The 55,236-nt window shown below is 74.7% G+C and carries 58 protein-coding genes and 1 tRNA gene (2 of these 59 only partly in view); 32 read left to right on the forward strand and 27 right to left on the reverse strand.

Annotation, left to right across the window (positions count from 1 at the left end):
* The 4 genes in view from H6H00_RS03915 to H6H00_RS03930 are tightly spaced (at most 16 nt apart) and all read left to right on the forward strand, a layout consistent with a single transcriptional unit that may run on beyond the window.
* Window positions 1-93 carry the 3' end of an ABC transporter substrate-binding protein gene (locus tag H6H00_RS03915; RefSeq protein ID WP_255425565.1) on the forward strand. 1,047 nt of this gene lie to the left of the window's left edge, so 93 of the gene's 1,140 nt are visible here — the last part of the coding sequence; its start codon lies beyond the left edge, outside the window; its stop codon occupies window positions 91-93.
* Window positions 94-109: 16 nt separating this feature from the next.
* Window positions 110-1,009 carry an ABC transporter permease gene (locus H6H00_RS03920; protein WP_255425566.1) on the forward strand — a complete coding sequence of 300 codons (900 nt, stop codon included), beginning with the start codon at window positions 110-112 and terminating at the stop codon, window positions 1,007-1,009.
* A complete protein-coding gene (locus H6H00_RS03925; protein WP_221775782.1) occupies window positions 1,006-1,785 on the forward strand; it encodes an ABC transporter permease in 780 nt (259 codons plus the stop codon). Before H6H00_RS03920 ends, H6H00_RS03925 begins: the two co-directional genes overlap by 4 nt.
* Window positions 1,782-2,741, forward strand: coding sequence for an ABC transporter ATP-binding protein (locus H6H00_RS03930; protein ID WP_185720001.1), 960 nt, complete (start codon window positions 1,782-1,784; stop codon window positions 2,739-2,741). Before H6H00_RS03925 ends, H6H00_RS03930 begins: the two co-directional genes overlap by 4 nt.
* Here the strand turns inward: H6H00_RS03930 and H6H00_RS03935 are convergent, their stop codons facing one another.
* Window positions 2,742-3,707, reverse strand: coding sequence for a helix-turn-helix transcriptional regulator (locus H6H00_RS03935; protein ID WP_185720002.1), 966 nt, complete (start codon window positions 3,705-3,707; stop codon window positions 2,742-2,744).
* Window positions 3,708-3,767: 60 nt separating this feature from the next.
* Here H6H00_RS03935 and H6H00_RS03940 point away from each other — a divergent pair, with 60 nt between their 5' ends.
* From H6H00_RS03940 to H6H00_RS03965, 6 genes are all read left to right on the forward strand, one after another.
* Complete coding sequence (locus H6H00_RS03940; RefSeq protein WP_185720003.1) at window positions 3,768-4,268, forward strand: DinB family protein; 501 nt, start codon at window positions 3,768-3,770, stop codon at window positions 4,266-4,268.
* 63 nt (window positions 4,269-4,331) lie between these two features.
* Window positions 4,332-5,846: an ATP-dependent DNA ligase gene (locus H6H00_RS03945; protein ID WP_185722147.1), complete on the forward strand. Its 1,515-nt coding sequence runs from the start codon at window positions 4,332-4,334 to the stop codon at window positions 5,844-5,846.
* Between the two features lie 69 nt (window positions 5,847-5,915).
* Window positions 5,916-7,586 (forward strand): serine/threonine-protein kinase, encoded by a 1,671-nt coding sequence (locus tag H6H00_RS31760; RefSeq protein WP_221775783.1) that lies wholly within the window; start codon window positions 5,916-5,918, stop codon window positions 7,584-7,586.
* 21 nt (window positions 7,587-7,607) lie between these two features.
* A complete protein-coding gene (locus tag H6H00_RS03955; RefSeq protein ID WP_185720004.1) occupies window positions 7,608-9,050 on the forward strand; it encodes a GuaB1 family IMP dehydrogenase-related protein in 1,443 nt (480 codons plus the stop codon).
* A 225-nt stretch (window positions 9,051-9,275) separates the two neighbouring features.
* Window positions 9,276-9,830 carry a COG1361 family protein gene (locus H6H00_RS03960; RefSeq protein WP_185720005.1) on the forward strand — a complete coding sequence of 185 codons (555 nt, stop codon included), beginning with the start codon at window positions 9,276-9,278 and terminating at the stop codon, window positions 9,828-9,830.
* Entirely contained in the window at window positions 9,827-10,489 is a 663-nt protein-coding gene (locus tag H6H00_RS03965) for an NADPH-dependent F420 reductase (protein WP_185720006.1), read from the forward strand. Before H6H00_RS03960 ends, H6H00_RS03965 begins: the two co-directional genes overlap by 4 nt.
* A gap of 49 nt (window positions 10,490-10,538) precedes the next feature.
* Here the strand turns inward: H6H00_RS03965 and phoH2 are convergent, their stop codons facing one another.
* Both phoH2 and H6H00_RS03975 read right to left on the reverse strand, forming a co-directional pair.
* Window positions 10,539-11,927: an RNA 5'-3' helicase PhoH2 gene (gene phoH2, locus H6H00_RS03970; protein WP_185722148.1), complete on the reverse strand. Its 1,389-nt coding sequence runs from the start codon at window positions 11,925-11,927 to the stop codon at window positions 10,539-10,541.
* Window positions 11,928-12,195: 268 nt separating this feature from the next.
* Window positions 12,196-13,392 (reverse strand): DUF885 domain-containing protein, encoded by a 1,197-nt coding sequence (locus H6H00_RS03975; RefSeq protein ID WP_185720007.1) that lies wholly within the window; start codon window positions 13,390-13,392, stop codon window positions 12,196-12,198.
* A 342-nt stretch (window positions 13,393-13,734) separates the two neighbouring features.
* On the opposite strand from H6H00_RS03975, the gene H6H00_RS03980 reads away from it, so the two are divergent.
* Window positions 13,735-14,118 (forward strand): hypothetical protein, encoded by a 384-nt coding sequence (locus H6H00_RS03980; RefSeq protein WP_185720008.1) that lies wholly within the window; start codon window positions 13,735-13,737, stop codon window positions 14,116-14,118.
* A gap of 313 nt (window positions 14,119-14,431) precedes the next feature.
* Window positions 14,432-14,812, forward strand: a complete 381-nt coding sequence (locus tag H6H00_RS03985) for a hypothetical protein (protein WP_185720009.1) — start codon at window positions 14,432-14,434, stop codon at window positions 14,810-14,812.
* Between the two features lie 71 nt (window positions 14,813-14,883).
* Here H6H00_RS03985 and H6H00_RS03990 read toward each other — a convergent pair whose 3' ends face one another.
* Window positions 14,884-15,648, reverse strand: coding sequence for an isoprenyl transferase (locus H6H00_RS03990; RefSeq protein WP_185722149.1), 765 nt, complete (start codon window positions 15,646-15,648; stop codon window positions 14,884-14,886).
* A 168-nt stretch (window positions 15,649-15,816) separates the two neighbouring features.
* On the opposite strand from H6H00_RS03990, the gene trhA reads away from it, so the two are divergent.
* Window positions 15,817-16,440 carry a PAQR family membrane homeostasis protein TrhA gene (gene trhA / locus H6H00_RS03995; RefSeq protein WP_185722150.1) on the forward strand — a complete coding sequence of 208 codons (624 nt, stop codon included), beginning with the start codon at window positions 15,817-15,819 and terminating at the stop codon, window positions 16,438-16,440.
* On the opposite strand, the gene abmR is transcribed toward trhA, so the two are convergent.
* The 4 genes from abmR to mca all read right to left on the reverse strand — a co-directional run bounded on the left by abmR (window position 16,441) and on the right by mca (window position 20,359).
* On the reverse strand, window positions 16,441-17,043 hold the full coding sequence (abmR, locus tag H6H00_RS04000; RefSeq protein WP_185722151.1) for an ATP-binding transcription factor AbmR: 603 nt from the start codon (window positions 17,041-17,043) through the stop codon (window positions 16,441-16,443).
* 107 nt (window positions 17,044-17,150) lie between these two features.
* The gene (locus H6H00_RS04005) at window positions 17,151-19,166 is read right to left on the reverse strand and encodes a thioredoxin domain-containing protein (protein WP_185720010.1); all 2,016 of its coding nucleotides are present in this window, start codon (window positions 19,164-19,166) and stop codon (window positions 17,151-17,153) included.
* Between the two features lie 12 nt (window positions 19,167-19,178).
* On the reverse strand, window positions 19,179-19,454 hold the full coding sequence (locus tag H6H00_RS04010) for a hypothetical protein (RefSeq protein WP_185720011.1): 276 nt from the start codon (window positions 19,452-19,454) through the stop codon (window positions 19,179-19,181).
* 20 nt (window positions 19,455-19,474) lie between these two features.
* Window positions 19,475-20,359 (reverse strand): mycothiol conjugate amidase Mca, encoded by an 885-nt coding sequence (gene mca, locus H6H00_RS04015; protein WP_185720012.1) that lies wholly within the window; start codon window positions 20,357-20,359, stop codon window positions 19,475-19,477.
* A 476-nt stretch (window positions 20,360-20,835) separates the two neighbouring features.
* On the opposite strand from mca, the gene greA reads away from it, so the two are divergent.
* Window positions 20,836-21,330 carry a transcription elongation factor GreA gene (gene greA / locus H6H00_RS04020; protein WP_221775784.1) on the forward strand — a complete coding sequence of 165 codons (495 nt, stop codon included), beginning with the start codon at window positions 20,836-20,838 and terminating at the stop codon, window positions 21,328-21,330.
* Window positions 21,331-21,377: 47 nt separating this feature from the next.
* Here the strand turns inward: greA and ilvA are convergent, their stop codons facing one another.
* A complete protein-coding gene (gene ilvA, locus H6H00_RS04025) occupies window positions 21,378-22,631 on the reverse strand; it encodes a threonine ammonia-lyase (RefSeq protein WP_185720014.1) in 1,254 nt (417 codons plus the stop codon).
* A gap of 71 nt (window positions 22,632-22,702) precedes the next feature.
* On the opposite strand from ilvA, the gene H6H00_RS04030 reads away from it, so the two are divergent.
* Both H6H00_RS04030 and H6H00_RS04035 read left to right on the forward strand, forming a co-directional pair.
* Entirely contained in the window at window positions 22,703-23,713 is a 1,011-nt protein-coding gene (locus H6H00_RS04030; RefSeq protein ID WP_255425567.1) for a sigma-70 family RNA polymerase sigma factor, read from the forward strand.
* 35 nt (window positions 23,714-23,748) lie between these two features.
* Entirely contained in the window at window positions 23,749-23,970 is a 222-nt protein-coding gene (locus tag H6H00_RS04035) for a hypothetical protein (protein ID WP_185720015.1), read from the forward strand.
* Between the two features lie 76 nt (window positions 23,971-24,046).
* Here H6H00_RS04035 and H6H00_RS04040 read toward each other — a convergent pair whose 3' ends face one another.
* The 5 genes from H6H00_RS04040 to H6H00_RS04060 all read right to left on the reverse strand — a co-directional run bounded on the left by H6H00_RS04040 (window position 24,047) and on the right by H6H00_RS04060 (window position 30,229).
* A complete protein-coding gene (locus H6H00_RS04040) occupies window positions 24,047-25,195 on the reverse strand; it encodes a cystathionine gamma-synthase (protein ID WP_185720016.1) in 1,149 nt (382 codons plus the stop codon).
* Window positions 25,196-25,218: 23 nt separating this feature from the next.
* Window positions 25,219-26,922, reverse strand: a complete 1,704-nt coding sequence (locus tag H6H00_RS04045; RefSeq protein ID WP_185720017.1) for an SDR family oxidoreductase — start codon at window positions 26,920-26,922, stop codon at window positions 25,219-25,221.
* Window positions 26,923-26,930: 8 nt separating this feature from the next.
* Window positions 26,931-27,755 carry a PDR/VanB family oxidoreductase gene (locus H6H00_RS32655; protein ID WP_439653258.1) on the reverse strand — a complete coding sequence of 275 codons (825 nt, stop codon included), beginning with the start codon at window positions 27,753-27,755 and terminating at the stop codon, window positions 26,931-26,933.
* 167 nt (window positions 27,756-27,922) lie between these two features.
* Entirely contained in the window at window positions 27,923-28,762 is an 840-nt protein-coding gene (locus tag H6H00_RS04055) for a metal-dependent hydrolase (protein ID WP_185720018.1), read from the reverse strand.
* Between the two features lie 96 nt (window positions 28,763-28,858).
* A complete protein-coding gene (locus H6H00_RS04060; RefSeq protein WP_185720019.1) occupies window positions 28,859-30,229 on the reverse strand; it encodes a cystathionine beta-synthase in 1,371 nt (456 codons plus the stop codon).
* A 348-nt stretch (window positions 30,230-30,577) separates the two neighbouring features.
* Between H6H00_RS04060 and H6H00_RS04065 the strand changes: the two genes are divergently transcribed.
* Window positions 30,578-31,192, forward strand: a complete 615-nt coding sequence (locus H6H00_RS04065; RefSeq protein WP_185720020.1) for a sigma-70 family RNA polymerase sigma factor — start codon at window positions 30,578-30,580, stop codon at window positions 31,190-31,192.
* Here H6H00_RS04065 and H6H00_RS04070 read toward each other — a convergent pair.
* The 3 genes from H6H00_RS04070 to H6H00_RS04080 form a co-directional block, all read right to left on the reverse strand.
* Window positions 31,164-32,429 (reverse strand): RNA polymerase sigma factor, encoded by a 1,266-nt coding sequence (locus tag H6H00_RS04070; RefSeq protein ID WP_255425568.1) that lies wholly within the window; start codon window positions 32,427-32,429, stop codon window positions 31,164-31,166. The genes H6H00_RS04065 and H6H00_RS04070 overlap by 29 nt on opposite strands.
* Window positions 32,426-32,782: a YciI family protein gene (locus tag H6H00_RS32125; RefSeq protein WP_185720021.1), complete on the reverse strand. Its 357-nt coding sequence runs from the start codon at window positions 32,780-32,782 to the stop codon at window positions 32,426-32,428. The genes H6H00_RS04070 and H6H00_RS32125 overlap by 4 nt, the downstream gene beginning before the upstream one ends.
* Window positions 32,783-32,861: 79 nt before the next feature.
* Complete coding sequence (locus H6H00_RS04080; protein ID WP_185720022.1) at window positions 32,862-33,314, reverse strand: pyridoxamine 5'-phosphate oxidase family protein; 453 nt, start codon at window positions 33,312-33,314, stop codon at window positions 32,862-32,864.
* A 127-nt stretch (window positions 33,315-33,441) separates the two neighbouring features.
* Between H6H00_RS04080 and H6H00_RS04085 the strand changes: the two genes are divergently transcribed.
* Entirely contained in the window at window positions 33,442-34,662 is a 1,221-nt protein-coding gene (locus H6H00_RS04085) for an acetyl-CoA C-acetyltransferase (protein WP_185720023.1), read from the forward strand.
* A 94-nt stretch (window positions 34,663-34,756) separates the two neighbouring features.
* Here H6H00_RS04085 and H6H00_RS04090 read toward each other — a convergent pair whose 3' ends face one another.
* Complete coding sequence (locus H6H00_RS04090; RefSeq protein WP_185720024.1) at window positions 34,757-35,566, reverse strand: Bax inhibitor-1/YccA family protein; 810 nt, start codon at window positions 35,564-35,566, stop codon at window positions 34,757-34,759.
* 97 nt (window positions 35,567-35,663) lie between these two features.
* Window positions 35,664-36,059 carry a hypothetical protein gene (locus H6H00_RS04095; protein ID WP_185720025.1) on the reverse strand — a complete coding sequence of 132 codons (396 nt, stop codon included), beginning with the start codon at window positions 36,057-36,059 and terminating at the stop codon, window positions 35,664-35,666.
* Window positions 36,060-36,203: 144 nt separating this feature from the next.
* Between H6H00_RS04095 and H6H00_RS04100 the strand changes: the two genes are divergently transcribed.
* Window positions 36,204-36,464, forward strand: coding sequence for a hypothetical protein (locus H6H00_RS04100; RefSeq protein ID WP_185720026.1), 261 nt, complete (start codon window positions 36,204-36,206; stop codon window positions 36,462-36,464).
* Window positions 36,464-37,153, forward strand: coding sequence for an alpha/beta fold hydrolase (locus H6H00_RS04105; RefSeq protein WP_185720027.1), 690 nt, complete (start codon window positions 36,464-36,466; stop codon window positions 37,151-37,153). The genes H6H00_RS04100 and H6H00_RS04105 overlap by 1 nt, the downstream gene beginning before the upstream one ends.
* 20 nt (window positions 37,154-37,173) lie before the next feature.
* Here the strand turns inward: H6H00_RS04105 and H6H00_RS04110 are convergent, their stop codons facing one another.
* A complete protein-coding gene (locus tag H6H00_RS04110) occupies window positions 37,174-37,755 on the reverse strand; it encodes a TetR/AcrR family transcriptional regulator (protein WP_185720028.1) in 582 nt (193 codons plus the stop codon).
* 56 nt (window positions 37,756-37,811) lie between these two features.
* Here H6H00_RS04110 and H6H00_RS04115 point away from each other — a divergent pair, with 56 nt between their 5' ends.
* From H6H00_RS04115 to H6H00_RS04150, 8 genes are all read left to right on the forward strand, one after another.
* Entirely contained in the window at window positions 37,812-38,951 is a 1,140-nt protein-coding gene (locus H6H00_RS04115) for an acyl-CoA dehydrogenase family protein (RefSeq protein WP_185720029.1), read from the forward strand.
* Between the two features lie 79 nt (window positions 38,952-39,030).
* Entirely contained in the window at window positions 39,031-40,017 is a 987-nt protein-coding gene (locus H6H00_RS04120) for a hypothetical protein (protein ID WP_185722932.1), read from the forward strand.
* A gap of 311 nt (window positions 40,018-40,328) precedes the next feature.
* On the forward strand, window positions 40,329-41,204 hold the full coding sequence (locus tag H6H00_RS04125) for a hypothetical protein (protein WP_185720030.1): 876 nt from the start codon (window positions 40,329-40,331) through the stop codon (window positions 41,202-41,204).
* A gap of 36 nt (window positions 41,205-41,240) precedes the next feature.
* Window positions 41,241-42,341, forward strand: a complete 1,101-nt coding sequence (locus tag H6H00_RS04130) for a serine hydrolase domain-containing protein (protein ID WP_185720031.1) — start codon at window positions 41,241-41,243, stop codon at window positions 42,339-42,341.
* Window positions 42,342-42,426: 85 nt separating this feature from the next.
* The gene (locus H6H00_RS04135) at window positions 42,427-43,392 is read left to right on the forward strand and encodes an AraC family transcriptional regulator (RefSeq protein WP_185720032.1); all 966 of its coding nucleotides are present in this window, start codon (window positions 42,427-42,429) and stop codon (window positions 43,390-43,392) included.
* 63 nt (window positions 43,393-43,455) lie between these two features.
* Window positions 43,456-44,682: a cytochrome P450 gene (locus tag H6H00_RS04140; protein WP_255425569.1), complete on the forward strand. Its 1,227-nt coding sequence runs from the start codon at window positions 43,456-43,458 to the stop codon at window positions 44,680-44,682.
* Between the two features lie 54 nt (window positions 44,683-44,736).
* Entirely contained in the window at window positions 44,737-45,252 is a 516-nt protein-coding gene (locus H6H00_RS04145; protein ID WP_221775786.1) for a maleylpyruvate isomerase family mycothiol-dependent enzyme, read from the forward strand.
* A gap of 150 nt (window positions 45,253-45,402) precedes the next feature.
* Entirely contained in the window at window positions 45,403-45,837 is a 435-nt protein-coding gene (locus H6H00_RS04150; RefSeq protein WP_185720034.1) for a VOC family protein, read from the forward strand.
* A gap of 22 nt (window positions 45,838-45,859) precedes the next feature.
* Here H6H00_RS04150 and H6H00_RS04155 read toward each other — a convergent pair.
* The 4 genes from H6H00_RS04155 to H6H00_RS04170 form a co-directional block, all read right to left on the reverse strand.
* Window positions 45,860-45,933 (reverse strand) — tRNA-Leu (locus H6H00_RS04155).
* Between the two features lie 29 nt (window positions 45,934-45,962).
* A complete protein-coding gene (locus H6H00_RS04160; protein ID WP_185720035.1) occupies window positions 45,963-47,348 on the reverse strand; it encodes an NAD(P)/FAD-dependent oxidoreductase in 1,386 nt (461 codons plus the stop codon).
* Between the two features lie 29 nt (window positions 47,349-47,377).
* Entirely contained in the window at window positions 47,378-48,133 is a 756-nt protein-coding gene (locus H6H00_RS04165) for a uracil-DNA glycosylase (RefSeq protein WP_255425570.1), read from the reverse strand.
* Between the two features lie 128 nt (window positions 48,134-48,261).
* Window positions 48,262-49,203, reverse strand: a complete 942-nt coding sequence (locus tag H6H00_RS04170; RefSeq protein ID WP_185720037.1) for a Ppx/GppA phosphatase family protein — start codon at window positions 49,201-49,203, stop codon at window positions 48,262-48,264.
* A gap of 76 nt (window positions 49,204-49,279) precedes the next feature.
* Between H6H00_RS04170 and H6H00_RS04175 the strand changes: the two genes are divergently transcribed.
* Window positions 49,280-50,971, forward strand: coding sequence for an acyl-CoA dehydrogenase family protein (locus H6H00_RS04175; RefSeq protein WP_185720038.1), 1,692 nt, complete (start codon window positions 49,280-49,282; stop codon window positions 50,969-50,971).
* Window positions 50,972-51,063: 92 nt separating this feature from the next.
* Here H6H00_RS04175 and H6H00_RS04180 read toward each other — a convergent pair whose 3' ends face one another.
* The 3 genes from H6H00_RS04180 to eno form a co-directional block, all read right to left on the reverse strand.
* A complete protein-coding gene (locus tag H6H00_RS04180; protein ID WP_185720039.1) occupies window positions 51,064-51,549 on the reverse strand; it encodes a DUF501 domain-containing protein in 486 nt (161 codons plus the stop codon).
* A complete protein-coding gene (locus H6H00_RS04185; RefSeq protein ID WP_255425571.1) occupies window positions 51,546-52,052 on the reverse strand; it encodes an FtsB family cell division protein in 507 nt (168 codons plus the stop codon). Before H6H00_RS04185 ends, H6H00_RS04180 begins: the two co-directional genes overlap by 4 nt.
* Before the next feature lie 112 nt (window positions 52,053-52,164).
* Window positions 52,165-53,457 carry a phosphopyruvate hydratase gene (gene eno, locus H6H00_RS04190; protein ID WP_185720040.1) on the reverse strand — a complete coding sequence of 431 codons (1,293 nt, stop codon included), beginning with the start codon at window positions 53,455-53,457 and terminating at the stop codon, window positions 52,165-52,167.
* Window positions 53,458-53,572: 115 nt separating this feature from the next.
* Here eno and H6H00_RS04195 point away from each other — a divergent pair, with 115 nt between their 5' ends.
* From H6H00_RS04195 to efeO, 3 genes are all read left to right on the forward strand, one after another.
* Complete coding sequence (locus tag H6H00_RS04195; RefSeq protein WP_185720041.1) at window positions 53,573-53,950, forward strand: tetratricopeptide repeat protein; 378 nt, start codon at window positions 53,573-53,575, stop codon at window positions 53,948-53,950.
* A gap of 128 nt (window positions 53,951-54,078) precedes the next feature.
* On the forward strand, window positions 54,079-54,897 hold the full coding sequence (gene efeU, locus H6H00_RS04200; protein WP_185720042.1) for an iron uptake transporter permease EfeU: 819 nt from the start codon (window positions 54,079-54,081) through the stop codon (window positions 54,895-54,897).
* 17 nt (window positions 54,898-54,914) lie between these two features.
* Window positions 54,915-55,236, forward strand: the 5' portion of a protein-coding gene (efeO, locus tag H6H00_RS04205) for an iron uptake system protein EfeO (protein WP_185720043.1). It continues 806 nt past the right edge of the window; only the first 322 of its 1,128 coding nucleotides appear in the window; the start codon lies at window positions 54,915-54,917; its stop codon lies off the right edge, out of view.

Raw genomic sequence — 55,236 nt, forward strand, 5'->3', positions numbered from 1 at the left:
CCGGTGACCGGCGAGCCGACGTACCCCACGCAGGAGCAGACCGACGCCGCGAACGCGGTGGTGGCCCAGGGCTGGGCCGCCGCGACCTCCTGAACAGCGACCTCCTGAGATGACCCTTCTGGATGCCCCGGCCGCACCCCCCGAGACGGTGCGGCCGGAGCGGTCCTGGCGGGCCGCGCTGGGCCTGGTGCCCTTCGTCGCCTACCTGCTGGTCTTCCTCGGCGGCCCGCTGTACTTCGTCGTCAGCGGCGCCCTGTCCGACCCCGACGGGCTCCCGACGCTCGACAACGTCATCGCCTCGGTGACGCAGCCGCAGTACCGGGCGGCGTTCGCCTCCAGCATCGTGCTGTCGGCCGGCACGGCGCTCGTCGGAGCGGTCGCGGGCGCGTTCCTGGCGCAGGCGGTGCTGACGAGCCGGCCGACCAGCCCGCTGCGCCGGATCGTCTCGACGGCCTCGGGCGTGCTCGCCTACTTCGGCGGCGTGCCGCTGGCGTTCGCGTTCATCGCCGCGCTCGGCCAGACCGGGCTGGCGACGCAGTTCCTGCAGGCGGCCGGCGTCGACCTCTACGCCTCCGGTTTCCGCATCGACTCCCTCACCGGCCTCGCGCTCACCTACGTCTACTTCCAGATCCCGCTCATGGTCATCCTCATCACCCCGGCGCTGGAGGGTCTGCTGCCGCAGTGGCGGGAGGCGGCGGAGAACCTCGGGGCGTCGGCGTGGACGTACTGGCGGCGGATCGCGCTGCCCGTGCTCGCGCCCGCGCTCGGCGGGGCCGCGCTCGTGCTGTTCGGCAACGCGTTCGCCGCGTATGCCACCGCGCTCGCCCTGACCAGCGGCTCGATCCCGCTGCTGCCCACCGCGATCGCGTCGGCGCTGTCGGGCAACGTGCTCGCCGGGGCGCAGAACGTGGGGCTGGCGCTCGGGCTCGACATGGTGCTCGTCATCGCCGTCGTCATGGTCGGGTACGTCCTCCTGCAGCGCCGCGCCTCCCGGTGGCAGGCCCGGTGAGGGGCCGGCGCTGGCGGGTCGTGGTCCTGGGCCTCGCGCTCGTGTACTTCCTGGTGCCGCTGCTCTCGGCCGCGGAGTTCAGCCTGCGCGTCCCCGGCGGCGGGTACGGCGTCGCCAACTACCTGACGATCGCCTCCGACGAGGTGCTGCTCTCGGCGCTGCTGGTGTCGCTGCAGATCGCCGTCGTCACCGCGGTGCTGGTGCTGCTGCTCGTCGTCCCGACGGCGGTGTGGGTGCGGCTGCGCTTCCCGGCCGCCGCGGCGCTGCTGGAGAGCGCGACGATCCTGCCGATCGTCGTGCCGCCCGTCGTCATGGCGGCGGGGATCGCGTTCGTGCAGGCCAACCTGGGCGGGCCGGTGTTCCGCACCCTGTTCGCCTCCTCGTTCACCGCGCTCACCCCGTTCTACGTGGTGCTCGCGCTGCCGTTCGCGTACCGCTCGGTCGACAACGGGCTGGCCGCGATCCCGCTGCGCACGCTGGTGGAGGCCGCGCGCAACCTCGGGGCGTCGCTGCCCGTCACGCTGCTGCGGGTGGTGCTGCCCGCCATCCGCAGCGCGGTGCTCGGGGCCGCGTTCCTCACGCTCGCGCTCGTGCTGGGCGAGATCGTCATCGCCCGGCTCCTGCTGTACGGGGACACGTTCCCCGTGGCGATCGTCGAGGTCGGGCGCAGCCGGGCCGGCGTCGCCGTGGCCCTGACGCTGGCCAGCCTCGTCCTCACCTGGGTGCTGCTGCTCGCGGTGTCCTTCGCCGGAAACGCCAGGAGGAGTGCTCGATGACCGGTACGACCGTCGAGTTCCGCGGCGTGCGCCGCAGCTACGGGGCGACGCACGCCCTCGACGGGCTCGACCTGACGCTCGCGCCCGGCGAGCTGCTGGCGCTGCTCGGCCCGTCCGGCTGCGGGAAGACCACCGCGCTGCGGCTGCTCGCCGGGTTCGACGAGCCGACGGCCGGGTCGATCCTGGTCGGCGGCAACGACGTCACCGGTGTGCCGGCGGCGAAGCGCGACACCGGCATGGTGTTCCAGGCGTACTCGCTGTTCCCGACGATGACCGCGGCGGACAACGTCGCGTTCGGGCTGCGGGTGCGGCGGATCGCACCGGCGAAGCGGCGGGCGCGGGCGGCGGAGCTGCTCGAGCTCGTCGGGCTCGGGTCCCGCGGCGACTCCTACCCGCACCAGCTCTCCGGCGGGCAGCAGCAGCGGGTGGCGCTCGCGCGGGCCCTGGCCGTCTCCCCCGCCGTCCTGCTGCTCGACGAACCGCTCTCCGCCCTCGACGCGCGCGTCCGCGTGCAGCTGCGCGACGAGATCCGCAGGCTGCAGCTCGCGGAGGGCATCACCACGCTGTTCGTCACGCACGACCAGGCCGAGGCGCTCGCCGTCGCCGACCGGGTGGCGGTCCTCAACGCCGGGCGCCTCGAGCAGGTCGGCACGCCGCAGGAGGTCTACTCCACCCCGTCGACGCCGTTCGTCGCCGAGTTCGTGGGGATCATGAACGCGGTACCGCTGACCGACGGCGTGATCACCCCGGGCGCCCCGGAGCGGGCGATGCGACCGGAGGAGCTGACGGTCGGCCGCGACGGCCTGCCCGGCACCGTCCTGACGACCACGTTCCTCGGCCCGGTGACCCGCATCGTCGTGACGACGGGGGTGGGCGAGCTGACCGTCGACGTCGTCAGCCGGGCCGGGCTGCCCGGGATCGGCGAGCCGACGGCGGTGGCCCCCGTCCGGCCGTGATCACCCCGCCGCCCGCCGGAACCGCTCCCCCCACTCGCGCAGCAGGTCGGCGAGCTCGGGCGGGGACCGCACCTCGAACTCCGCCCCCACCGACCCCAGCCCCATCGCGGGCCAGTCGAGGCTGTCGGTGGTCATCCGCAGCACGCAGCTCGTGGCGTCGACCTCCTCGATCTCGGCCCACCTCGCGAGCCGCTCGCGCACCCGCTCGGCCGGGGCGTGCACGAGCACCTCGACGGTGAAGCGGGCGGGCTGCTGCGCGGTCTCCAGCCCGGCCCGGACGAACGCGGCCGCGTCGGCCCCGGGCAGGTCGCGGGTGCGGAACCGCGCACCCGTCGTCCGCGGGGCGGTGAGGCGGTCGAGGCGGAAGCTGCGCCAGTCGTGGCGGTGCAGGTCGTAGGCCACGAGGTACCAGCGCCGGCCCAGCGGCACCAGCCGGTGCGGCTCGACGTGCCGGGCCATCGGCTCCCGGCCGGGCGCGGCGTAGGAGAACTCCAGCCGCTCGGTGTCGCGGCAGGCCTGGGCGACGGCGATCAGCACCTCCGGGTCGACCACGGGCGCCGCGCGCGCACCCCACTCCAGCGGCACGGTGACCGCCCGCAGCGCGTCGACCCGCCGGCGCAGCCGGGGCGGCATGACCTGCACGACCTTGGTCAGCGCGCGCACCGCCGACTCCTCGATCCCGGCCACCGAGCCCTGCGTCGCCGCCTGCATGCCGACGGCGAGCGCCACGGCCTCCTCGTCGTCGACGACGAGCGGCGGCAGGGCGGCCCCCGCCGCGAGCTGGTACCCGCCGTCGACCCCGCGGCTCGCCTCGACCGGGTAGCCCAGCTCGCGCAGCCGGTCGACGTCGCGGCGCAGGGTGCGCGGTGAGACCCCGAGCCGGGCCGCGAGGTCGGGCCCGGGCCAGTGCCGGTGGGTCTGCAGGAGCGAGAGCAGCCGCAGCGTCCGGGAACTCGTGTTGGCCATGTCCCGAGTATCCCGGCATTGCGGTCAGGAAATGGCCGCTGGACCTCCTACTCTTCACCCATGACGAACACCGAGCGCGCCGACATCCTCGAGTCCCTGGCCACCCACCGCGGGTTCCTGCTGTTCACCGTGCAGGGCCTCACCGACGAGCAGGCGCGGCAGCGCACCACGGTCAGCGAGCTCACGCTCGGCGGGCTGATCAAGCACGTCGCGCACACCGAGAAGGGCTGGACCGACTTCATCGAGCACGGCACGTCGGCGATGGAGGCCACCGAGGACAGCTGGGCCGCGCAGGCCGACAGCTTCACCCTGCGCGAGGACGAGACGCTCGCCGGCGTGCTCGCCGGGTACGCGGAGATCGCGAAGCACACCGACGCGCTGGTCGAGAGCCTGCCCAGCCTCGACGTGGCGCACCCGCTGCCGGAGGCGCCCTGGTTCCCGGCCGGGGCCACCCGCTCGGCCCGGCGCGTGTTCGTCCACATCGTCGGCGAGACCGCCCAGCACGCGGGCCACGCCGACATCCTGCGCGAGGCCATCGACGGCCAGAAGACGATGGGCTGACGCCCCGTGCGCGGAGGCGGTCGCCCGAGCCGGGGTCTGCGCGCACGAGGCAGAATGCCGCAGATGCTGCTGGCCGAGGTCGTCGCCGTCTCCGCCGCCGTGGGCGCCACCCGGTCGCGCACGGCGAAGGCCGCCGCGCTCGCCGGGCTGCTGCGCGCCGCCGGACCCGACGAGGTGCGGGCGGCCACCGCGTGGCTCACCGGCGAGCCGCTGCAGGGGCGCCTCGGCGCGGGCTGGCGCACCCTGTCCGCGCTCGACCATCCGCCGTCGGCGGCCGCCACGCTGACGGTCCCGGCCGTCGACGCCCTGCTCGACGCGCTCGCCGCCACCTCCGGCGCCGGGTCCACCGCCCGCCGCGCGGCGCTGCTCGGCGAGCTGTTCGGCGCCGCCACCGCCGACGAGCAGGCCTTCCTGCGCCGGCTGCTCACCGGCGAGCTGCGGCAGGGTGCGCTGGAGGGTGTGATGCTGGAGGCGGTCGCGGCCGCATCGGAGGTCCCGGCACCGGTGGTGCGGCGCGCGTTCATGCTCTCGGGGCAGCTGCCGGCCACGGCGGGGCTCGCGCTCTCCGGAGGGGCCGACGCGCTCGCCGCGGTGTCGCTGCAGGTCGGCCGCCCGGTGCGACCGATGCTGGCGAGCCCCGGCGCGTCGCTGGACGCCGCGCTCGACTCCGTGCCGGACCCGGTCGTGGAGTTCAAGCTCGACGGCGCCCGCATCCAGGTCCACCGCGACGGCGACGACGTGCGGGTCTGGACGCGGACGCTGCGGGAGATCACCGCGGCCGTCCCGGAGCTGGTGGAGCTGGTCCGCGGGCTGCCGTGCCGCTCGGTCGTCCTCGACGGCGAGACCCTCGCCCTGCGCGACGACGGCCGCCCCCGCCCGTTCCAGGAGACGATGAGCCGCTTCGGCAGCGACGCCAGGGAGGAGCAGTCGCTGCTCAGCCCGTTCTTCTTCGACCTGCTGCACCTCGACGGCACCGACCTGCTCGACGAGCCCCTGCACGTCCGTCTCGACGCGCTGGCCGCGCTGGTCGACGAGCCGCTGCGGATGCCCGGCGTCCGCACCCCCACCCCGGAGCAGGCCGCCGAGGTGCTCGACGCCGCGCTGTCGGCCGGGCACGAGGGCGTCGTGGTCAAGTCGCTGGCCGCGCCGTACCTGGCGGGGCGGCGGGGGAAGGCGTGGCAGAAGGTCAAGCCGGTGCACACGCTCGACCTGGTGGTGCTCGGCGCGGAGTGGGGGTACGGCCGGCGCACGGGGTCGCTGTCGAACATCCACCTCGGCGCCCGCGACCCCGACGGCGGCGAGCCGATCATGGTCGGCAAGACGTTCAAGGGCATGACCGACGAGCTGCTGGCCTGGCAGACGGCCACGTTCCCGGCCTACGCGCGCTCGGAGTCCGACCACGCCGTCCTGCTGCGGCCGGAGCTCGTCGTCGAGATCGCGCTCGACGGCGCGCAGCGCAGCACCCGCTACCCCGGCGGCGTCGCGCTGCGCTTCGCACGGGTGCTGCGCTACCGGCCGGACAAGGCGCCCGGCGAGGCCGACACCATCGACGCGGTGCGGGCGCTGCTGCACGGGTGATCGGGGCTTGCCCGATCCGCCGCGTGTCGACAGACTTCGCACACGCGTGATCGCCTAGGCGGAGTGTGGATGACGAACGAGACGTTCGGGCCGTACCGGCTGGAGTCGCTCATCGGCCGGGGCGGCATGGGCGAGGTGTTCCGCGCCCACGACACCGTGCGCAACCGCACCGTCGCCCTCAAGCGGCTGCCCGCCTCGCTGGCGGGCGACACCGGCTTCCAGGAGCGGTTCCGGCGCGAGGCCCAGCTCGTCGCCCGCCTCCGCGACGGCCACGTGATCCCGATCCACGACTTCGGCGAGATCGACGGCCAGCTGTTCATCGACATGCGCCTCGTCGACGGCGCCGACCTGCGCACCGTTCTCGACTGGATCGGGCCGATGCCCCCCGAGCGGGCGGTGCGGATCGCCGGGCAGGTGGCCCGCGCGCTCGACGCCGCGCACGCCGACGGGCTGGTGCACCGCGACGTCAAGCCGTCCAACATCCTGCTCAGCGGGGCCACCCGCGACCCCGGCGCGGACGTCGACGACTACGCCTACCTCGTCGACTTCGGCATCGTCGCCAGCGCGGGCGACGTCGCGGGCGGGCGGCTCACGGCGACCGGCGCGGCGATCGGCACCGTCGAGTACATGTCGCCGGAGCGGTTCCTGAACGGGACCGGCGACCGGCGGATCGACGTCTACGCGCTGGGATGCGTGCTGCACGAGATGCTCACCGGCGCCCGCCCCTTCTCCGGCACCGGCCCGCAGCAGATGTGGGCGCACGTGAACACGCCGCCGCCACGCCCGTCCCTGCTCCGGCCCGGCCTGCCCGCCGCGCTCGACGACGTGATCGCCGCCGCGCTCGCGAAGGACCCCGACGACCGCATCCCCACCGCAGGCGAGCTCGCGAGCCGGGCCAGGGCGGCGCTGGCCACGGCCCCGGGCTCCGGGCCGACGGTGCGCCACACACCCATCCCGGCCGCCGACCCGCCGTCCCCCTCCGCCGTAGCGCCACCCACCGCCGCACCCCGCGCGGCGGCGGCGCCCCCGGCCCCCGAGCCGCCGACGGCGACCTTCCCGACATCCGGACCCGAGGCCCCCACGCGGTTCGGCGCGGCCCCCGCCGCGGGCTCGACGGCTCGGATGCCGCAGCCGCCCCCCGGCTCGTCCGCCGGCCCGCCGGCGTCGACCGACGGCACGTCCCGGCGGTGGTGGCCGATCGCCGCCGCCGCGCTGGTCGTCGTCCTCGTCGCCGCGGGCACCGTATGGGCGCTGAACCGGCGGACAGCCGAGGAGGCCCCGCCTGCAGATGCCGCCGGGACCACCATCACGGCCGTCGAAGAGCCCCAGGTCGACGATCCCGTCGCCGAGCTCGCCTCCTATGCCGACGAGGCCCTGCTCGCCACCTGCGACGAGGCCGTCGCGGGCGACGGCGCTCCCGTCCGGGCCTCGGCGAACTGCGGCGAGTGGGCGTTCGACCTGTACTCGTCCGCCGCCGAGGCCGCGACGGTGGTGCGTGACAACAACGGTGGCACGATCGAGCCGGGCTCGCCGTGCGCAACCCGTCCGGAGATCGACGCCTACCACGTCGAGCGGTTCGACCGCGGTGTGCTGGGCTGCCGTGCGTACGACGGCGAGTACGTCGTCGAGTGGGCTGTGGACGGCATCCCGGTGGTCGGGGTCCGCGACGAGGGCGACGAGACCGTGAGCTACGAAGCTGTCTACGAGGAGGCCCTGAGGCTGTCCGCCGAGGTGAGTTGAGGGGCGTAGACTCTCGTCACCGTGCGCTTCCTCGACGGTCAGACCCCCCACCAGGACCTCACCTACGACGACGTCTTCCTCGTCCCGGGCCGGTCCTCGGTCACCTCCCGCTTCGACGTCGACCTCACCACGGCCGACGGCACCGGGGCGACCGTGCCGATCGTCGCCGCGAACATGACGGCGGTCGCGGGCAGGCGGATGGCCGAGACGCTGGCCCGCCGGGGCGCGCTCACCGTGCTCCCGCAGGACGTCGCCTCCGACGCCGTCGCGGGGATCGTCGACTGGATCAAGTCGCGGCACCCCGTCTGGGACACCCCGCTCGTGCTCACCCCCGGTGACGCCGTGGCCGACGCGCTGAACCTGCTGCCCAAGCGCGCGCACGGCACCGTCGTGGTCGTCGACGAGGGCGGACGCCCCGTCGGCACCGTCGACGAGGCCGCGTGCACCGGCGTCGACCGCTTCACCCGCCTGGCCGACGTCCTCGATCCCGGCCCGCTCGTCGTGCCGCTGAGCACCGCACCGCGCGAGGTCTTCGACTCCGGCCGCAGCGTGGTGCTCGGCGTCGACGGCGACGGCCGCCTCGCCGGGCTGCTCACCCCGCTCGGCGCGCTGCGCGCGGAGGTCTACGTCCCCACCCTGGACGCGTCCGGCCGGCTGCGCACCGCCGCGGCGGTCGGGATCAACGGCGACGTGGCCGTCAAGGCGAAGGCGCTGCTCGACGCGGGGGTCGACGTGCTCGTCGTCGACACCGCGCACGGGCACCAGGACAAGATGCTCGACGCCCTGCGGGCCGTCCGCGCGGCCGTCGAGGCTCAGCAGGACGAACGTGGCCCGGTGCCGGTGGTGGCCGGGAACGTGGTCACCGCGGAAGGGGTGCGCGACCTGGCCGAAGCCGGTGCCGACGTCGTCAAGGTCGGCGTCGGGCCGGGCGCGATGTGCACCACGCGGATGATGACCGGCGTCGGGCGGCCGCAGTTCTCCGCGGTGCTGGAGTGCGCAGCGGCCGGGCGCGACCACGGCGTGCACGTCTGGGCCGACGGCGGCGTCCGCCACCCCCGCGACGTCGCTCTGGCACTGGCGGCGGGCGCGTCGGCGGTGATGATCGGGTCCTGGCTGGCCGGCACCTACGAGTCGCCCGGCGACCTGCTGCGCGACGAGAACGGCCGGGCGTACAAGGAGTCGTTCGGGATGGCGAGCAAGCGGGCCGTCAGCGCCCGGACGCGTGGCGACGGCGGGTTCGAGCGCGCGCTCAAGGGCCTGTTCGAGGAGGGCATCTCCAGCTCCCGCCAGCTCCTGGACCCGCAGCGCCCCGGCGTGGAGGACGTCCTGGACGGCATCTGCTCCGGCGTGCGCAGCGCGGCGACGTACGCCGGCGCCCGCACCCTCGGCGAGCTGCACGAGCGGGCGGTCGTCGGCGTGCAGACCACCGCCGGTTTCACCGAGGGCACGCCGCACGGCCTGTAGCGCGGCGGGCCGCGGCGACGATCTCTCCCCCGTGACCGCGGTGCAGCCCCGTTCCCGCCGGCCGCTGCCGGGCGACCGCGTGCGGGCGGCGCTGGACGCCTGCCCACTGCTCGCACCCGCGCCCCCGACCGCCGCGACGCGCTCGCGCGGGCGGGGTGGCTGCGCGGTCTGGCCGACGGCGAGGTCGTCTGCTGGACCGACGACCCCGCCGACGCGGTGTTCGTCGTGGTGTCGGGCCGGGTCGCGGCGCGGCTGAGTTCGGCCGACGGCGCGGCGGTCGACATGGCCGTGGTGGGGGCGGGCACTGGCCACCGACGGCACCGCCACCTCCGAGCCCGCCCGGGTCACGTCACGCTGACGGTCGGCCCGGCCCGGGCCGACCTCGCCGTCCGCGTCGACGCCCCCGACACCGCGCGGCCCGGCGCCCGGTTCCCGGTGACGCTCACGGTGACCAACACCGGCCCGAGCCCCGCCACCACCGTGCTCAGCGGCGTCACCGTCACCGACGGGCTGCGGATCGTCGCCGCGCAGGGCGGCGCCGTCACCTCCGGCGGCCGGGCCGCGGGCTACCGCGACGCGACCCTTGCCCCCGGGCAGACGGTCACCCGCACCGTCACCGTCGAGGCGAGCCGGGGCACCGGCACCCGGCCGATCGCCGCGGCACCGCCTCCGCGGTGCGCGACCCGCAGCTGCGCGACAACGCGGCCCTCGACACCGTGCGGGTCCGGTAGACGGGTGGAGGGGAATGGGGTCCGGGCGGCGGGGGTTGCCCGGGCATGAGAATCGGCATCATCGGTGCGGGCCACATCGGCGGCACCCTCACCCGTAGGCTCGCCGCGCTCGGTCACGACGTCCACGTGGCCAACTCCCGCGACCCGCAGACGCTCGCGGACCTCGCGGCGGAGACCGGCGCGACGACGGTGTGGGCCGCGGACGCGGCCACCGACGCGGACGTCGTGATCGTCAGCATTCCGCAGAAGAACGTGCCGGACCTGGCCCCCGGCATCGTCGCGAAGGCGAAGCCGGGTGCCCCCGTGATCGAGACGAACAACTACTACCCGCAGCAGCGCGACGGCCGCATCGCCGCCATCGAGGACGGCACGCCGGAGAGCGTGTGGGTCGCCGAGCACCTCGGCGCGCCGGTCCTGAAGATCTTCAACGGCATCTTCTGGAAGCACCTGCTGGAGCGGGGCGCTCCCGCCGGCGCCGAGGGCCGGATCGCGCTGCCGGTGGCCGGGGCGGACGGGCCGGCCAAGCAGGTCGCCCTCGACCTGGTCGACCAGCTCGGGTTCGACCCCGTCGACGGCGGGACCCTCGACGAGTCGTGGCGCCAGCAGCCCGGCACCCCCGTCTACGGCAAGGACCTCGACGCGGAGCGCGCCCGCCAGGCCCTCGCGGAGGCCTCCCCGGAGCGCCCGGCGGAGTTCCGCGCCGCCTGAGCCCGTGCGCGGGGACCGCGGCCGGAGCAGCGGTCCCGCGCACGACCCATCAGCCCTGCGGTCCCTCCAGCATCTCGGTGACGAGCGCGGCGATCGGGCTGCGCTCGCTACGGGTCAGCGTGACGTGGGCGAACAGCGGGTGCCCCTTGAGCGTCTCGATCACCGACTGGACGCCGTCGTGGCGGCCCACGCGCAGGTTGTCGCGCTGGGCGACGTCGTGGGTGAGCACGACGCGGCTGGCGGTGCCGAGCCGCGAGAGCACCGTCAGGAGCACGTTGCGCTCCAGCGACTGGGCCTCGTCGACGATGACGAAGCTGTCGTGCAGCGACCGGCCCCGGATGTGGGTGAGCGGGAGCACCTCCAGCATGCCGCGGGCGATGACCTCCTGCATCGTCGAGTCGCTGACCAGCGCACCGAGGGTGTCGAAGACGGCCTGCGCCCAGGGCGCCATCTTCTCGTTCTCGCTGCCGGGCAGGTACCCGAGCTCCTGCCCGCCGACGGCGTAGAGCGGCCGGAACACGACGACCTTGCGGTGCTGCTGGCGCTCCAGCACCGCCTCGAGCCCGGCGCACAGCGCCAGCGCCGACTTGCCGGTGCCGGCGCGGCCGCCGAGGGAGACGATGCCGACCTCGGGGTCGAGCAGCAGGTCGAGCGCCACCCGCTGCTCCGCGGAGCGCCCGTGCAGCCCGAAGGCCTCCCGATCGCCGCGGATCAGCCGCACCCGCTTGTCGGCCGTGACCCGCCCCAGCGCCGCCGACCCGCCGCCGAGCAGCCGCAGGCCGGTGTTGGCGGGCAGGTCGCGGGCGGCGTCATGGTCGATCGACCCGTCCTTGAACAGCGCGTCGACGTCACCGGGAGTGACCTCGACGTCGGCCATCCCGGTCCAGCCGGACGGCGTCACGTCCAGGGCGTGGTACTCGTCGGCCTGCAGACCGACCGCACCCGCCTTGACCCGCAGCGGCACGTCCTTGGTGACCAGCACGACGTCGCCCCGGCCGTCCAGCTTGCGCTCGGCCGCGAGGTTGAGCGCGCAGGCCAGGATGCGGGAGTCGTTCGAGTCGGTGCGGAAGCCCGCGGGGAGCACCTCCGGGTCGGTGTGGTTGAGCTCGACGTGCAGCGTCCCGCCCGCGTCGCCGATGGGGATCGGGACGTCGAGACGGCCGTGCTCGATGCGCAGCTCGTCGAGCGTGCGCAGCGCCGTGCGGGCGAACCATCCCAGCTCGGGGTGGTTCCGCTTGCCCTCCAACTCGGAGATCACCACCAGCGGCAGGACGACCTCGTGCTCGTCGAACCGGGTCAGCGACCACGGGTCGGACAGCAGGACGGAGGTGTCGAGCACGTAGCAGCGAGTGCCGGTAACGATTGTCTCTGCCGAAACAGGGGCGACAGCACGATCGGTCACGGATGCTCCCTCGTGGGCGCGGCACCGCACCCACATATCGGTGGGCCGGCCGGCCCTGTCCGGCCGTGCACAGCGGTTGCCGCGCACGCCCGCGAGGGCCGGGTGCCGGCCCCCTCCGTCGCAAGAACCACGGACCAGGGCCTCCCCGGGCGGCGCGCATCGGGTACGTACCGCCACCACGAACGCTACCGGCGGTCACCCCCGTGCGGTCAACAGCAACGCGGTGAGCGGCGGCCGGGTCGCACCGAGAATTAACAGAACGGCCTACCGCTGATCGCTTGACGCCTACCGCCTGTCGCGGATCTCACCCCGTCCGGCGCAGCTCTTCACGCAGACCTGACGGGGTCCACGGCTCGTCGTGCAGGGCGCGCAGCCGTTGCGCGGGGGTCGCGCCGGGCCGGTCCAGCCAGCGGCGGACCAGCGGGCCGCCCTCGACGTAGGTGACGACGTGGTCGCGCCAGCGCGGGTCGGCGACGAAGCGCAGGACCCGGCGCGCGCCCCGGTCGTCGACGAGCAGCCACCGGCGCAGGTGCGCCGCCACCTCGTCGGGACGGGCCCGCGCGCCGTGCAGGGCCAGCGCGGCGTCGAGGCGCACCCGTGCCAGCCGGGCGACGGCGTCGGCCAGCCGCTCGGCGTGCTCGCCGTCGAACCCGAGGCCGACGGTGGCGAGCACGTCGGACGCCCAGCGGCCCCACCGGTCGCCGACGAGCGCGTACAGGCCGTTGTCGGCCGCACCCTCGGCGAGCAGGGCCTGCGGGGTGCCGAGGACGACGAGCCGGTGCTCCGCCCAGCCGCGCTCCCCCACCAGCACCGTCTCGCGCCGCCACTGCTCGACGTGGTGCCCGGGGTGGGCCTCGTGGGCGAGCAGCCGCGCGAGCCCCGCCCGGCGGGGCCGGGAACCGGCGTTGACCAGCACCCGGGAGCGGCCGGGGCCCGTGCGCAGGTGCAGCGCGTTCCACGGCGCGTCGGTGACGATCTCGAAGGCGACCTCCTCCGGCCCGTCGACCAGGCCGACGTCGCGGGCCCGCTCCCGCAGCGCGAGGGCCAGCGCGTCGACGGCCACCGGGAGCCGCTCGGCGGGCACCTCGTCGCGACGGCGGTGCTCGGCGAGCCGCTCCGCGAGGTCACCGGAGCCGGGGAGCAGGGCGTCGAGGTCGCGGTGGGCGGCGCGGTAGCCGTCCTCGTCCCCGGCGAGGACGGGTCCGTCGGCCGCGGCCCGGAGCGCGGCGGCGTAGGGCACCCCCTGCCCGGCGACGCGCCGGGCGGCCGACTCCAGCGCGACGAGCTGGGCGGCCAGGAAGCGCTCGCGGCGGGGCTCCAGACCCGCGTCCGGCAGCCGTGTCGCGAGATCCCCCGCCGCCCGCACCAGCGCCCCGGGCGACCGGACCGGCCCGGCCGACGGGGGGTCGTCACCCGTCCGGACAGTGATCGTTCCCGGCCGGTGGTGATCGAGCGCCCCGACCAGTGACAGGTAGTCACGAACCGCCTCGTCGACCGGCACCGGGGAAACCTACTCGCCCGGACGGAGCAGCGCGCCCGGGACGACCGGGCCCCGCCATGACTCCGCGTGGGAACGGGAAAAGGTACGTCCGCCATCGGGTGATCCCCGGCTACGCACCGTCGAGTTGATCACTCTTTACGGTCGCGTTCACCCGCCCCGGATGTCGCCGAAAAGGGGCGTATCCGATCGACCAGTAATTGTCCCACTCGATGGGGTTACGCAGTTTGGTGCCCGCCGGGGCGGGCGCTACCTTTTCCTCAGTCAGCGCGGGCTCCCCGGTCGGACGCTGACTCTGAATGGACCCGGCCTCGGCCGGATCCGGATCACAAACTGGAGATAACTGTGCTGAAGAAGGCTGGAATCATCGTGGCCGCCGCCGCCGCGGGCCTGCTCGCGGTCAGCCCGCTCGCCTTCGCGGGCGACAAGGGCCACGACTACGACCACGACGGGGGGAACCACGCCGTCAACTCGGTCGAGGACGACGGCGACAACAACGGCCTCGTGAACGTGGCCGACAACGAGGTCAACGTCCCGATCCAGGCGTGCAACAACGACGTCCCGGTCAACGTCCTCGGCGTTCAGGTCTCCGACGTGCAGGCCGACCTGACCGGCGCCCTCGGGCTGCTGGGCGAGGCCGACGCCGACGACGAGGGTGGCGCCGGCGACGTGCGCGAGTGCTCGCAGGAGAACTCCTCCGGCGGCTCGGTCGTCCAGAACATCGGCTGACACCAGCCAGCGTGACCGGCGGCGCCGGATCCCCTCGGGGGTCCGGCGCCGCTGTCGTGCACCCGGTCCTCCCCGAGCGGGTCCCGTGGTGACCCAGCGTGCGGGAAACCGTCCCGGGAACCGGGTGGAACACCCCCCGAAAGGGGGCGTATCCATTTCTCGAAGCGCGTGCTACGCACGATGTGATGACGCGGCTTGGACGGCTCGAAAATGGGCGGTACGTTTTCCTCAGTCAGCGCGGGCTCCCCGGTCGGACGCTGACTCTGAATGGGCTCGGCCTCGGCCGGATCCGCACCACAAACTGGAGATAACTGTGCTGAAGAAGGCTGGAATCATCGTGGCCGCCGCCGCCGCGGGCCTGCTCGCCGTGAGCCCCCTCGCGTTCGCGAGCGACCACGGTGACTGGGACCACGACGGCAACACCGCGGTCAACTCCGTCGAGGACGACGGCGACAACAACGGCTTCGTGAACGTGGCCGACAACGAGGCCAACGTGCCCGTGCAGGTCTGCAACAACGACGTCCCGGTCAACGTCGCGGGCATCCAGGTCTCCGACGTGCAGGCCGACCTCACCGGCGCCCTGGGCGCCCTGTTCGGCGAGGCCGACGCCGACGACGACGGTGGCGCCGGCGACGTGCGCGAGTGCTCGCAGGAGAACTCCTCCGGCGGCGAGGTCGTCCAGAACATCGGCTGACACCAGCCTGCGTGACCGGCGGCGCCGGACCCCCCGGGGGTCCGGCGCCGCTGTCGTGTGCGGGGCGTCGCTCAGGAGCCGAAGCGGCGGTGCCGGGCGGCGTAGTCGCGCAGCGCGCGCAGGAAGTCGACCTTCCGGAACTCCGGCCAGTACGCCTCGCAGAACCAGAACTCCGAGTTCGCCGACTGCCACAGCAGGAAGCCGGAGAGCCGCTGCTCCCCCGACGTGCGGATGACCAGGTCGGGGTCGGGCTGGCCGGACGTGTAGAGGTGCGCGGCGATGTGGTCGACGTCGAGCACCTCGGCCAGCTCCTCGATCGAGGTGCCCGACTCCGCGTGCTGCAGCAGCAGCTTGCGCACGGCGTCGGCGATCTCCTGGCGCCCGCCGTAGCAGACCGCCACGTTGAGCTCCAGCCCCGGACGGCCGGTGGTGCGGGCGGCGGCGTTCGCGAGGCGGGCCGAGATCTCGCCGGGCAGCAGGTCCAGCGCCCCGACGACCCGCAGCCGCCACCGGGCCGCCGGGCCGCTCAGCTCGTCGACGACGTCGGCGATGATCTCCAGCAGCGGCGCGAGCTCCGCCGGCGGCCGGGAGAGGTTGTCGGTGGAGAGCAGGAACAGCGTCACGACCTCGACCTGCGCCTCCTCGCACCAGCCGAGGAGGTCCGCGATCTTCGCCGCGCCGACCCGGTGGCCGTCGTTGACGTCGACCAGCCCGGCGTCGCGGGCCCAGCGGCGGTTGCCGTCGAGCATCAGCGCGACGTGTCTCGGCCGGCCGCCGACCTGGTCGAGCCGGCGGCTGAGCCGACGCTCGTACACCGAGTACAGCACCTCGCGCACGCCCACGGCCGGTGAGCCTACGCCCGTCGCGGGCAGTGATCGTCCACACCGACGATGTGGTTTCCTCCGCGGGCGGCCCACGCCGCCGTGGCCGTGGCGTAACCTCGGGGCGTGTCTGCCGGGGCTGTCGCGCCAACCCCCGCCACCCCGCCGCTGGTCAAGCCGCGGATGCGGGGCTGGCTGCACCTCTGGTCGTTCACCGTGTCGATCGCGGCGTGCGCCACCCTGATCGCCGTCTCCGCGTCGCTCGTCGGCGGCGGGGCGGCGCTGGCCACGTCGATCTACAGCGTCACGATCCTCGGCCTGTTCGGCATCAGCGCGCTCTACCACCGGCGCACCTGGAAGACGCCCCGCAGCCGCATGATCATGAAGCGGCTCGACCACTCCATGATCTTCCTGTTCATCGCGGGCACGTACACGCCGGTCATCGCGCTGACGATGGCACCGGACCGGGCCCGCGTGGTGCTGATCATCGTGTGGGTGGGTGCGCTCGCGGGCGTCGCGCTGAAGATGCGGTGGCCGCACGCCCCGTCCTGGGTCGGGGTGCCGATCTACCTGGCCCTGGGCTACGTCGCGGTGTTCGTGCTGCCCGACCTGCTGCGCGGCGGCGGCGTGGCCGCGCTGGTGCTGCTGCTGGTCGGCGGCCTGCTCTACACCATCGGCGCGATCTTCTACGCCACGCGCTGGCCGAACCCGTGGCCCCGGACGTTCGGGTTCCACGAGTTCTTCCACGCCGCCACCGTGCTCGCCGCGATCTGCCACCACATCGCGATCTGGCTCGCCCTGTTCTAGCTACTCGTCGCCGGTCGGGCCCTTGGCCCGCAGCTCGTCGACCCGGGCCATCGCGTCGCGCAGCTCGCCCAGCCACTCGTCGGCGTGCTCCCCGACCAGCCGCACGGCCCACGCCAGTGCGTCGGACCGCGAGCGGGCCACCCCGGAGTCGACCAGCGTGTCGAGCACGACCCGCTCCGGCTGGCGCAGCCGCGTCATCACCGGGACCGACGCCACGGTGAACAGCTCGACGTCCTCGCCGATCCGCGCACCCCACGCCACCTTGCGCCCGTAGCGGTGCTCGGCCTGCCGCGCGATCTCGATGCGCTCCTCGCGGGTCTGCTCACGGAACCGCGAGATCCGCCCGGCCACGGCGGCGGCGCGGTCGGCCCGCCCCGCCTCGGTGTCGGCGAACGTGCCGTCGACGGGCGGGAGCTCCCCGACCACCACGATCTCCTCGCGGTCGACGGTCACCTCCGGCGCCCCGGTGAACCAGCCGTCGGGCAGCCGTCCCTGCAGCCAGGCGCCCGCGTCGCCGGCGTCGGGGAGGTCGGCCTGCTGCCAGCCCCCGCGCCCCGGCCCGCGCCCGCCGCGCCCCGCCCCGCCGTGCCATCCCCGATGCATGCGTCCGGTCATCACTGCCTCCATCACGCTGTTGCTGTGATTACGACATTACACCGAGGCAGACGACGGTCACCGCTGTTCGCCGACGGCGAACCGGTCGAGGTGGGTCAGGGGCGGAGCAGGAGGGCCGCGGTGAGCTCCTCGGTCGTCGTGACCGGGCGGTCGCAGACGACACCGCGGCACACGTAGGCCGCGGGGCCGCCGTCGACGAGGGGGCGGTCGGCCAGCAGGGGCACGCCGTCGGCGTCGGGCTCCCCCGCCACGACGACGGTGCCGCCCGCCGCGATCCGCCGGGCGTGCGCGAGCAGGGCCGCGCGGGCCGCGTCGTCCGGCCCCGTGACGGCGACCTGCAACGGCCCGCGCGCCACCGCCTCCGCGACGGTGAGCCAGTGCCCCGCGAACCGCGGGTGCGTCGAGGCGAGCGTGCCCACCGAGCGCAGTGCGGCCTCCGCCGCGTCCCGGTAGCGGCCCCCGTCCGCCGCCAGGACCGACGCCGTGACCAGCGCCGACGCCAGCGCGGAGCTGCCGCACGGCGACGCGTTGTCGGTGAGCTCGCGCGGGCGGTGCAGGAGCTCCTCGGCGTCGTCGGCGGTGTCGAAGAACGTGCCGGGCTCCTCGCCGGAGAAGCGCTGCAGCGCGAGGTCGAGCAGGCCGGTGGCGGCGTCGAGCCAGCGCGGCGCTCCGGTGGCCTGGTGCAGCGCGAGCAGGGCGTCGGCCAGGCAGGCGTGGTCCTCGAGCAGGCCTGCCGCCGCGCCGACCGCACCGGCGCGCGAGGACCGGCGCAGCCGCCCGTCGACGACGTGCAGCGACAGCAGCAGCTCGGCCGCCTCCGCCGCCGCCGCGACCCACTCCGGGTGCCCGAGCGCCGCCCCGGCCTCGGCGAGCGCCTGGATCGCCAGGCCGTTCCAGGCGGTGACGACCTTGTCGTCGCGCGCGGGCTGCGGCCGTCGCGCCCGCGCCGCGAGCAGCGCGGCGCGGACACGGGCCCAGCGGGCCGGGTCGTCGGGGTCGGCGGGCAGCTGCAGCGTCGAGGAGCCGTGCTCGAACGTGCCCTCGGCGGTCACCGTGAGCAGGTCGGCCGCCCAGGCGCCGTCCTCGTCGCCGAGCACGTCGCGCAGCTGGGCGGGGGTCCAGGCGTAGGTCAGCCCCTCGGCGCCGTCGGCGTCGGCGTCCAGCGCGGCGGCGAACCCGCCCTCGGGTGTCCGCAGGTCGGTCAGCAGGAACGCGGCGGTCTCCGCGGCGACCCGCCCGGGGAGCGGGCCGGCGTCCGGCAGCCGGGCGAGGTGGGCGTAGGCGCGCAGCAGCAGCGCGTTGTCGTAGAGCATCTTCTCGAAGTGCGGCACGATCCACCGCGCGTCGACGCTGTAGCGCGCGAAACCGCCCGCGAGCTGGTCGTACAGGCCGCCGCGGGCCATCCGCTCCGCGGTGACCGACGCGCGGGCCAGCGCGTCGGCCGACCCGGTGCGCTCGTGGTGGCGGGCGAGGAACTCGAGCACCATCGACGGCGGGAACTTCGGCGCCCCGCCGAACCCGCCGTGGACGGCGTCGAACCCGGAGCCCAGGGCGGCCGCGGCCGCGTCGAGCGCCGCGTCGTCGACGACGGCGGGCGGCAGGGTCGCCCCCGCCCCGTCGGCGAGCCGGGCCGCGAACTCCCCCGCCGAGCTGCGCACCCGCTCGCCGTCCTGCGTCCAGGCCGTCGTGACGGCGTCGAGGAGCTGGCGGAACCCGGGCAGCCCGTGCCGCGGGGTCGGCGGGTAGTAGGTGCCGCAGCTGAACGGCTCGCCGACCGGGGTGAGGAAGCAGGTCATCGGCCAGCCGCCCTGACCGGTCGCGGCCTGGGTGGCGGCCATGTAGACGGCGTCGATGTCGGGGCGTTCCTCGCGGTCGACCTTGATCGCCACGAAACCGGCGTTGACCTGCGCTGCCGTGTCCGCGTCCTCGAACGACTCGTGCGCCATGACGTGGCACCAGTGGCACGCCGCGTACCCGACCGAGAGCAGGACGGGGACGTCGCGGCGCGCGGCCTCCTCGAAGGCCTCCGGCCCCCACGGGTACCAGTCGATCGGGTTGTCGGCGTGTTGCAGGAGGTACGGGCTGGTCGCGTCGGCGAGCCGGTTGGGCATGCGGCCAGCCTGTCAGGGCTGCTTCGGCCCCGCAGCGTCCCCGTCGGCCGGCTCGTCGGGCTGGGCGTCGAAGGACGCCGGCACCTTCTTCAGGTGCTTGGTCATCGACCGGATGAGGAACGCCGTGGCCAGCCCGAGCAGCAGGATGACGACGAGCGCCACCGGCGAGGCCTTGCCGAACTCCGGCTCCCCGGGCGGCGGCTCCGCACCGCCCTGCATCGGTACCACGACGGCGGAGGAGGCCGTCGCCATCGGCACCGCACCCAGGTCGACCAGCACGTCGTTCACCCCTCGACCCTACGTGCCGCTCAGCCGGCCCGCCGCACGGCCACCTCGGCCTCGATCCCGGCGAACAGGTCGTCCTCGGGGGTCGGGGCGTCGACGGTGGAGCGCACGAGCTCGTAGTCCTCGGTGGGCCACACCTCGCGCTGGATGTCGGGCGGCACCAGGAACCAGCGGCTGGTGGGGTCGATCTGCGTGGCGTGGGCGATGAGGGCCTGGTCGCGCAGGTGGAACCAGTCGTCGCAGCGCACCCGGGTGGTGACCCGCAGGCCCGGGTCGGGCCGGTCGGACCAGTTCTCCAGCCACTCCTTGTACGGCGACTCCATGCCGCGGGCCTCCATCGCCTCCTGGAAGGCGAGCAGGCGGGCCTTGGAGAACCCGTGGGAGTAGTAGAGCTTCTGCGGCTCCCACGGCTCGCCGGTGCCGGGGAAGCGGCTCGGGTCGCCCGCGGCGTCCCACGCGGCCATCGAGATCTCGTGGGTCTTGATGTGGTCGGGGTGCGGGTAGCCGCCGTTCTCGTCGTAGGTGACGATCACGTGCGGGCGGAACTCGCGGATCAGCGCGACGAGCGGGCGCGTGGCGACCTCCAGGTCCTCCAGCGCGAAGCAGCCCTCCGGCAGCGGGGGCAGCGGGTCGCCCTCGGGGAGCCCGGAGTCGACGAAGCCGAGCCAGCGGTGCTGCACGCCGAGGATCTCGGCGGCGCGCGCCATCTCGGCGCGGCGGACCGCGGGCAGGTCGGCGATCACCTCGGGGCGGTCCATCGCGGGGTTGAGGATGCTGCCGCGCTCGCCCCCGGTGCAGGTCACGACCATGACCTCGTGGCCCTCGGAGACGTAGCGGGCGGAGCTGGCGGCGCCCTTGCTCGACTCGTCGTCGGGGTGGGCGTGCACCGTCATCAGTCGCAGTGACATGAGCTCGGCCGTGGTCCTTCCGGGATCAGGAGGCGTGCTGGGAACGATCGTGGCAGAGCCCCCCGACAGTCCGCCGGTGAGTCCGCTCCGACGGTGCAACGTGCCGGGTCCGCATACCCTTCCCGAGACGTCACCGGGATGCTCGCTCACCGTGGTCCGAGCGGGCGTCGACGGGGGCCCGTTCGGCCCCCTCTAGATCGTCGGCGACCCCCGATCGGACGCGCTGACCTGGGACGATGGGGGTGCCGGGAACCTTTCCGGACAGTCGACCGTTCGACGAAAAGCTGCGACGAGCGGCTGACACCGTGTTACCGTGAGCTGTACACGGCCCGCAGGCGGGTCGTGTTTTTCCTTACTCAGGGGCCACCCGGGCGCCACTCCGGGCAGCGCCGAGGACGGGAGCGCCCGAGACGGGTGGGTCCCGGCCACGGACACAGGGTCCGTGGAGTGGTGACCTGTACAAGGCTGGAGGAGTGATGACCGTGACGGACACCCAGGTGACCTGGTTGACCCAGGAGGCCTACGACCGGCTCAAGAACGAGTTGGACCAGCTCATCGCCAACCGTCCCGTCATCGCTGCCGAGATCAACGCCCGCCGCGAGGAGGGCGACCTCAAGGAGAACGGCGGCTACCACGCCGCGCGCGAGGAGCAGGGCCAGCAGGAGGGCCGCATCCGGCAGCTGCAGGAGCTGCTGCGCACCGCCCAGGTCGGCACCGCCCCCACCAGCTCCGACACCGCCGCACCCGGCATGGTCCTCAAGCTCCGCTACGACGGCGACGACGACACCGAGACGGTGCTGCTCGGTTCCCGCGAGGAGGGCAGCCGGGGCGACCTGGAGGTCATCTCGCCGAACTCCCCGCTCGGGGCGGCCCTGCTCGGCGCCCACGTCGGCGACACCCGCGAGTACCCGCTGCCCGACGGCGGCAGCATGAAGGTCTCGCTCGTCTCCGCGGAGCCGTTCCGCGCCTGACGTCCCGCGTCCACCGCCGTGCCCGCTCGTCGGGGCGCGGCGGTGGGTCAGACCCGGCGCCCCAGCTCGTCGACCGTCACGTGCCCGGCGGCGCGCAGCTGGTCGAGCAGCTCGGCGGAGTGCTCGGGGCCGCGCGTCTCCAGCGTGAGCGCCACCTCGACGTCGCCCAGCTCCAGCGCCCCGGTGATCCGGGTGTGCGCCACGTCCAGGACGTTCGCCCCGTGCGTGCCCATCAGCGTGAGCACACCCGCGAGCGCACCGGGCCGGTCGGCCATCCGCACCCGCAGCGACAGGTAGCGCTGCGCGGCCGCCATGCCGTGCTGGATCACGTGCAGCAGCACCAGCGGGTCGACGTTGCCGCCGGACAGCACCGCCACCACCGGCGTCGCGAACCGGTCCGGGTGCTCCATCAGGGCCGCCACCCCCGCGACCCCGGCGGGCTCCACGAGCATCTTCGCGCGCTCCAGGCACAGCAGCAGCGCGCGGGACAGCGCGTCCTCGTCGACGGTGAGGATCTCGTCGACCAGCGCCGTGACCTGGGGGAAGGTCAGGTCGCCCGGCCGGCCGACCGCGATGCCGTCGGCGATCGTGCGCATCGAGGGCAGCGTGGTCGGGGCGCCGGCGGCCATCGAGCCCGGCCACGCCGCCGCCCCCTCGGCCTGCACGCCGACCACCCGCACGTCGGGCCGCCGGGCCTTCACCGCCGCGGCGACGCCGCCGAGCAGCCCGCCGCCGCCGGTGCAGACGAGCACCGTCGCGACGTCGGGCACCTGCTCCAGGATCTCCAGCCCGACGGTGCCCTGGCCGGAGATGATGTCCGGGTGGTCGAAGGGGTGCACGAACACCGCACCGGTGCGCTCGGCGAACTCGACGGCGGCCGCGATGGAGCCCTCGATCGTCTCGCCGACGAGGTGCACCCGCGCCCCGTAGCCGCGGGTGGCCCCGACCTTCGGGATCGCCGCGCCGACCGGCATGAACACGGTGGCCTCGATGCCCAGCAGCTGCGCGGCCAGCGCCACGCCCTGGGCGTGGTTGCCCGCGCTCGCCGCCACGACCCCGGCCGCGCGCTCCCGCGCGTCGAGCCGGTGCAGCCGGGTGTACGCGCCGCGGATCTTGAACGACCCGGTGCGCTGCAGGTTCTCGCACTTGAGCCACACCGGGCCGCCGCAGCGCTCGGCGAGCGCCCGCGAACGGGCGACGGGGGTGGTGGTGACGACGCCGGCCAGCAGCTCCCGGGCGGCGCGGATGTCGTCCGCGCTCACCGGGGGCACCGGCCGGTCGTGGGGGTCTGCGACGGCCATGGCGGCATCCTCGCACCCGGAACCGTCAGACCCCGGCCCTAGTCTGGGCCCCACGTGGAGGGGAGAACGCCGTGACCACGATCGAACGGCCCGCCCAGGACGACTTCCTGGAGCTGGCCGCGCCCTACCGGCGCGAGCTGCTGGCGCACTGCTACCGGATGCTCGGGTCGGTGCACGACGCGGAGGACGTGCTGCAGGAGACGCTGGTGCGGGCCTGGCGGGCCTACGACCGGTTCGAGGGCCGCTCGTCGCTGCGCACGTGGCTGCACCGGATCGCCACCACCACCTGCCTCACCGCGCTGGAGGTCCGCGGCCGGCGCCCGATGCCCGCGGGGCTGCACGGCACGGGCTCCCACCCGGACGACCCCCTGCGCGACAACCCCGAGATCGCCTGGCTGGAACCCGCCCCCGACGACGCGGTGTGCCCCGACGCCGGGGCCGACCCCGCGGCCGTCGTCGCCGCACGGGCGGGGGTGCGGCTCGCGTTCGTCGCCGCGCTGCAGCACCTCCCGGCCCGGCAGCGGGCCGTGCTGCTGCTGCGCGAGGTCCTGCAGTGGCGGGCCGCGGAGGTCGCGGAGCTGCTCGACACCTCGGTCGCGGCGGTCAACAGCGCGCTGCAGCGGGCGCGGGCGCAGCTCCAGGAGGTCGCTCCCACGCAGGACGACGCCCCCGCGCCGCTCACCGCCGCCCAGCGCGACCTGCTCGACCGCTACGTCGCCGCGTTCGAGGTGAAGGACGTCCACGCGATCGTCTCCCTGCTCGCCGCCGACGTCGCCTGGGAGATGCCGCCCTTCGAGTCCTGGTACCGCGGCCGCGCGCACGTGGCGCAGCACCTGGAGCTGCGCTGCCCCGGCGGCCCCGACGACTTCCGCCTGCTGCCGATCGCGGCCAACGCCCAGCCCGGCTTCGCGCTGTACCTGCGCGGCGACGATCGCGCGTTCCACCCGTTCGCGCTGCAGGTGCTCACGTTCGCGGGCCGGACCGTCACCGACGTCGCCACGTTCCTCGACCTCACCCTGTTCGGGGTGTTCGGGCTGCCGGAGAGCCTGCCGGCCGATCACCCGGTAGCCTCGCAGGTGTAGGGCTGCCGTGAAGGCGCTCCAGGGGAGGACGACGGATGACGCGGCTGCGGGTGCTCGCTCCGCTGCTGGCCGCGGCCGCCCTCGCCGCCGTGGCGGTGGCCACGGTGCACGACGCGGGATGCGACGAGCCGGGCTACCTCGAGATGGTCGACGGCGGCTACGAGCTGGTCGGCGGCTGCATCGCCGCGGGCGACCTGCTGGTGGCCGACCCGCCCGCCCCCGCCCCGCTCGACGGCGAGGCCGCCGACAAGGGCTGACCGCCCCGGCTCGGACGGCCCACCCCGGATCGCGGTGAACGGCCCGGCCGGTGTCCGGAGCCCGAGGTGAGCCGGCCTACCGCGCGGCGTCGAGGGCGGTGCGCAGGTCCTCGAGCAGGTCCTCGACGTCCTCGATGCCGACCGAGAGCCTGATCAGGTCGTCCGGGACCTCCAGCGCCGACCCCGCCACCGACGCGTGGGTCATCGCCCCGGGGTGCTCGATCAGCGACTCGACGCCGCCGAGCGACTCGGCCAGGGTGAACAGCCGCGTCGCCGCGCAGACCGCCAGCGCCGCCTCCCGCCCGCCCGCGACGGTGAACGACACCATCCCGCCGAAGCGGCGCATCTGCTTCGCCGCGGCCTCGTGACCGGGGTGCTCGGGCAGGCCGGGGTAGAGCACGCCCGACACCGCCGGGTGCCCGGCGAGCAGCTCGACGACCCGCTCGGCGTTGTCGCAGTGGCGCTCCATCCGCACGGCGAGGGTCTTGACCCCGCGCAGCGTGAGCCAGGCGTCGAACGGGCCGGGCACCGAGCCGACCGAGTTCTGCGTGAACCGGATCCGCTCGGCCAGCTCGTCGTCGCTGGTGACCAGCGCGCCGCCGACGACGTCGGAGTGCCCGCCGACGTACTTGGTGGTGGAGTGCAGCACCACGTCGGCCCCGAGGGCGAGCGGGTTCTGCAGGTAGGGCGAGGCGAAGGTGTTGTCGACGACGAGCCGCGCGCCCGCCTCGTGGGCCACCGACGCGAGCGCCGCGATGTCGGCGATGCCGAGCAGCGGGTTGGTCGGGGTCTCGCACCAGATCACCCGGGTGGTGGGCCGGACCGCGGCCCGCAGCGCGTCGACGTCGCCCAGGTCGACCGGGGTGTACTCGACGCCCCAGCCCGTGAGGATCTTGTCGACGAGCCGGAACGTGCCTCCGTAGGCGTCGTGCGGGATCACGAGGTGGTCGCCGGGCGCGAGCAGCACGCGCATGAGCACGTCGGAGGCGCCCATGCCGGAGCCGAACGCGATGCCGTGCCGGCCGCCCTCCAGCGCCGCGAGGCACTCCTGGAGCGCGGTGCGGGTGGGGTTGGCCGAGCGCGAGTACTCGTAGCCGCCCGCCCGCAGCCCGCCGACCCCGTCCTGCGCGAACGTCGACGACGGGTGGATCGGCGTGATCACCGCTCCGGTCGTGGGGTCGGGCTCCTGGCCCGCGTGGATGGCGTTGGTCGAGAAGCCCGGCATGTCCGCCACGCTACGCGCCGTCCTCAGTGGCCCCGGTCGAGCCCTCCGGCGGCGAGCGTGCGCAGCAGCGCGGGTGACAGGCGCGCCAGCAGCCGCACGACCTTCGCCTCCGGCGTCACCGGCACGACGGCCCGGTCGCGGCGCACGGCGTCGACGATCTCGGCCGCGACGCCCTCCGGCCGGAAGTTCCGCTTCCCGTAGACCGACGCGGCGTGGGCGCGGCGGGCCTCCTGCGCGGAGTCGTCGAGACCGGAGAAGGTGCTGGTCCGGGTGATGTTCGTGTCGACGATGCCGGGGCAGATCGTGGAGACGCCGACGCCGTGGCCGGCGAGCTCCCCGCGCAGGCAGTCCGAGAGCATCGCCACCGCCGCCTTGCTGGTCGCGTACGCGGCGAGGTCCGTCGCGGGCAGCCACGCCGCGGCCGAGGCGACGTTGACGACGTGCCCGCCCTCGCCGCGCTGCACCAGCCGGGCCCCGAACTCGCGGCAGCCGTGCACCACGCCCCAGAGGTTGACGTCGAGCACGCGGCGCCACTCGTCGACGGTGGTGTCGAGGAACGTGCCGGAGTGCCCGATCCCCGCGTTGTTGACGACGACGTCCGGCACGCCGTGCGCGGCCACGACGTCGTCGGCGAGCTTGCGCATCCCGGCCTCGTCGGAGACGTCGACGGCGTGGGCGTGCCCACCGACCTCGTCCGCCGTGCGGGTCGCGGCGGCGGCGTCGACGTCGACCGCCACGACCTCGGCCCCCAGCGCCGCGAACGCCCGCGCGGTGGCCGCCCCGATGCCGCTGCCCGCGCCGGTGACGAGCACGAGCTTCCCCCCGAACTCCCCGCCGCCGCGGACGCGGGTCAGCGCCGGGGCGGCGTGCGTCCCGCGCACCAGGTCGACCAGCTCGGTGATCATCCGGGCGAGCACGGGGCCGTGCGTCAGCGGCGCCCAGTGCCCGGCCGCGATCCGGCGCCGCCACAGCTGCGGCACCCAGCGGTCGAGGTCGGCGGCCATGCCGGGCCGCACGTAGTGGTCGTCGTCGGCGTGCACGACCTGCACCGGCACCGTCGTGCGCCGCTCCCCCGGGTCCGTCAGCCGGCGCAGCACGTTGGCGCGGTAGAGCCGCACCCCGATCTCGCCGTCGGCCCCGCGGGTGCGCACCCGCTCCCGCGGCGCGACGCCCTCCAGCCGCGCGAGCAGCGCGTCCCACTGCGACCCCAGGCCCAGCCGCCACGGCAGCGCACCCAGGCCCGGCACCTGGAACGCCGCGACGTACCAGGAGTGCAGCAGCTGCACCGCCGACGCCCGCGGGTGCGACGCCCAGCCGCGCATCCAGTGCCCGATGTGGTCCAGGCAGCCGCCCGCGACCGAGGTGAACGAGGCGATCCGGCCGGCCGCCGACGGGTCGGCCACCAGCTCCCAGGCCAGGATCGCGCCCCAGTCGTGCCCGGCGAGGTGCACCGGCTCGTCCGGCGACACCGCGTCGAGGACGGCGCGCAGGTCGGCCGCGAGGTTCTCGATGCGGTAGGGGTCGATGCCGGGCGGGCAGTCCGACGCCCCGGCGCCGCGGTTGTCGAACGTCACGACGTGGAACCGGTCCACCAGCTCCTCGACGACGTCGGCCCACACCACGTGGGTGTCGGGGTAGCCGTGCACGAGCACGACTGTGGGGTTCGCCGGGTCGCCGTGCGTCCAGACGGCGAGCCGCACGTCACCGGAGCGGACGAGCTGCTTCATGGGGCTCCCTACAGGTCGAGGACGAGGCGGTCGCCCGCCGGGCGGTCGGTGCACAGGAGGTGCTCGCCGACGCGGCAGGTCCCGCAGAACCCCTGCCGGCAGGAGTAGGCGACGTCGGGCCGGACCTCGCGGACGACGTCGAGCGCGGTGCGGTCGGCCGGGACGTCGAGCACGGCGCCGCTGCGCGCGAGCACGAGCCGGAACGCGCGCCCGCCGACGACGGGCGGGGGCGAGAACCGCTCGACGTGCAGGGCGGTGGCGGGGCTCGCCGGGAAGGCGGCGCGGACCGCGTCGAGCATCGGGGGCGGGCCGCAGGCGTACACCGCGCCGCCGGGCGCCGCGCGGGCGAGCAGGTCGGTGGGCACGCCGTGCTCGTCGTCGGCGTGCAGGGTGGTCCGGGACGGCGACCCGAGCGAGTCGCGGAACGGCATGCTCGCGCGCGTCCGGCCGGTGTAGAGCAGGTGCCAGTCGACGCCGGACCGGGCCGCGGCCCGCACCATCGGCGCGATCGGGGTGATCCCGATGCCGCCTGCGACGAACAGCATGCGCGGGCGCGGCACGTAGGGGAACGCGTTGCGCGGGCCCCGGACGGCGACCCGGGCGCCCGGGCGCAGCCCGTGCACCTCGGCCGACCCCGGCCCGACGAGCCGCACCGCGATCCGGTAGCAGTGCCGGTCGGCGGGGTCGCCGGTCAGCGAGTACTGCCGACGGCGCCCCGACGGCAGCTCGACGTCGAGGTGGCAGCCGGGCTGCCAGACCGGGAGCGGGCCGAGCCCGGCGAGGCGCAGCGCGACCACCCCGTCGGCGACGACCGCCCGGTCCGCGACGACCATCCGCAGCGTCCGGTCCACCCGGGCCGGGTCGCGCCCGTCGCCGCGGGCGAGTGCGCGGTACCCGCCGGCGAGGGCGGCGAGCAGGCGCATGGCGCGGTCGGGCCGGTCGCGCCCGCGCAGGTCGCGCGGCACCGCCGGGTCCCGGGTCCCGGACGGGACGAGCGCCGTCACCGGTTCGCCGCGGGCGAGGTGCCGAGGTAGGCCACCGCGCGCGCCGTCGACCCGTCCTGGCTGGGGTGGTAGCCCGGCCGGAACCAGCGGGCCACCTGCCACGCCATCGCGAACGGGTCCGGCACGAGGCCGCGCCCGCCGAGCCGGAGCCAGTCGCTCCAGCGGGCGCGCCGCGGGCAGGTCGGGTCGGCGGCGGTGAGGAACAGCGCCCCGCGCGCCCACAGCCAGGTGAGCACCGGCGCGACGAGCAGCCTCGCGCGGGCGCGGCACAGGTAGGAGTCGTCGAGGTGGGCGAGGGTGTCGAAGGCGACGCAGCGGTGCTCGACCTCCTCGGCCCCGTGCCAGCGCAGCAGGTCGAGCATCACCGGGTCGGCGTCGTCGAGGGCGGACGCGCCGAGCACCCAGTCGCCCAGCACCGACGTCAGGTGCTCGATCGCGGCGACGACGGCGAGCCGCTCGACCAGGCCCTGTCCTTCCCACCCGCCCCCGAGCAGCCACCCGAAGATCCACTCGACCTGGTCGGTGTAGGGCCGCGTGTCGATCCCGGCGGCGCGCAGCACGTCGAGCACCTCGTCGTGGGCCCGCGCGTGCATCGCCTCCTGGCCGATGAACCCGCGCACCTGGTCGGCCAGGTCGTCGTCGGCGATGCGGGGCAGGGCCTGGGTGAACAGGTCGACGAAGAACCGCTCGCCCGCGGGCAGCAGCAGGTGCAGCACGTTGAGCACGTGGGTGCCGACCGGCTCGCCCGGGACCCAGTGCAGCGGCAGGCCGGCCCAGTCGAAGTGCACGTCGCGGGCGACGAGCACCAGGTCCGCGGGATCGTCGACCCGGGTCATGCGGCCTCCCTGCCGTAGCTGTAACCGGTGGTTACATGTAACCACCGGTCACACCATGCGGCACGGACCAGGTCCTGGCAAGCCCCGGCCCCGCGCTCAGCCCCCCGAGCCGAGGAACGCGAGCACGTCGGAGCGGGTGACCACGCCGGCCGGCTTGCCGTCGACCAGCACCAGCGCGGCGTCGGCGGTGGAGAACGCCCCCATCGCGGTCTCCAGCGCCTCGCCCGCGCCGATCGTCGGCAGGGCCGGGGACATGTGCTTCTCCAGCCGGTCCGACAGCTGTGCGCGGCCGGTGAACAGGGCGTCGAGCAGGTCGCGCTCGACGACCGCGCCCGCGACCTCCGCGGCCATCACCGGCGGCTCGGCCCGGACGACCGGCATCTGCGAGACGTGGAACTCGCGCAGGTAGTGCACCGCGTCGGCGACGGTCTCGTTCGGGTGCGCGTGCACCAGGTCGGGCAGCGAGCCGTCCTTGCGGCGCAGCACGTCGCCGACCGTGGAGCCCTGCGCGGGCGGCAGGAAGCCGTAGCCCGACATCCACGCGTCGTTGAAGACCTTGCCCAGGTAGCCGCGGCCGCCGTCGGGCAGCAGGACCACGACGACGGCGTCCTCGGGCAGCTCGCGGGCGACCCGCAGCGCCGCGACCGTCGCCATCCCGCACGAGCCGCCGACCAGCAGCGCCTCCTCGCGGGCCATCCGGCGGGTCATGTCGAACGAGTCGCCGTCGGACACCGCGACGATCCGGTCGCAGATGTCCTTGTCGTAGGTCGACGGCCAGAAGTCCTCGCCGACGCCCTCGACCAGGTACGGGCGGCCGCCGCCGCCGGAGTAGACCGATCCCTCCGGGTCGGCGCCGATGATCTGCACCTTCCCGTCGGAGACCTCCTTGAGGTAGCGCCCGGTGCCGCTGATCGTGCCGCCGGTGCCGATGCCCGCCACGAAGTGCGTAATGCGGCCGTCGGTCTGCTCCCAGATCTCCGGGCCGGTGCCGAGGTAGTGCGACTCGGGGTTGGCCTGGTTGGCGTACTGGTTGGGCTTCCAGCCGCCCTCGATCTCGCGGGCGAGGCGGTCGGAGACGCTGTAGTAGGACTCGGGGTGGTCGGGCTCCACCGCCGTCGGGCACACGACGACCTCGGCCCCGTAGGCGCGCAGGACGTTGCGCTTGTCCTCGCTGACCTTGTCCGGGCAGATGAACACGCACTTGTAGCCGCGGCGCTGGGCGATCATCGCGAGGCCGACCCCGGTGTTGCCGGAGGTGGGCTCGACGATCGTGCCGCCGGGCCGCAGCTCACCCGAGGCCTCCGCCGCCTCGACCATGCGCAGCGCGATGCGGTCCTTCACGCTGCCGCCGGGGTTGAAGTACTCGACCTTGGCCAGCACCGTCGCCGCGATGCCCTCGGCGACGGTGCCCAGCCGGACGAGCGGGGTGTTCCCGACGAGGTCGGCGACGTGCTCCACATAGCGCATGCCCCCATCGTCCCCCACCCCGTCGCGGGTCCACGGACGAGGTCGCACACCGGGGTCCGTGGACGCAAAGCGAACACGCAGGCGCACCACGCCGTACGCATTACGCCGATCGCCCCCCGAAAGGACTGCTGGGAGTGGCGAGAGGACTACGGTTCGCCACCGCACGGTCCTCCGGTCGACGGGCACATCGGCCGGGAACAAGGCTCCGGGCGCTCCCCAAGGGGCCGCCCCCGCGTCGGCTCACGCTGCGCGCCGGCGGCTCCCCATCACATCTCCGCACGCCGGCGACCCCGCAACGGGCCCCGTGGGCGCGAGCTGTCGTACGCAGCACCGCAGGAGGGGAACTCCGTGCAGGACCACGACCCGCCCGGTCCGCCGGGCGGGGACACCAGCGACGACGATCCCGAGCTCGAACGCCTCGCCCGGCTCGCCGGGCGGGGCGACCGGCCCGCACTGGAGGAGTTCCTGCGCCGGATCCGGCTGCCGGTGGTCCGGTACTGCCGCAGCAAGCTGCTCGGGGCGGGCGGCGCGCAGGGCCCCGACGACGTCGCGCAGGAGGTGCTGCTCGCCGTCTGCGACGCGCTGCCGCGCTTCCGGCCCGACGGCACGTCGGTGATGGCCTTCGTCTTCGGCATCTGCCGGTTCAAGATCGTGGACGCCTACCGGTACTCGGGGCGCGACCGCTCGACGCCGAGCGACACCCTGCCCGACAACGCCGACGACGGCCCCGGTCCCGAGCACGCCGCGATCCTGTCCACCGAGGTGGTGCGGATGATCGAGGCGATGGCCCGGCTGCCCGAGCACCACCGGGAGATCCTGCACCTGCGGATCGGTCTGAGGTACCCCGCGGAGGAGGTCGCGCGGCTGCTCGGCACGACCGCCGGGGCCGTGCGGGTCACCCAGCACCGGGCGATGCACAAGCTCCGCCAGCTGCTCACGGAGAACCTGGCGGAGGAGGACTGACCTCGGCGAGGCGACGCAGCAGGTAGCGGCGCTCCGGTTCGTTGCCGACCAGGTCCAGCGCGGCGCGGTAGGCGCCTGCGGCCTCGGCGCGCCGGTCCAGCCGGCGCAGCAGGTCCGCGCGGGCCGCGGGCAGCAGGTGGTAGCCGCGCAGGCGGGGGTCCCCGGCGAGGGCGTCGAGCAGCGCGAGGCCGGCCTGCGGCCCGTCGCGCATCGCCACCGCGACGGCGCGGTTCAGGTCCACCAGCGGCGACGGGGCCACCCGGCGCAGCACGTCGTAGAGCGCGACGACCTGCGGCCAGTCGGTCGTCGCGACGTCGGCGGCCTCGACGTGGCAGGCCGCGATCGCCGCCTGCAGCCCGTAGGCGCCGGGCGGGCCGCCGGTGAGCGCCCGCACCACGAGGTCCCGCCCCTCCGCGATCGCGACGGCGTCCCACCGCGACCGGTCCTGGTCGTCGAGCAGCACCGGGTCGCCGTCGGGGCCGGTGCGGGCGTCGCGGCGGGCGTCGACGAGGAGCAGGAGCGCGAGCAGGCCGCTGACCTCGCGTTCCGCCGGCAGCAGGCCGCGCAGGATGCGGACCAGCCGGATCGCCTCCGCGGCCAGGTCGGCCCGCACCAGCTCCGCACCCGAGCTGGCGGCGTAGCCCTCGGTGAAGATCAGGTAGAGCACGCGCAGCACGCCGGGGAGCCGGTCGGGCAGCTCGCGGGCCTCCGGCACCCGGAACGGGATGCGCGCGTCACGGATCTTCTTCTTGGCCCGCACGATCCGCTGGGCGGCGGTGGCCGTGGGCACCAGGAACGCCCGGGCGACCTCCGGCGTGGACAGCCCGGCCAGGCAGCGCAGCGTCAGCGCGGTCTGCGCCTCCAGCGGCAGGGCGGGGTGGCAGCAGGTGAAGAACAGGCGCAGGCGCTCGTCGGGGACGTCGCCGTCCTCGTCGACGGGGACGGCCGGTCCCGCGCGGTCGGCCTCGACCTGCAGCACCGCGAGCCGCGCGGCGTAGGCGCGGTCGCGGCGCAGGCGGTCGACGGCGCGGCGCCGGGCCGTCGTGAGCAGCCAGGCCCCCGGCCGGGCCGGCACGCCGTCGACGGGCCAGCGCTCCAGCGCGGCGGCGACGGCGTCGGAGGCCACCTCCTCGGCGAGGTCGAGGTCGCCGAACTGCCGGACGAGCACCGCGAGCAGCCGGCCCCGTTCCTCGCGGAACACGTGCTCGACCGAGCCGGCCGCCCGCGGCTGCGTCACGGCGCCTCGAACTCCAGGACCGGTCGCACCTCGATCCGCTGGCCGCGCTGGCTGCCGGGACAGCGGGCGGCCCAGTCGATGGCGGCGTCGAGGTCGGGGACGTCGAGGAGGTAGTAGCCGCCGAGCACCTCGCGGGTCTCGGCGAACGGCCCGTCGGTGACGATCCGCTCGCCGGTGTCGGTCACCGCGACGGTGGTGGCGGTGTCGACGCCCTGCAGCGCGTCGCTCGCGATCATCACCCCGGCCTCGGCCACCGCCTTCTCGTAGGCCCAGTAGCGGTCCATCTCCTCCTGGACGCCCTCCTCCGACCAGTCTCCCTCGGCGGGGCCGTAGATCAGCAGCATGTACTTCATCGACGGTTCTCCTGTCACCTGGTGCGGCCGGGACGCCGCACAGCATGACGACGAACGGGCCCGTGCGGAATCGACAGCGCTACTCGCGTTCGACCCGGCGCAGCCCGCGCTCCGGGGTCCACGACTCGACGACCAGCAGGGTCGCGTCGGCGTTCAGGCCGGTGATGACGACCTCGCGGACGTCGGCGCGGAACAGGTCGCCGGAGCCGGGGCCCTCGACGGACCCGGCGGGCACGGCCCGCCCCGCCACCTTCGCGTCCCCGGCCCACGACGCGTGGTCCTCCGGCGGGTCGACCGACGCGCTGTGCAGCGCGAACCGGGGGTCGCGCCGCAGGTCGTCGCCCTTGCGGGCGTCCGGCATCGACCCGAACGTCAGGTCGTCGCCGACGAACTGCACCTCGATGCCGCTGATCCGGGGCGACCCGTCGGCGCGCAGGGTGGCGATGGTCTTGTGCTTGTGGGCGTCGAGGAGCGCGCGGGCCCGGGCGGCGAACCCCGGCTCGGCGGACTCGAGCTCCTTCCAGGTGGCCATGCCCCCAGCTTGCCGTGCCCACGGCGGGGTGAGAGCGGGGCACGTCACGTCGTCGCCGACGTCCACCTCGGTTACCCGCGAGTACCCTCCATGGCGGAAACCGTCCCCATCACCGAGGAGATCGACGATGCCCGAAGCCGTGATCGTCGCAGCGGCCCGCTCACCCATCGGCCGCGCGTTCAAGGGGTCGCTGGCCGGCATCCGTCCCGACGACCTGGCCGCGCAGATGGTCCGGGCGGCGCTGGCGCAGGTGCCCGAGCTCGACCCCACCGACGTCGACGACCTCATGCTCGGCTGCGGCCTGCCCGGCGGGGAGCAGGGCTTCAACATGGCCCGCGTCGTCGCCGTGGCGCTGGGCCACGACACGATGCCCGGCACCACCGTCACCCGCTACTGCTCGTCGTCGCTGCAGACCACGCGCATGGCGCTGCACGCCATCAAGGCCGGCGAGGGCGACGTGTTCATCTCCGCGGGCGTCGAGACGGTCTCGCGCTTCACCAAGGGCAACAGCGACTCGCTGCCCGACACCCGCAACCCGCTGTTCGCCGAGGCCGGCGCGCGCACGGAGGCCACCGCGGAGTCCGGCACCGACACCTGGATCGACCCCCGCAGCACCGGCGACGTGCCCGACGTCTACATCGCGATGGGGCAGACGGCGGAGAACCTGGCACGCGCCAAGGGCGTCACCCGCGAGGACATGGACCGCTTCGGCGTCCGCTCGCAGAACCTCGCCGAGAAGGCCATCGCCGACGGCTTCTTCGCCCGCGAGATCACCCCGGTCACGCTCCCGGACGGCACGATCGTCTCCACCGACGACGGCCCGCGCGCCGGCACGACCTACGAGGGCGTCAGCCAGCTCAAGCCGGTGTTCCGCCCCGACGGCCTGATCACCGCGGGCAACGCGTGCCCGCTCAACGACGGCGCCGCCGCGCTGGTGATCATGTCCGACACGAAGGCCGCCGAGCTGGGCCTCACGCCGCTCGCGCGCGTCGTCTCGACGGGCGTGTCCGGCCTGTCGCCGGAGATCATGGGCCTGGGCCCGGTCGAGGCGTCGAAGCGGGCGCTCAAGATCGCCGGCATGACCATCGACGACATCGACCTCGTCGAGATCAACGAGGCGTTCGCCGCGCAGGTCATCCCCTCGGCCCGCGACCTCGGCATCGACGAGGACAAGCTCAACGTCCACGGCGGCGCCATCGCCATCGGCCACCCCTTCGGCATGACCGGCGCCCGCATCACCACCACGCTGCTCAACGGCCTGCGCAGCCGCGACGGGAGCATCGGGCTGGAGACGATGTGCGTCGGCGGCGGCCAGGGCATGGCGATGGTGCTCGAGCGCCTGAGCTGACCCCCGGACGCACGGCGGCCCCGCACCGATCGGTGCGGGGCCGCTGTCGTGCGGGTGGGGCTGTCGTACAGGTGGAGCTGTCGTGCGGGTGGTGCTAGTCCTGACGCAGGTAGCTCAGCAGGCGCAGGATCTCGATGTAGAGCCAGACCAGCGTGGTCATCAGGCCGAAGGCGATGTACCAGGCGAACTTCGCCGGGGCACCGCCACGGATGGCCTGGTCGGCCTGGTCGAAGTCGAGCAGCAGGCTGAACGCCGCCACGCCGATCACGAGCAGGCTGAAGCCGATGGCCAGCGGCCCGCCGTCGCGCAGCCCGGTGTTGATGCCGAACAGGCTCATCACCAGGTTGAACAGCATGAGCACGACGACGCCGATGAGGGCGCCCATCAGCCACTTGGTGAAGCGCGGGGTGACGCGGACGGCGCCGGTCTTGTAGACGACCAGCATGCCGAGGAACACGCCCGCCGTGCCGACGATCGCCTGCAGCGCGATGCCGGGGTAGATGTCGTTGAAGACGCCGGAGATGCCGCCGAGGGCCACACCCATCGCTGCGGAGTAGAGCAGCACCAACGGGGCGCCGGCGAACTTGGGCTTGAAGATCAGGACGAGCGACACGACGAAGCCGACGATGAACGCCGGCAGCGCGAGCGCGTAGAGGCCCGAGATCGCGGTGAGCGTGCCCAGCACGAGCGCGGTGCCCGCGCTCAGGCCGGTCTTCATCACGACGTCGTCGATGGTGATCGGGCGCTCACCGCTCCCGGCGCGCGCCGGGTCGACCTGCGAGGCCCGGGTGTCGGCGTAGGCGGCGGCGCCGCTCATCGCGCCGCCCTGGCGGTCGAACGTGGCGTAGCCGTTGCCCTGCCCGCCGGGCAGGTTGCGGAACGCCGGGTTGCTGCTGGTGCGCACCTGGATCCTCCCTGGATGAATGCCGTGCATCCTGTCCAACGCGGGACGCTCTGTCGACGTTCCCCGTGATGGTAAAGAGAACATTACGGTCTGGACTCTACGCGGCGGCCGTGTCTCCCCGTGGCGGGTCCAGCGCGACCCCGGCCTGCTCCAGCGCGGCCTCGGTGAGCAGTCGGGCGAACGCGCGGTCGGTCTCCGCGGCCGTGGCCAGCGGCGGCTCGGCCACCCCCACGATGGCGCAGACCTGCAGCAGCACGTCGTCGTAGGCCCAGAGCAGCGCGACCTGGCGCACGCGGCTGGTCGGCCGGCCCGCGCGGATCTCGCGGCGCAGCCGGCGCACGTCGGCCACGGCCCGCTCGAGCGACGGGCCCGGCGCCGCGCGGCGACGGCGCTCCTGCAGCCGCTCCTGCACCGCGGAGACCGCACGCGGGACCAGCCGCAGGGCGGCCCAGAACACCAGGGTCGGCGTCACTGCGACGAGAAGGAGGATCATCAACCCCACCAGGGGCGACCGGGCACCCGCCACCGGGCCGATGTTACGCCCGTCACCCGTGCGTGCGCCCCCTCCCGACCACGGCGCGCACCCGGTCGGCGGCGCCGCTAGGGTCGGCGCGACCAGCCGGCGGCGGTGCCGGCAGTGAGGGTGTGGACGAACATGTGGGCCTTCTTCTCGCGTCGCCTGCGGATGTGGCTGATCCTGGCCGTCGGCGCCCCCGTCGTGGGGTTCCTGCTCGGCAAGATCGGTGACCTGGTCGAGTCCCGGCGCGGGCCCAACGTCGTGAGCCGCACCCTGCACACCGGCCGCCGCTGGCTGCAGAAGCGCAGCACGGGCCCGCTGGCCTCGCGCACCGCGGCCGACCCGGCCGGAGTGCGGGACGCGGGCACGCCCGCCCGCTGATGACCGTGCTCGTGCTCGTGCACGGCGCGTGGGGCGGGTCCTACGGCTTCCGCGCGGTGCGCGGTCTGCTCTCCGCGGCGGGGCACGAGGTGCTGACGCCGAGCCTCACCGGGCTCGGCGAGCGCAGTCACCTCACCGGGCCGCACGTCGACCTGTCGCTGCACGTGCGCGACGTCGTCAACGTCCTGCACTACGACGACGTCGAGGACGCCGTGCTGCTCGGCTTCTCCTACGGCGGCATGGTCGTCACCGGGGCGATGGAGCTGATCGCCGACCGCGTGCGCGAGCTGGTCTACCTCGACGCCTTCGTCCCCGACGACGGCGACAGCGTGCACTCGCTGACCGGCGGCCGGCTGGGCGACGACTCCCCCGACGCGCCGCCGACGGTGCCCGCGGGGATCCGCACGTTCGACGACCCGATGGTCGCCGCCCGCTCCAACCCGCGGCGCCACGCCCAGCCGATGCGCACGCTCACCGAGCCCGTCCGGGTCTCGGTGCCGGTCGAGCAGCGGGGCGTCGGCCTCACCTACATCCGGGCCACGCAGGACCCGGACGGGTCGGCGTTCGACGCGTCCGCCGCCCGCGCCCGCACCTCCGACGCCTGGCGCTACCACGAGATCGCGACCACCCACATGGTCCCGGAGAACCGCCCCGAGGAGCTCGCGGCGCTGCTGCTGACCCTCGCCTGACCCGGCGCGACCGCGCCGGGTCAGGTCCGCGGGCGGGCGAGGCCGTGCAGCAGCAGGTCGGCGAGGTGGGCGTAGGCCTCCGCGTCGCCGAGCGCCGTCCCCGCCGCCACCCGCCGCTGCTGGATGCGCACCATGGTCGCGCTGACGACGTCGCCGACGAAGCCCGCGTGCACCGGCCGGAACGCCCCGGCCGCCATCCCGGCGTCGACGAGCTGCTGGACCCGACGGGCCGCGGCCCGGGTGTTGCGCTCGTACACCTCGGCGGCGGGCGGGAAGCCGGCGACGTCGTCGAAGAAGCGCGGCGACGCGGCGGCGAGCTCGGTCGCGACGGCCCGGAGGTAGGCGTCGACCCGCCGGGCCGGGTCGGTGCGCGCGGCCACCGCCGCCTCCACCCGCTCGGTCGCCCCGCGGAAGAAGTGCACGACCGCGGCCCGCACCAGCTGCTCCTTGCTCCCGGCCAGCGCGTACAGGGTGCGCTTGGAGCACCGCAGGCGGGCGGCGAGGTCGTCGAGGGTGAGGTGGGAGAAGCCCTCGTCGAGCAGCAGGTCGACCAGCTCGTCGAACAGCGCGGTGCGCCGCGCCACCCCCCGCGCCTGCGTCATGTCGATTACTCTAGCCGGTACTCACGTACCCGCTCGAGTACCGATGGAGTCCCGACATGGCTGTCGACCGCCTGCTGCCCACCCAGGAGGCCGAGGACCTGCTCGCCCTCGTCCGCGACATCGCCGACAAGGAGCTGGCGCCGCGCGTCGAGGAGCACGAGCGGGCCGAGACCTACCCCGACGGCCTGTTCGCGACGCTCGCCGAGGCCGGCCTGCTCGGTCTCCCCTACCCGGAGGAGCACGGCGGCGGCGGGCAGCCCTACGAGGTCTACCTGCAGGTGCTGGAGGAGTTCGCGGCGCGCTGGGCCGCGGTCGCGATCGCCCTGTCGGTGCACGGGCTGTCCTGCCACCCGCTGGCCTCGTTCGGCACGGCCGCGCAGCAGGAGGAGTGGCTGCCGCGGATGCTCGCAGGGGAGCTGCTGGGCGGGTACTCGCTGTCGGAGCCGCAGGCCGGATCCGACGCCGCCGCGCTCGCCTGCAAGGCCGAGAAGGTCGACGCGGGGTACCGGATCACCGGCACGAAGGCGTGGATCACCCACGGCGGGATCGTCGACTTCTACGCGCTGTTCGCCCGCACCGGCGAGGGCTCGCGCGGCGTCTCGTGCTTCCTCGCCCCGGGACGGACCGAGGGCCTGAGCTTCGGCAGGCCCGAGGAGAAGATGGGGCTGCACGCGATCCCCACCGTCACCGCGAACTGGGACGGCGCCGTCATCGGGGCCGACCGGCTGATCGGCAAGGAGGGCGACGGCCTGCCCATCGCGTTCTCCGCGCTCGACTCCGGGCGCCTCGGCATCGCCGCCGTCGCCACCGGGCTCGCCCAGTCGGCCCTCGACGCCGCCGTCGACTACGCCCACGAGCGCAGCGCGTTCGGCAAGAAGATCATCGACCACCAGGGGCTCGGCTTCCTGCTCGCCGACATGGCCGCCGCCGTCGACTCGTCGCGGGCGACCTACCTCGACGCCGCCCGCCGCCGCGACGCCGGTCGCGACTACTCCCGCCAGGCGTCCGTCGCGAAGCTGATCGCGACCGACGCGGCCATGAAGGTCACCACCGACGCCGTGCAGGTGCTCGGCGGCTACGGCTACACCCGCGACTTCCCCGTCGAGCGGTTCATGCGCGAGGCCAAGATCATGCAGATCTTCGAGGGCACCAACCAGATCCAGCGCCTGGTGATCAGCCGCAAGCTCGCCCGGTAACGCCGCGCGCGATCTCCCGATCTACGTGTGGCTGTCATCACGTGGGGGGAATGTGGAGAACTCGTCGCAGGGTCTGCGGATGCTCGATCCGGAGCACGAGGTCGTCGTCACCGGCGAGGAGCACCACCAGGCCGCGCTGGCGCCGTGGGCCCCGCGCGCCGACGGCAGGCCGCGCCGGGTCGCCGTGGCGCTGGACCTCGTGCCCGGCACCCGCGGGCGCCGGGTGATCGAGGTCCGGCTCGAGGGGCGCCGGGTCGGCGTCCTCACGGCGCTGATGTCGGAGCGCTACGCGCCGCACCTGCAGGAGGTCCTGCGGCGCCGGGAGCGCCCGGGATGCGTGGCGATGGTGGTGCGCGGCCGGCGCGGGCTGGTCGAGATGCAGCTGTTCCTGCCGGAGGTCGTGGCCGGCGGCACCGCCGCCCTGCCGCCGGTGCCGCCCGCGCCCCCGGCCCCCCGACCGGCGCCCGGCGGGTGGCCGGGCAACGCCGGTCCCGGCGGGTGGCCCGGGCCCGACACCACCGGCCCCGGGCGGGGGCGGCGGCGCAGCAGGCGACCGCTGTGGGTCGGGGCCGGCGTGCTGACGGCGCTGGTGGTGATCGGCTCCAGCATCGGCGGCAGCCGCGACGGGGAGGTGCCGACGGTCGCCGCCGCCGCACCGTCGACGACGACGCAGTCCGCGGCCCCGACCACCACCCGCGCCACCACCCCCGCCCCGACCACCGCACCCGTCGTGGTCGAGGAGGCCGACGCCCCGGTGGTCCGGCCGGCCGAGGTCACCCGGGCCCCGCAGACCCGAGCCCCGGCCCCCGCGCCCCGCACGACCACGCGTGCGCCGGAGCCGGTGCGCCCGGCGCCGGAGCCGGTGCGCCCGGCGCCCGAGCCGGAGCCGGAGCCGCAGGGCGGCGGCTGCGACCCCAACTACAGCGGGTGCGTACCCATCGCGAGCGACGTCGACTGCGCCGGCGGCTCCGGCAACGGGCCCGCCTACGTGAGCGGCCCGGTGCGGGTGACCGGCAGCGACATCTACGGCCTCGACGCGGACGACGACGGGGTCGGCTGCGAGTAACCGACGGCGTGGGCGGCGAGTGATCGGCGCGGATCCCGACGGAGCACGATCGCCGCGGGACGCACCTGCATCCGGTGCGGCAGCCCGAGATCGCCGCGAGACGCGTCGGGTGGTCGTCGGCCCCACCTCCACACCCCCCTCGGAACGATCACCCGGGGGCAGAGGTCGGCGTTCGCCGCATCCGGGTGACCGATCGGCCGACCGATCAGTACCGTTCGGCCTAAAGACAGGCCACCCGTACCGGTCATCGGTAACGGTGAGCGATGATCCTCGATCAGCAAGGGGATCACCGCTACTCCATCGAGGGGACCATGCTCGAGAACTCGACCCACGGGTTGACCCTGCTGGACGCCGCGCACACCGTCGTGGTCGTCGGCGAGGAGCACCACCAGGCCGTTCTCGCTCCCTGGGCCCCGGTCGGCGACGGGCAGCCGCGGCACGTGGCCGTCGAGCTGCGACCGGCCCCGATCACCGTCGGGGCCGACGCGGGCCGGCCGGGCGTCGAGGTGCTCCTCGACGGGTGGCGGGTCGGCGAGCTGGCCCCGCTCATGGCGGAGCGCTACCTCCCCCACGTCCACGACCTGCTGGGGTCCGGCGGGCGGCCCGCCGCGGTCGCGCTCGTCGCCCACGGCCCGCACGGCGACCTCGAGATCGAGCTGCGGCTGCCCGACGTCACCGAGCACGCCACCACCGCGCTGCACGCCGTCCGCCCGGCGCACGAGTTCGCGCCGGTGCCGCGGCCGCGCGACCGGCGCGTCCCGTACCTGGTCGGCGGAGGCGTGCTCGCGCTGCTGCTGGTCGTCGGGGCGACCGTCGCCGGCGGGCGCGAGGACGACGACGGCTGGACGCGCCCGGCCGCGTCGCCCACCACCAGCGTCCGCCCCTCGCCCACCCTGATCCCGACCGTCCCCGCCTCGGTGACGCCCGACCCGATCGCCGAGCAGGTCGTCGCCGACGTCGCCCGGACCCGCCCGCGGGCCGCGGTGCCCGTCACCCCCGCCCCGGCGCCCGCCGTCCCGGCGCCGGCTCCGGCCCCCGCACCGGTGGAGGTCCAGCCGAGCACCTCCGCGGCCGCCCCGACGGAGGACGGCGACCAGGTCGACCTCTTCCCGGTTCGCCCGAACCCGCCCGGGTCGACCAGCTCCACGCCCCCCACCTGCGCCCCCGCGCAGGATCCCCCCTGCTGACGATGAGTTCCGGCCGCCCCGCCGGTCTGCCCTGACGTGACCCCGACGCCGGATCTGTCCCCCCTCGCCGAGCACGTCGACTCCGGGGAGGTCCCCGGCCTCGTCGCGCTCGTCGCCCACGACGACGAGGTGCGGGTGGAGGCGTTCGGCCGCCTGCACGTCGACGGCCCGCCCGTCGAGCGCGACTCGATCTTCCGGATCAGCTCCATGACGAAGCCGGTCGTCGCCGCGGCCGCGCTGCTGCTCGTCGGGGACGGGCTGCTCGACCTCGACGAGCCCGTCGACCGGCTGCTGCCCGAGCTCGCCGACCGCCGCGTCCTGCGCCGCCTCGACGCCGAGCTCGACGACACCGTCCCCGCCCGCCGGGCGATCACCGTCCACGACCTGCTGACGTTCCGCCTCGGCTTCGGCCTGGTCCTCGCCACGCCCGGCGAGCACCCGATCCAGCGCGCCGTCGACGACCTGGGCCTCGCCCAGGGCGCACCGGGTGCGCAGACGCCTCCCGAGGCCGACGAGTGGCTCCGCCGCTTCGCCACGCTCCCGCTGCTGCACCAGCCGGGCGAGCGGTGGATGTACGGCACCGGGTCCGACGTGCTCGGCGTGCTGCTCGCGCGCGCGGCCGGCGTCCCGCTGCCCGACCTGCTGCGGCAGCGGGTCTTCGCCCCGCTCGGCATGCGCGACACCGGCTTCCACGTACCGGCCGCCGAGATCCACCGCCTGGCCACGATGTACCGGCCCGGCGGAGCGGTCTCCGACGACCCCGCGACGGGCGCGTGGAGCCGTCCGCCGGCGTTCGCGCAGGGTGCGGGCGGGCTCGTCTCGACCGTCGACGACTACCTGGCCTTCAGCGAGGCGCTGCGGGTCGGCGACCTGCTGCCGCGCGCGGCCGTCGCGGAGATGACCCGCGACCAGCTCGACCCCGGCCAGGCCGACGGCGTGTTCCTCCCCGACGGGTTCGGCTGGGGCCTCGGCCTGGCCGTGCGCCGCGACGGCCGCTACGGCTGGGAGGGCGGCCTCGGCACGTCCTGGAACACCCACCCCGGGACCGGGGTCACGGGCATCCTGCTCACGCAGGTGGAGTGGTCGGACGGTCCGACGCCGGTGTGGTCGCACTTCTGGCGCATCCTGGAGGGCTGACGCGGCCGGTTCGCCTCCGAGGAACGGCGCGGTTGACCTGCGGCGGTCCGGCGGCAGGCTGAACCGCGAACCTGCGGAGGCGACGATGCCGAGCACGTCGATCACGACCACGGACCAGGACGAGGCCCGTGCCGAGTGCGGGCGCGTCTACTTCCCGCACCGCCTCACGGTCGCGCACGATCCCCGCGGGTTCGCGATGTCGCTGTCGGCCGTCTCCCTCGGCACCGTCTCGGCCGGGCTGCTGGCCTACAGCGGCGAGGTCCGCGTCGAGACCGACGAGCTGGAGACCGGCTACGAGATCAACGTCCCGCTCGACGGGGACCTGCGCACCTGGACCGGGCACGCCGACGTCTGCGCCGACCCGGGGACGGCCGCGGTCTACCGGCCCGACGGGCGCACCCGGCTGCACGGGTGGGCGGGCGGCGGGCGGCTGTTCGGGTTGAAGATCGAGCGCTCGGTGCTGGAGGAGACGCTGGAGGAGCTGACCGGCCGCCCGGTCCGCTCGACCGTCGCCCTCGCGCCGCGGCTCGACCTGCGCAGCGGGCCCGGACGGCAGTGGTGGGGGCTGGCCGGTGCGCTGATCGACCTGGCGGGCGACCCGGACGGCCCGCTGGGTCGCCCGGTCGTGGCCCGGCCGCTGGCCCGCGGCGTCGTCGCGGGGTTCCTGCACGCGGTCGACCACCCCTTCCGCGACCTGCTCGACGAGGTCCCGGCGGCACCGCGGCCCGCGACGATCCGCCAGGCCGTCGACCTGCTGGAGGACGGGCCCGAGCAGCCGTGGACCGTCACCGACCTGGCCCGGCGGGTCGGGCTGACGACCCGCGGGCTGCAGGCCGGGTTCGCCCGGCACGTCGGCGTCGCGCCCATGGCGCACCTGCGCCGCGTCCGCGTGGAGCGGGCGCACCAGGACCTGCTGGCGGCCGACCCCGCGCACTGCTCGGTCGCCGAGGTCGCCTACCGCTGGGGCTTCACCCACCTCGGCCGCTTCGCCGCGGTGTACCGCGAGCGCTACGGCCGCCCGCCGTCCCGGACGCTGCGCGAGGTGCGCTGATCGGATCACCCGGGTGCGCCGGGCGGATCGACCGTGACCCAGGACACACCTAGCGTCGTGGGCGTGACCACCACCACGGACGCGTTCGACTTCAACCCGCTGGTCTCCCCGCACCGCGAGGACCCGCACCTGTTCTACCGCGCGGCGCGGGCGCGGCCGCTGCAGCTGAGCCCGACGCTGGGTGCCTACATGGTGACCCGCTACGACGACCTGCGGACCGTCATCGACGACCCGGAGACCTACTCGTCGGCCCCGGCCGTCCCGAAGATCTACGCGAACGCGCCCGAGGTGGTGGAGGTGCTGCGGCGCGGGAACGTGCCCGAGACCAACGCCGTCGTCAACGAGGACGAGCCCGCGCACACGCCGGTCCGCCGCGTCTTCGACGCCGGGTTCACGGGCGCGCGCGTGCGGGCGATGCTGCCGACGATGCACGAGACCGCCGACGCCCTGATCGACGCCTTCCCCGACGGCCGGGCGGACCTCGTCGCCGACTACGCGATCCCGTTCGTGCAGACGGTGATCAGCGCGATCATCGGCTTCCCCGCCGAGGACACCGCGCAGATCCAGGTCTGGACCGACGACCAGACGACGCTGTGGAACCCGCTGGCCCCGGTCGAGGCGCACCTGGCCGCGGCCGAGCGGATGGGCGACTACACCCGCTACCTGCAGGCCCTCATCGACGAGCGCCGCGCGCACCCCCGCGAGGACCTCCTCTCCGACCTGGTCCACGGCGCGAACGGCCACCCCGGCCTGCCCGACGAGTACACCCACTGCATCGCCCGCGGCGCCGCCCGCGTGGCCGGTTTCGACACGACCCGCGACGCCATCACCTCGACGATGTACGCCGTGCTGGCCGACCCGTCGATCCGGGAAAGGGTGCTCGCCGACCCGGTGAAGATGATCCCGCGCGCCACCGAGGAGGTGCTGCGGCGCGACGCCCCGCACCGCGGACTGTTCCGGCTCACGACACGCGACACCACGCTCGGCGGCACCGACCTGCCCGCGGGCACGCCGCTGCTGCTGCTGTTCGGGTCCGGCAACCGCGACGAGGCCGTCTTCCCCGATCCCGACGCCGTCGACCTGGACCGCCCCAACGTCCGCGACCACCTGGCGTTCGGCCGGGGCCTGCACGTCTGCCCCGGGGCGCCGATGGCCCGCGCGGAGATCCGCGTCGCGCTGGAGCACCTGGTGCGCCGCCTGCCCGGCATGGTCCTGGCGCCGGGCTACGAGCCGGTCTACATCGCCAGCTACTTCTTCCGCGGCCTGGAGTCCCTCGACGTCACCTGGTGAGCACGGTCGGCCGACCGCCGATGATTCCCGGCGCCGGGCCGGGTCTCCTCCCGCATGAACCCCTCCCTGTCCCGCTCCGCCGTCGACGCGGCGGTCGCCGCCGAACGCCTCCGGCTCGCCGACCACGTCGCCGGACTCACCGACGAGCAGTGGCGGACGCCGTCGCTGTGCTCGGCGTGGACCGTCCGCGACGTCGTCGCCCACCTCACGACCACCACCCGGATCACGGTCCCGGGGCTGCTGGTGGCCGCGGTGCGGGCGCGCGGTGACTTCGACCGGATGGAGATCGCCCTCGCCGCCGCGCGGGCGGCGGCCCACACCACGGCCGAGCTGGTCGGGCAGCTGCGCGAGAGCGCCGATTCCACCCGGCGGTTCCCCGGCAGCGCCCCGCTGGACCCCCTCATGGACCTCGTCATCCACGCCCAGGACGTCGCGCGCCCGCTCGGCACGGCCTACGTCTCGCCGCCGGAGGTGGTCGCCGCCGCTCTCGCGCACGTCGCGGTGAACCGGTTCATGGGCGCCCCGCGCCGGCTGGCCGGCGTCCGGCTCGTCTCGGCCGACACCGGCTAGACCCTCGGTGCGGGGCCCGAGGTGCGCGGGCCCGACATCGACCTGCTGCTCGTGGCCTCCGGGCGCGCCGCCGGCCTCGACGCGCTCGACGGACCGGGGCTCGCGCTGCTGGCCGGACGCCTGGGCTGACCCCTTCGCTACCGTGCCGGCGTGGAGCAGCGCCTCAGCCTCGTCACGCTCGGCGTCACCGACCTCGCGCGGGCCCGCGCGTTCTACGAGGCGCTGGGGTGGCGCGGCCAGGAGGTGCAGGAGACCGTCTTCTTCCAGGCCGGCGGGATCGCGCTCGTCCTGTGGGACCGCGCGGCGCTGGCCGCCGACTGCGGGGTGGCCGACGGCCGGGAGGGCGGCTTCGGCGGGATCGCGCTGGCGCACAACGTCCGCTCGGACGCCGAGGTGGACGACGTCCTCGCCGCCGCCGAACGGGCCGGGGGCGTCGTCACCCGGCCCGCGGGCCCGTCCGCGATCGGCTTCCGCTCCGGCGTCGTCGCCGACCCCGACGGGCACCTCTGGGAGGTCGCGCACAACCCCGGCTTCACCCTCGCCGAGGACGGCTCCCTGGTCCTCCCGGACTTCGGGAGCCCCTGACCGGGAGCGGGTCGGACGGCGGTGCCCCCGGTGGGATTCGAACCCACACCGCAACCCTTTTAAGGGGCCTGCCTCTGCCGGTTGGGCCACGGGGGCGTGGGGCCCAGCCTAGGACCCCACGCCGATCAGGCGGTGTGCCCGGCCACGACCCGTTCCTCCTGGTCGTCGCCGACCGGCGGGTTCGCCTCCCGCACGGCGGGCGGCAGGGTGCCCGCGACGCGGTGGAAGTCGGCGCGCGGGTCGTTGATCTGCCCGAGCGAGACGACCTCGCGGCCCAGGAACAGCGCACCCGTCCAGTCGAAGACGATCCGGATGCGGCGGTTCCAGGTGGGCATCCGGCTCACGTGGTACGTGCGGTGCATGAACCAGGCGACGATGCCGCGCAGCTTGATGCCGTAGATCTCCGCGACGCCCTTGTACAGCCCGAGGCTCGCGACCGAGCCCGCGTAGTTGTGCTTGTACTGCTTCAGCGGCCGCTGCCGGATGTGGGCGACGATGTTGTCGGCCAGCGTCTTGGCCTGGCGGACGGCGTGCTGGGCCGACGGGCTGGTCTTGGCCTCCGGGTCGTCCTTGGACAGGTCCGGCACCGAGGCGCAGTCACCCGCGCAGAACACCCCGGGCATGCCCTCGACCTGCAGCTCGGTGGTGCACACGACGCGGCCGCGGTCGTCGCGGGGCAGGTCGGTGTGGTCGAGCATCGGGTTGGGCTTGACGCCCGCGGTCCAGATGATGGTGTCGGCGTCGAAGGACTGGCCGTCGTCGAGGACGACGTGGCCGCCCTCCAGCGTCTTCACGCGGGTGTCGAGGTTGACCTCGATGTCGGCGTCGAGCAGCCGCTCGACGGTGTAGCGGCCCATCTTCGGGCCCACCTCGGGCATGATCCGGCCGGCCGCCTCCACGAGGATCCAGCGGATGTCCTCGCGGTGGATCGTCTCGTAGTAGCGGCTGGCGTAGCGGGCCATGTCGGCCAGCTCGGCGAGCGCCTCGATCCCGGCGTAGCCGCCGCCGACGACGAGGAAGGTGAGCAAACGGCGACGCAGCGCCGGGTCGATCGTGGTGGCGGCGGCGTCGAGCCGCGACAGCACGTGGTTGCGCAGGTAGATGGCCTCACCCACGGTCTTGAACGCGATGCCGTTCTCGGCCAGCCCGGGGATGGGCAGGGTGCGCGCGACCGACCCGGGGGCGACGACGAGCACGTCGTAGCCGACGGTGGTGACGTGCCCCGCCGCCAGCTCCGCGGTGATCTCGCGCTGCGAGTGGTCGATCTTGGTGACCCGCCCGGTGAGGTGGTGGCACTTCTTCAGCACCTTGCGCAGCGGCACCACCACGTGCCGCGGCTCGATCGAGCCGGCCGCAGCCTCGGGGAGGAACGGCTGGTAGGTCATGTGGGGCTGCGGGTCGATCACGGTGATCTCGGCCTCGGAACGGCGCAGCTTCTTCTGCAGCCTCAGGGCCGTGTACATCCCGACGTACCCGCCACCGACCACGACGATCCTCGTGTTGCGCGCCATGACCTCATGTTCCCACCCTCACGGGGGTTTCACTCCTCGCCGGAGAGTGATACCTGTGACGATCCAGTGAAGCCGCCCGCGACCCGACGGCCGAGCCCCGCGGCGGCCGCCGCCGCCCGCAGGACCTCCTCCAGCATCTCCGGGGTGAGCCGTCCGGTGAACGTGTTCTGCTGGCTCACGTGGTAGCAGCCGAACACCCGCAGCGGCAACGGACCGGCCAGCTCCACCTGCACCCCGTGCCCGAACCTCGGCCGCGGCCGCGGCACCTCCCACCTGGCCCCCGCGAGCTGCGGCAGCAGCGCCTGCCAGCCGAACCCGCCCAGCACCACCACCGCCCGCGGCCGCAGCAGGGCGAGCTCGGCGCGCAGCCAGGAGCTGCACGTGTCGCGCTCCTGCGGGGTCGGCTTGTTGTCCGGCGGGGCGCAGTGCACCGGTGCGGTGATGCGGGTGCCGAACAGGGTCAGCCCGTCGTCGCGGTGGACCGCGGTGGGCTGGTTCGCCAGGCCGACGGCGTGCAGCGCGGCGAACAGCACGTCGCCGGAGCGGTCGCCGGTGAACATTCGGCCGGTGCGGTTGGCGCCGTGCGCAGCCGGGGCGAGGCCGACGATCAGCAGCCGCGCGTCGGCGGGACCGAGCCCGGGCACCGGACGGCCCCAGTACTCCTCGTCGCGGAACGCCGCGCGCTTCTCCCGCGCCACCCGCTCGCGCCAGTCGACCAGCCGGGGGCAGGCCCGGCAGTCGGCCACGGCGGCGTCGAGGTCGCCCAGGTCCGCGAACGTCGCCACCGCCCCGACGCTACCCACTCTGCGAGTTCGCCGACCCACCCGGCGAGTTTGCCGACCGCGCTTGGCGAGTTCGCCACCGCCGCTCGGCGAGTTCGCCACCGCCGCCCGGCGAGCTCACCGGGCGGCCCTCAGAGGATGGAGCGGGCGATGCCGTCGAGGATGTCGTGCTCGCTCACGACCAGCTCGGTGATCCCGGCGCGCTCGCGCAGCTCGCGGGCCAGCACGTCGACGATCAGCGCGCCGCCGCCGATGACGTCGATGCGACCCGGGTGGATCGCGCCGTGCTTCGCCCGCTCCTCCCGCGACGCCCCGAGCAGCTCCCCCGCGACGCGGTGCAGGTCGTCGCCGGTGAGGCGGGACAGGTGCACGGCGGCGGAGTCGTACTCGTCGAGCCCGAGCGCCACGGCCGACAGCGTGGTGATCGTGCCCGCCACCCCGACCCAGGTGCGCACGTCGGACACGGGGACGGCGGCGAACGCCTCGTCGAGGATCCCGGCGGCGACCGTGCGGGCCTCCGCGACCTCGTCGGCCGTGGGCGGGTCGCCGTGCAGGCAGCGCTCGGTGATCCGGACCGACCCGACGTCGACCGACCGCGCGTCGGTGACCTGCGCGGTGCCGTCCACCAGCGAGCCGACGACCAGCTCGGTGGACCCGCCGCCCACGTCGACGACGACGAACGGGCCGTCCTCGGCGTCCAGGTCGCCGACCGCGCCGACGAAGGACAGCGCGGCCTCCTCGTCGCCGGAGATGACCTCCGCGTCGACACCGAGCGTGTCGCGGACCATGCCGAAGAAGTCCTCGCGGTTGGCGGCGTCGCGGGTGGCGGAGGTGGCGACCATCCGCACCCGCTCGGCGCCCTTGCGGCGCAGCACCGCGGTGTAGTCGACGAGCGCCACCCGGGTGCGCTCCAGCGCCTCGGGCGCGAGCACCCCGCTCGCGTCGACGCCCTGACCCAGCCGGACGATCCGCATCTCGCGGTGCACGTCGCGCAGGGAGCCGTCGGGGCTCGCGTCGGCGACGAGCAGGCGGATCGAGTTCGTCCCGCAGTCGATGGCGGCCACTCGCGACATTGCCCAGGCTCCTTGTTCGGTTCGTCTCCGGCGCGATCACCGTACGGGACGCCCCGGTCGCGACTACCCTCTCGGCATGACCACGCGCAGCGACCAGGGCGTGCGGGTCCCCGCCCAGCCCGGCCCCCGCGACGACCGGCCGCGGCCGCCGGAGGGCAGCACCCACGTCGTCGAGAACCAGCCGCCCCCGCTCGCCGGTTTCGACGCGCTGGCCTGCGACCCCGCGCTCACCGACGCCGTCACCCGCGAGGGGGCCGGCGACGCGCTGGCCGACCTCGGCACGCTCGCCGCGCTCGTCGCGTCGCCCGACGCGCGGGAGCACGCCCGGCTCGCCGACACCCATCCCCCGGTGCTGCGCACCCACGACCGCTACGGCCACCGGATCGACGAGGTCGACTACCACCCGTCGTGGCACTGGCTGATGAAGCAGTCGGTCGGCTGGGGCCTGCACGGGCGCCCGTGGCTGGCCGGGCCCGGCGAGGGCGCGCACGTGGCCCGCGCCGCCGGGTTCTACCTGATGAGCCAGCTGGAGGCCGGGCACTGCTGCCCGATCTCGATGACCTACGCCGCCGTCCCCGCGCTGCGGGCCGACCCCACCCTCGCCGCGGCCTACCTCCCCGGCCTGCAGACCCCGACCTACCAGTTCGGGCTCGCCGAGCCGTCGCGCAAGGCGGGTCTGCTCGCCGGCATGTCGATGACCGAGAAGCAGGGCGGTTCCGACGTCCGCGCGGGCTCGACGGTCGCCGTGCCGGGCGCCGACGGCACCTACCGGCTCACCGGGCACAAGTGGTTCACCTCCGCCCCGATGAACGACGTGTTCCTGACGCTCGCACAGGCCCCGGCCGGGCTCACTTGCTTCGTGCTGCCGCGCGTCCTGCCCGACGGGTCCCGCAACGCGATCCGGCTGCAGCGGCTCAAGGACAAGCTCGGCAACCGCTCCAACGCCTCGGCCGAGCTGGAGTACCTCGGCGCCACCGGCTGGCGGCTCGGCGACGAGGGCCGCGGCGTCACGACGATCATCGAGATGGTGTCGATGACCCGGCTCGACTGCGTGCTCGGCTCCGCCGCGGTGATCCGCGCGGCGCTGTCGGAGGCGGCCCACCACGTGGCCCACCGCAGCGCGTTCGGCTCGGTGATCGGCGAGACGCCGCTGATGCAGGCGGTGATCGCCGACCTCGCCCTGGAGTCCGAGGCCGCCACCGCGCTGGGGCTGCGCCTCGCCGGGGCGGTCGACCGCGGCGAGCGCGCCTTCCTGCGCCTCGCGCTGCCCGCGTCGAAGTACCTGGTGTGCAAGCGCGCTCCGGCCGCCGTCGCCGAGGCGCTGGAGTGCCTGGGCGGCAACGGGTACGTCGAGGAGTCGGGGATGCCGCGGCTCTACCGCGAGGCCCCGCTCAACTCGATCTGGGAGGGCTCGGGCAACGTCACCGCGCTCGACGTCCTGCGCGCCGTCACCCGCGAGCCCGACTCGGTGGAGGCGGTGCTGGCCGAGATCGACCTCGCCGGCGGCACCGACGAGTGGTTCGACCGCGGCGTCCACGAGCTGCGCATCGAGCTCCGCTCGCGGGAGGAGCGCCGGGCCCGGCGGCTGGCCGAGATGCTGGCGCTGTGCCTGCAGGGCAGCCTGCTGCTGCGCTTCGCGCCGGAGGAGGTGGGGCGGGCGTTCGTGGCCAGCCGGTTCCTGCCCGACGGGCCGTGGCGCACGTCCGGGACGCTGCCGGCGGAGGCCCACATCGACGCCCTCACCGCCCGGGTGACCCCCCGTCCCTGACCCGGCGAGTTCGCCGTCCCCACCCGGCGAGTTTGCCGATCACGCCCGCACGCCGTCGGCCGACCCGGTGGGCTCCTGCGGCGGACTCGCGTTCAGGGCTGCGCGCAGGGGCCCGCCGTCCACCACTCGCCCAGCTCGGCCAGCGCCTCGTCCCCGAACGGGTTGACGCCCGGCCCCGCCGCCAGCGCGTGCGCCACGTGCACGTGCAGGCACTTCACGCGGTCGGGCATCCCGCCCGCGCTCACCGACGTGCCCAGCGACTCGATCGCGTCGCGCTCGGCGAGGTAGGCCTCGTGGGCGCGGCGGTAGGCGTCGGCGAGCTCGGGGTCCTCGGCCAGGCGGTCCTGCATCTCCCGCATCCGCCCCTCGGCCTCCAGGCTGCCGATGCGCGAGTTCAGCCGCGAGCACGTCAGGTAGTACAGCGTCGGGAACGGGGTTCCGTCCTCCAGCCGGGGCGCGGTCTGCACCACAGACGGCAGCGCGCACGGGCAGCGGTGCGCGACCTCGCGGACGGCCCGGGGGGCGCGCCCGAGCTGGGCCGCCACCGCGGCGGAGTCGGCGGAGGAGACGCCGGTCATGCCGGCCCCTCCGTGGTGTCGCGCCACAGACGCCGGTACCAGGGCTCGTCGCGGAACGGGTCCTCCTCGACCTCGGCGGTCGGGTCCGGCGGCAGCTGCACGACGTAGGGGGTCTCCCCCGGCGCGACGTAGCCCAGCCGCGACCGCGCCTCCGCCGCCGTGACGGCCGGGTCGGACAGCCGGGCGCTCTCCCGCGACAGCTCGTCGACCTCGGCCGCGAGCGCCTCCTGCTGCTCGGTGACGGCGGCCAGCTCCTGCTGCTGGGCGACGTAGTTGCGCAGCGGGACGGCGACCGTCAGCGCGAGGGCGCACACGACGATCGCGAGCACGGCGGCGCGCCGCGTCGACGAGACGCCGAGCATCCCGGTGGTCGCGGCGACGACGGTGCCCGCGCGCGACCGGACCTTCGTCAGCTGCGGCTCGCGGGTGCGCCGGCGCGCCGCTCCGGTGCCCGTTCCCGCCGGGCGCGCGGCCCGGCGGGTGCGGGTGCGTTCCTCGGGCACGGCTCAGCCGCCCGTCCGGACGGCCGACCCGCCGGGCGGGATCGGCGAACTCGCCGGGCGGAATCGGCGAACTCGCCGGGTGGGGACGGCGAACTCGCCGGGGGTGGGCACGTCAGCTGCCCTGCACCGGGGTGAAGCGGGGGAACGCGAGGTCACCCGCGTAGCGCGCGGCGTCGCCGAGGAACTCCTCGATGCGCAGCAGCTGGTTGTACTTCGCGACGCGCTCCGAGCGGGCCGGGGCACCGGTCTTGATCTGGCCGCAGCCGGTGGCGACGGCGAGGTCGGCGATCGTGGTGTCCTCGGTCTCGCCGGATCGGTGGCTCATCATGCAGCGGTAGCCGGACATGTGCGCGAGCGCGACGGCGTCGAGGGTCTCCGACAGCGTGCCGATCTGGTTGACCTTCACCAGCAGCGCGTTGGCCGCGCCGCGGGCGATGCCCTCCTCGAGCCGCTCGGGGTTGGTGACGAACAGGTCGTCGCCGACGATCTGGACCTTGTCGCCGATCGCCGAGGTGAGCCCGACCCAGCCCTCCCAGTCGTCCTCGTCGAGGGGGTCCTCGATCGAGACGAGCGGGTAGGCGCCGATCAGCTCGGCGTAGACGTCGGAGAGCTGCGCCGAGGAGAGCTTGCGGCCCTCGTAGGAGTAGACGCCGTCGCTGTGGAACTCGGTGGCGGCGACGTCGAGCGCGAGGACGATGTCGCGGCCCAGCGTGTAGCCGGTCTTCTCGACGGCCTCGGCGATGAGGTCGAGCGCGGCGCGGGTGCCGGGGAGGTCGGGGGCGAAGCCGCCCTCGTCGCCCAGCCCGGTGGCCAGGCCCTTGGCCTTGAGCACCGACTTGAGCGAGGCGTAGACCTCCGCGCCCCAGCGCAGGGCCTCGCGGAACGACTCGGCGCCCACCGGCGCGATCATGAACTCCTGCACGTCGACGGAGCTGTCGGCGTGCGCGCCCCCGTTGATGATGTTCATCATCGGCACGGGCAGCACGTGCGCGCCTGCCCCGCCGAGGTAGCGGTAGAGGTCGAGCCCCGAGGACTCCGCGGCGGCCTTGGCCACGGCCAGCGAGACCCCGAGGATCGCGTTGGCGCCCAGCTTGGACTTGTCGGGCGTGCCGTCGAGGTCGAGCAGGACCTGGTCGATGAGCCGCTGGTCGACGGCCTCCATGTCCTTGAGCTCGGGCGCGATGACGTCGAGGACGTTCTTCACGGCCTTCTCGACGCCCTTGCCGCCGAAGCGCAGCGGGTCGCCGTCGCGCAGCTCGACCGCCTCGTGCTCACCCGTGGAGGCGCCCGACGGGACCGCGGCGCGACCCAGCGTGCCGTCCTCCAGCGACACCTCGACCTCGACCGTGGGGTTGCCCCGCGAGTCGAGGATCTCCCGTGCGCCGACCTGCTCGATGACCGCCACCAGTGCTCCGCTCCATGCAGTGATCTCCGGTTCCGAGGTCAGGGTAGTCGGGAGGGCGCGGTATCCCGCGCAGGTGTCGACGGGCGGGTCCGCACGCTTTAACGTGGGAGCGACCATGACGGGTCCCGACCTCTTCGCCTCGTTCCGGCGCGCCGAGATGCTGGTGGCGCGCAGCCGTCCGCTCGACGCCCTGCAGGCGCTCGCGCCCGTCCTCGACAGCCAGCCCGACGACGCGTCGGTGCAGCTGCTCGCGGGGCGCGCGTACCTCAACTCCGCGCAGCTCCAGCGGGCCGAGGAGGCCTTCGTCCGGGTGCTCGACCTCGACCCCGCCGACCACTACGCGCGGTTCGCCCTCGGCAAGGCGCTGCAGCGGCAGGGCCGGCTGCAGGAGGCGCACGCGCAGCTGAAGATGGCCGCCGTGATGGATCCGCGCCCGGAGTACCAGGAGGCGCTCGGCGAGGTCCGGGCGCGGATGGCGCTCACCGACGACTGACCGGACATTCCCCCCATAACGCCCTCTGACCTGCGGTGATGTGCCGTTGCCGACCCTTCCCCCGGAGCCGCACGGCAGGTTAGCCTCCCCCTGCCTCTGCTGAGGCTCGGCTGGCCGGAGGGTACGGAATGCTCGGCAATCTCTTGATCGGCCTGCGCGAGGGCCTCGAGGCCGCGCTCGTGGTGAGCATCCTCATCGCGTTCCTCGTGCGCACCGACCGGCGCTCGGCGCTGCCGAAGGTGTGGCTCGGCGTCGGGATCGCGGTGGCGGTCAGCGTCGGCGTGACGTTCGTCCTCACCCTCACCCAGCAGGCGCTGACGTTCGAGGCGCAGGAGACGTTCGGCGGCGTGCTGTCGATCGTCGCGGTCGGCTTCGTCACCTGGATGATCTTCTGGATGCGCCGGGCCGCGCGGTCGATCTCCGCCGAGCTGCGCGGGAAGATGGAGGACGCGCTCGCGATGGGGTCGGGCGCGGTGGTCGTGATGGCCGCCCTGGCCGTCGGGCGCGAGGGGCTGGAGACCGCGGTCTTCTTCTTCGCCGCCGCCCAGGCCGCGGGCGAGACCACCGAGCCGCTGATCGGGTTCCTGTCCGGCATCGCGATCGCGGTCGTCATCGCCTACCTGATCTACCGCGGCGCCGTCACCCTCGACCTCGGCAGGTTCTTCTCCGTCACCGGCGGGCTGCTGATCTTCGTCGCCGCCGGGATCCTCGCCTACGGCGTGCACGACCTGCAGGAGGCCGGGATCCTGCCCGGACTGACCACGCTCGCCTTCGACGTGAGCGCCGCCGTCCCGCCGGACTCCTGGTACGGCGTGCTACTCAAGGGGATCTTCAACTTCTCCCCCGCCACCACCGTGCTCGAGGCGGCCGTCTGGGTCGCCTACGTCGCCGTGGTGCTCCCGCTGTTCCTGCGCCCCCAGCGCGTCCGCACCGCCGCCCCCGCTTGACCCGCACGAGGAGAACCATGTCCCGCCGCACCCCCGCCGCCGTCGGCGTCGCCGTCCTCGGCCTCGCCCTGGCCGGCTGCACCAGCACCGCCCCCGTCGACGCCGGCGCCGGCGGCCCGATCACCGTCGCCGCCACCGACGACGCGTGCGACGTCAGCGCAACCGAGGCCCCCGCCGGCACGATCTCGTTCGACATCACCAACGGCGGCAGCAAGGTCACCGAGTTCTACCTCTACGCCACCGGCGGCCGGATCATGGGCGAGGTCGAGAACATCGGCCCGGGCCTGTCGCGGCAGCTGATCGTCGAGGTCCCCGAGGGCGGCACCTACGAGACCGCGT

This window comes from Pseudonocardia petroleophila (assembly GCF_014235185.1).
Lineage (GTDB): Bacteria > Actinomycetota > Actinomycetes > Mycobacteriales > Pseudonocardiaceae > Pseudonocardia > Pseudonocardia petroleophila.

Bases quoted from the DNA above. Each gene is read 5' to 3' on its own strand.
- phoH2 (WP_185722148.1), bottom strand. From the start codon at position 11,927: ATGTGGGTGCGGTGCCGCGCCCACGAGGGAGCATCCGTGACCGATCGT.
- H6H00_RS04170 (WP_185720037.1), bottom strand. From the start codon at position 49,203: ATGTCGCGAGTGGCCGCCATCGACTGCGGGACGAACTCGATCCGCCTG.
- greA (WP_221775784.1), top strand. From the start codon at position 20,836: ATGACCGTGACGGACACCCAGGTGACCTGGTTGACCCAGGAGGCCTAC.
- H6H00_RS03945 (WP_185722147.1), top strand. From the start codon at position 4,332: ATGCTGCTGGCCGAGGTCGTCGCCGTCTCCGCCGCCGTGGGCGCCACC.
- efeU (WP_185720042.1), top strand. From the start codon at position 54,079: ATGCTCGGCAATCTCTTGATCGGCCTGCGCGAGGGCCTCGAGGCCGCG.
- H6H00_RS04175 (WP_185720038.1), top strand. From the start codon at position 49,280: ATGACCACGCGCAGCGACCAGGGCGTGCGGGTCCCCGCCCAGCCCGGC.
- H6H00_RS32125 (WP_185720021.1), bottom strand. From the start codon at position 32,782: ATGAAGTACATGCTGCTGATCTACGGCCCCGCCGAGGGAGACTGGTCG.
- H6H00_RS04145 (WP_221775786.1), top strand. From the start codon at position 44,737: ATGAACCCCTCCCTGTCCCGCTCCGCCGTCGACGCGGCGGTCGCCGCC.
- H6H00_RS04060 (WP_185720019.1), bottom strand. From the start codon at position 30,229: ATGCGCTATGTGGAGCACGTCGCCGACCTCGTCGGGAACACCCCGCTC.
- H6H00_RS04180 (WP_185720039.1), bottom strand. From the start codon at position 51,549: ATGACCGGCGTCTCCTCCGCCGACTCCGCCGCGGTGGCGGCCCAGCTC.
- H6H00_RS04135 (WP_185720032.1), top strand. From the start codon at position 42,427: ATGCCGAGCACGTCGATCACGACCACGGACCAGGACGAGGCCCGTGCC.
- H6H00_RS04160 (WP_185720035.1), bottom strand. From the start codon at position 47,348: ATGGCGCGCAACACGAGGATCGTCGTGGTCGGTGGCGGGTACGTCGGG.
- H6H00_RS03930 (WP_185720001.1), top strand. From the start codon at position 1,782: ATGACCGGTACGACCGTCGAGTTCCGCGGCGTGCGCCGCAGCTACGGG.
- H6H00_RS04005 (WP_185720010.1), bottom strand. From the start codon at position 19,166: ATGCCCAACCGGCTCGCCGACGCGACCAGCCCGTACCTCCTGCAACAC.
- H6H00_RS04040 (WP_185720016.1), bottom strand. From the start codon at position 25,195: ATGCCGGGCTTCTCGACCAACGCCATCCACGCGGGCCAGGAGCCCGAC.
- H6H00_RS04125 (WP_185720030.1), top strand. From the start codon at position 40,329: ATGCTCGAGAACTCGACCCACGGGTTGACCCTGCTGGACGCCGCGCAC.
- H6H00_RS31760 (WP_221775783.1), top strand. From the start codon at position 5,916: ATGACGAACGAGACGTTCGGGCCGTACCGGCTGGAGTCGCTCATCGGC.
- H6H00_RS04120 (WP_185722932.1), top strand. From the start codon at position 39,031: ATGCTCGATCCGGAGCACGAGGTCGTCGTCACCGGCGAGGAGCACCAC.
- H6H00_RS04055 (WP_185720018.1), bottom strand. From the start codon at position 28,762: ATGACCCGGGTCGACGATCCCGCGGACCTGGTGCTCGTCGCCCGCGAC.
- H6H00_RS04095 (WP_185720025.1), bottom strand. From the start codon at position 36,059: ATGATCCTCCTTCTCGTCGCAGTGACGCCGACCCTGGTGTTCTGGGCC.
- H6H00_RS32655 (WP_439653258.1), bottom strand. From the start codon at position 27,755: ATGGTCGTCGCGGACCGGGCGGTCGTCGCCGACGGGGTGGTCGCGCTG.
- H6H00_RS04035 (WP_185720015.1), top strand. From the start codon at position 23,749: ATGACGCGGCTGCGGGTGCTCGCTCCGCTGCTGGCCGCGGCCGCCCTC.
- mca (WP_185720012.1), bottom strand. From the start codon at position 20,359: ATGTCACTGCGACTGATGACGGTGCACGCCCACCCCGACGACGAGTCG.
- H6H00_RS03935 (WP_185720002.1), bottom strand. From the start codon at position 3,707: ATGGCCAACACGAGTTCCCGGACGCTGCGGCTGCTCTCGCTCCTGCAG.
- H6H00_RS04115 (WP_185720029.1), top strand. From the start codon at position 37,812: ATGGCTGTCGACCGCCTGCTGCCCACCCAGGAGGCCGAGGACCTGCTC.
- H6H00_RS04080 (WP_185720022.1), bottom strand. From the start codon at position 33,314: ATGGCCACCTGGAAGGAGCTCGAGTCCGCCGAGCCGGGGTTCGCCGCC.
- H6H00_RS03965 (WP_185720006.1), top strand. From the start codon at position 9,827: ATGAGAATCGGCATCATCGGTGCGGGCCACATCGGCGGCACCCTCACC.
- trhA (WP_185722150.1), top strand. From the start codon at position 15,817: ATGCGGGGCTGGCTGCACCTCTGGTCGTTCACCGTGTCGATCGCGGCG.
- H6H00_RS03940 (WP_185720003.1), top strand. From the start codon at position 3,768: ATGACGAACACCGAGCGCGCCGACATCCTCGAGTCCCTGGCCACCCAC.
- ilvA (WP_185720014.1), bottom strand. From the start codon at position 22,631: ATGGCCGTCGCAGACCCCCACGACCGGCCGGTGCCCCCGGTGAGCGCG.
- H6H00_RS04105 (WP_185720027.1), top strand. From the start codon at position 36,464: ATGACCGTGCTCGTGCTCGTGCACGGCGCGTGGGGCGGGTCCTACGGC.
- H6H00_RS04110 (WP_185720028.1), bottom strand. From the start codon at position 37,755: ATGACGCAGGCGCGGGGGGTGGCGCGGCGCACCGCGCTGTTCGACGAG.
- H6H00_RS04045 (WP_185720017.1), bottom strand. From the start codon at position 26,922: ATGAAGCAGCTCGTCCGCTCCGGTGACGTGCGGCTCGCCGTCTGGACG.
- H6H00_RS03920 (WP_255425566.1), top strand. From the start codon at position 110: ATGACCCTTCTGGATGCCCCGGCCGCACCCCCCGAGACGGTGCGGCCG.
- H6H00_RS04195 (WP_185720041.1), top strand. From the start codon at position 53,573: ATGACGGGTCCCGACCTCTTCGCCTCGTTCCGGCGCGCCGAGATGCTG.
- abmR (WP_185722151.1), bottom strand. From the start codon at position 17,043: ATGCATCGGGGATGGCACGGCGGGGCGGGGCGCGGCGGGCGCGGGCCG.
- H6H00_RS04085 (WP_185720023.1), top strand. From the start codon at position 33,442: ATGCCCGAAGCCGTGATCGTCGCAGCGGCCCGCTCACCCATCGGCCGC.